This is a genomic window from Mycobacterium sp. E1214, from assembly GCF_001666755.1.
Lineage (GTDB): Bacteria > Actinomycetota > Actinomycetes > Mycobacteriales > Mycobacteriaceae > Mycobacterium.
On the sequence record NZ_LZJC01000123.1, the window covers coordinates 1 to 57,243 of the forward strand.

Here is a 57,243-nt window from a genome sequence, read left to right on the forward strand (position 1 = left end):
GGGCGGCGGCCCCCCGGCCGCCGCCGCGCCGCCGGCCTCGCAGCGCACCCGCCAGTCGACCCCCAGCGCGTCCTTGAGCGCCTCGGCGATGACGTCGGCGTTGCGCTGCTCGCAGAGCCGCTTGGCCAGCGGCGCCGACTCGTGGCTGAGCACCAGCGTGTTGCCGTCGAGCGCCCGCACGGTGGCACCGGCCAGCATCACCTCGGTGGTGCGGCTGCGCTGGCGGACCTTGTCGCGCACGGTCGGCCACATGGTCCGCACCGCCGCGGCGTTGAGCTCGCCCGGGGCCGCCCGCCGCCCGGGGAGCCGGGCCGGTCGCGCCGACGCACCGGGAACCCCCGCCCGATCCGGCCTCCGCGCAGCGCGACGAAGAGGAGCACATGCTCGCCGAGGCCGGCCGCGACGAGCCGGCGGGGCCGCGCCGCGACCCCGAAGAGGTCGCCCTGGAGCTACTGCAGAACGAGCTGGGCGCCCGCCGCATCGACGGCGGCTAGCTCGCCGCGGGCGCGGTTCACGGCGCCCACCACGGACGCAGCGGCAGGCCGTGGTCGTCCGCCGCGTCGACCTTGGTGGCCAGCACGTGGTGTAGCTGGAGGTTGTTCTGCTCGAACGCCACCCGCGACGCCGCCATGTACAGCCCCCACACCTTCGCGGTCGGCAGGCCGACCTCGGCCACCGCAACGTCCCAGTTCCGCACCAGGTTTGCGCACCAATCGCGCAACGTCATCGCGTAGTGGTGCCGGAAGTTCTCCGTGTGCAACACCTCGAACCCGACGTCCTCGATCTCGGTGGTGATGCGTCCCGACCCGGTGAGCTCCCCGTCCGGGAACACGTAGCGGTCGGTGAACCCGCCCGCGAACGACGTCGACGAGTTGTCGCTGCGGGTGATGCAGTGGTTGAGCAGCAGACCGCCGGGCCGCAGCTTGGCATGCAGGAAGCCGAAGTAGGCGGGGTAGTTCTTGACGCCGATGTGCTCGGTCAGGCCGATGGACGACACCGCGTCGAACCCGCCCTCGCGCACGTCGCGGTAGTCGGTATGGCGCACCTCGGCCAGCGCGTCGAGCCCCTCGGCGCGGATCGCCTGCCGCGCCCACTTCGCCTGCTCGGCCGACAGGGTCGCGCCGATCGCGCGGACCCCGCGGCGCGCCGCGTAGCGCACCATGCCGCCCCAACCGCAGCCGACGTCCAGCAACCGGTCGCCGGGCCGCAGTCGCAGCTTGTCGAAGACCAGCCGGTACTTGTTGTCCTGTGCCTCCTCCAGCGTCGCGCCGGCGTCGGCGTAGACCGCGCAGGTGTAGGTCATCGACGGCCCCAACACCCACTCGTAGAAGCTGTTCGAGACGTCGTAGTGGTGATGGATGGCCTCGGCGTCGCGGCTCTTGGTGTGCATCAGCCCGTCGGCGACCCGTCGCCACCGCGGTCGGGTCTCCTGCGGCGGCGGCGCGATCGGCACCAGCCGCTCGACCCCCAGCGACCGCACGACCTGCGCCAGCACCCGCGCCGGGGGCCGCTTGAACTGCACCCGGTCGGTCAGCGTCTTGAGCAACTCGTAGGGGTCGCCGGGATGCACCCCGCAGGGCTGCAGGTCACCCGCGACGTACGCGCGGGCCAGGCCGAGCTCGCCCGGCGCCGTGGCCAGGTAGGTGGCCCCGCGGGGGGTCCGCAGCTCCAGGCCGAGCTCGGCGTCCGCACATCCCGCGGTGCTGCCGTCATAGGCGGTGAACTTCAACGGGTGGCGGCCGGTCGCGGCGAAGATCTCCAGGATCTGCGCCATGGTGAGTTTGCCGCTGCTGGTACGGAACGGTTCCCGCGTCGTCGTCATCGCCGTTGTACCGCCTTTGCGTAGAGATCGAGAAGACGGGCATGGGGATCGTAAGCCTTCTTGACCGTGCTGTAGGCCTCGCCGCCGTACAACTCGGCGAAATCGTCGCGGGAGTAGAAGGAGTCGGAGTACAGCGATTTGTGCCCGTCGAGCTCGCTCACCTTCGCCTCGATGGCGCGGTTGGTCGCGCCCGCCGCGCTCCCCTCCGGCCCGGCGGGTACCGAGGACCAGAAGCCGACGTTGACGTAGGTGCGGTCCGGCCGCATCGGGTACAGCGGCCAGCCGTCGGGATCGCGTAACCGCACCGGGCACAACCAGATCGGGGTGATCGGCACCGTGGCCGTGAACCATTCCAGGAAGTCGCAGGTCCGTTCGACCGGGACCTCGATGTCCTGCACCACCCGCTCACGCTCCGGGCGGCCGCGGCGCCGCTCGATCCGGTCCGACACCCCGAAACGGCGGTCCAGGGCAATGAGTTTCGAATAGACGCTGCTGCGCCGGTAGCGGCGCGGCCACCAACGCCGCACCCGCGGGTTCTGCAGGCCTAGCGCCCGGGAGCACCAGAACCAGTCGGTGTCCCAGCGCCAGAAGTAGTCGTGGATGGTCAGCCGGTCGTCTTTGACGGCGCCGTTCGCGCCGTCGTGGCGGATCGACTGGTAGTAGATCCCCGCCCCGGTGTAGTCGCTGACCGGTCCCGGGGTGGTGGTCCGCCGCCCGACGCACAGGTAGCTCTCGTCGGGCGAGAAGACCACCCCGTCGAGGTAGTCGACCGGCAGGCCGCCGTGGCCGCCGGTGTCGACGATGCGCTCCAGTGCCGCGAGCAGGTCGGGCAACGTGTGAAACCTGATGTGGCGCAGTGCCACAAACGGCGCGACGGGCTCCAGCTCGATCCGCAACCGCGTCGAATAACCCAGCGTCCCATAGGAATTCGGGAAGGCACGGAACAGGTCGGCATGCTGGGTGCGCGATGCGGTGACCAAATCCCCGGCGCCGGTGAGGATGTCCATCTCCAGCACCGACTCGTGGGGCAGGCCGTTGCGGAACGACGCGGACTCGATGCCCAGGCCGCTGACCGCGCCGCCCAGGGTGATGGTCTTCAGTTGCGGAACCACCAGCGGCGAAAGGCCGTACGGCAGGGTGGCGGCGATGAGGTCCGCATAGGTGCACATGCCGGCGACGTCGGCGGTGCGACCGTCGGCGTCCACGCCGAGGACGCCGGTCAGGCCCGAGGTGTCCAGGCCGGGCGCGTCGCGTTTGGCACGGGCGCGGAACAGGTTTGAGGTGGGTTTGGCCAGCCGGACGGCGGACGTCGCGGGAATCGATCGGTAACTCGCCAGCAACCGGTCGACGCCCGACTGGTGGGTAGAGAGTGCAGATCCGGGAACACCCACCAGAGATACCCTAGTCTTCGACACCGGCCCGTGCACCCGCGCGCGGGCCGCAGACGCGGGTGATCAGCACGCCACAATTCAAGGAGGATTCGCCGTGGGACAGGTGAGCGCAGAGAGCACGATCTTGATCAACGCCGAGCCCGGGGCCACCCTCGCCGCCGTCGCGGACTATCAGACGGTGCGCCCGAAAATCCTGTCTCCCCAGTACAGCGACTACCAGGTGGTGCAGGGCGGCCAGGGCCAGGGAACCGTGGCGAAGTGGAAGCTGCAGGCCACCAAGTCCCGGGTGCGTGACGTGCAGGCCGCCGTCGACGTCGCGGGGCACACCGTGATCGAAAAGGACGCCAACTCCTCGATGGTCACCAACTGGACGGTGGCGCCCGCGGGCCCCGGCTCCAGCGTGACCGTCAAGACCACCTGGACCGGCGCCGGCGGCGTCAAGGGCTTCTTCGAGAAGACCTTTGCGCCGTTGGGGCTGAAGCGAATTCAGGGCGAGGTGCTGGGCAACCTGAAGCGCGAACTGGAGACGCCGGGTAGCTAGCGGGCCTGCCCCTGCGAGGCCAGGAATCCCGCGACGCCGCGCACCAGGGCGTCGGCGTATTTCTGCCGGCCCTCCGCGGACTCCATCAGCGCCGAATCCGCGGGGTTCTTCATGTTGCCGCACTCGACGAGGATCGACGGGTACTGCGCCAGGTTCAGGCCGGTCAGGTCGGAACGCCCGTAGAGCCCGCTCTGCCCGATGTAGTTGGCCGGCGGAATGCCGGAGGCCTGCAACTGGTCTCGCATGATGCGCGCGTACTGCACCGACGGCCCGGCCTGCACCTGGTTGAGCGGCGGGGCCGAGTAGTTGACGTGGAAGCCCCGGCCCGACGGCGGTCCGCCGTCGGCGTGGATGCTCAGCACCGCGTTGGGGTGTAAGGCGTTGGCCGCGTTGGCGCGCTCGTCGACGCACGGACCCAGCCCGGTGTCGTTGGCGCGCGACAGGGCGGTGCGGACGCCGAGGGCGTTCAACTCGGCGCGCACCCGCAGCGCGGTGTCCCAGGTGAAGCTGTGCTCCATGTAGCCGGTGTTGGTGGCCGTGCCGCTGGTCTGGCAGTCCTTGGTGCCGCCGCGGCCGGTCGGCACCTGACGGTTGATGGAGCCGTCGTTGGAGCCGTTGTGGCCTGGGTCGATGAAGACGACCATGCCCGCGATGTTGGACGGGGCCGCCGTGGCGTTCGGGATGATCACTGTCGACGCGGCGACGATCATGCCGATGAGGGATCGGATGCCGACACGCCTGCTCACTGGTAGGTCCACGGCGCAAACCTAGCTCCGCGCGGTCTACGCTGGGTGTTTCGAATCGCCGGACAGACACGAGCGAAACCAACTCGAGACCAAGATGCGAGGGGACCGTCATGCAACCCGGAGGCGACATGTCGGCGCTGCTGGCCCAAGCCCAGCAGATGCAGCAGAAACTCATGGAGGCCCAGCAGCAGCTGGCGAACGCCGAGGTGCGTGGCCAGGCCGGCGGGGGCCTGGTCGAGGTCGTCGTCAAGGGCAGCGGCGAGGTGGTCGCGGTGAAGATCGACCCCCAGGTCGTCGACCCCTCGGACGTCGAAACCCTGCAGGACTTGATCGTGGGTGCCATGTCCGACGCCTCGGGGCAGGTCACCCGGATGGCGCAGGAGCGGCTGGGGGCGCTGGCCGGCGGCCTGGGTGGCCCGCCGGCGGGCCAGCCGCCGACCCAGATCCCGGGGCTTTGATCCCGCCGACATGTTCGAAGGACCCGTCCAGGATTTGATCGACGAGCTCGGCAAGCTGCCGGGGATCGGTCCGAAGAGCGCGCAGCGCATCGCCTTTCACCTGTTGTCGGTGGAGCCGCCGGACATCGACCGGCTGACCGCGGTGCTGGGCAAGGTCCGCGACGGCGTGCGGTTCTGCGCGGTGTGCGGCAACGTCTCCGACAACGAGCGCTGCCGCATCTGCGCCGATCCCCGCCGGGACGGTTCGCTGGTGTGCGTGGTCGAGGAGCCCAAGGACGTCCAGGCCGTCGAGCGCACCCGCGAATTCCGCGGCCGCTACCACGTGCTGGGTGGGGCGCTGGACCCGCTGTCCGGAGTGGGCCCCGACCAGCTGCGGATTCGCGAGCTGCTCAGCCGGATCGGGGCGCGGGTCGACGACGTCGACATCACCGAGGTGATCATCGCGACCGACCCCAACACCGAGGGCGAGGCGACCGCCACCTACCTGGTGCGGATGCTGCGCGACATCCCGGGGCTGACCGTGACGCGCATCGCGTCCGGGCTGCCGATGGGCGGCGACCTGGAATTCGCCGACGAGCTGACGCTGGGCCGCGCGCTGACCGGCCGCCGGGCGATGGCCTGACGCCGCTCAGCCCTTGGTGAGCTGAAACGCCCGGGTGACGGTCGAGCCCGGCTCGCCGCACCCCGCCGACATCGTCGTCCGGCCCTCGCCGGCCAGCGACACAGCGTCGAAGCTGTAGTCGACGGTCGCCGGAGCGGACGCCCCGTTGGCGCACGGCGCCTGGGCCGCCCCACTGTGGGTCCAGCGCCCGGCGACGAGGTCGAACTCCCAGCTGATCACGAAGTTCCCGCCGTCCTGCGACGTCGCCATTGTGCAGTCCGACCCGCACGGGGCGAACACCCACGCCGTCGTCTTGTCGTTGTCGGTGTAGAGCACGGTGTACCGGCCCATCGGGACCTCCGGGGCGGCGTGGGCGGGCGCCGCAGGCGCCAGCGCGGCCGCGACGACCAGGGCGCCGCCGACGACCCCCGGCCTCATCGCGCCGCCAGTCGTTCGCGGCGCAGCAACTCCACCTCGGGCAGCTCCAGCGGTGCCAGCTCACCCACCACCTTGCTCAGCAGCAGGTCGGCCAGTTCGGGGTTGCGGGCCAGACACGGCCCGTGCATGTAGGTCGCGACGACGCTGCCCTGCACCGCGCCGTCGACGCCGTCACCGGCCCGGTTGCCCGCGCCCTTGACGACCGCGCCCAACGGGGCCGCTGCGGGGCCCAGGGTGGTGCCGCCGCGGTGGTTCTCGAAACCGGTCAGGCGCTGCGTCAACCCGGCCAGCGCCGGCGTGGTCACCAGCTCGCCGATGGTGCGCGCGGCCTGCGGGACGGTGGTGGCGTCGAGCATGCCGACGCCGTCGACGCGCTCTCCCGCCGACGTCTCATACCAGTGGCCGAGCACCTGCACGGCGGCGCAGATCGCCAGCACGGGGGCGCCGCGCTCCGCCGCGCGCTGCAGGCCCGGGTAGCGCAGCAGGTGCCGGGTGGCCAGCCGTTGGGCGTAGTCCTCGGCCCCGCCGAGCGTGTACAGGTCGAGCGACTCGGGCACCGGGTCGTCGAGCGTGATCTCGACGACGTCGGCGGCGATGCCGCGCGCCCGCAGCCGTTGGCGCAGCACCACGGCGTTGCCGCCGTCGCCGTAGGTGCCCATCACGTCGGGGAGCACCAGCCCGATGCGCACCGGGTCAGCCACGGCGCGCCAACGCCCGTTGCAGCTGCAGGAACGCGGTGTAGTTGGCGACGACCTCGACCCGCCCGGGCGGGCACGACGCGATCGCGGCGACGGTGTCGTGCACCAGCGTGTGCGCGACACCCGCGTAGCCCAGGCGCACCGCGAGGTCGGTGCCCCGTTCACCGGCCGCCACGACTTGCCCTTTGAAGGCGTTTCCTACGTGCTCGAAGCGCACGTCCCACAACCAGGACAGGTCCTCCCCGTCGGGCACCTGCCCGTTGACGGCGATCACCACCCCGGCCGCGTGCTTGTCCACCATCGACAGCGCCTCCTGCCACCCGGCCGGATTCTTCGCCAGCAGGATCCGCGCCTGATGCGCGCCCACCGCCACCGTGCGGTAGCGGCCGGCCACCTCGTCGACGGTCGCGACGGCCGCGACGGCCTTGGCGGGGTCGGCGCCGAGCGCGACGGCGGCGGCGACGGCCTGCGCGGCGTTGCCGCGGTTCACGGCGCCGGGCAGGGCCAACCGCATCGGCAGGGCCAGCCCGTCGGGGCCGTAGAGGGTGTCGTCGTCGAACCACCAGTGCGGGCTGGGGCGTTTGAAGTCGGCGCCGGTGGAGTACCAGTGGTTCGCGTCGCGCACGATGACCTCGCCGCTGCGGGGGCAGCTGACCGAGTCGTTCGCCCAGGAACCGCCGGCCGCCACCCACACCACGTGCGGGCTGTCGTAGGCCGCCGAGGTCATCAGCACGTCGTCGCAGTTGGCGACGACCACCGCCCCGGGGTGCCGGGCCAGGCCGGCGCGCAGCGTGCGTTCGATGACGTTGATCTCGCCGACGCGGTCCAGCTGGTCGCGGGACAGGTTGAGCAGCACGACGACGCGGGGATCGACCGCGTCGCAGACGTGCGGCACGTGCATCTCGTCGACCTCGAGGGCGGCCAGCCCGGCCTCGCGATGGGTGGCCAGCGCGGCGACCAGGCCGGCGTCCATGTTGGCGCCCTCGGCGTTGGTGGCCACCGGCCCCAGCGTGCCCAGGGCGGCCGAGGTCATCCGCGTCGTGGTCGACTTGCCGTTGGTGCCGGTCACCACCACCGTGCGCCGGCCGGCGCCGAGCTGCCGCAGCACCGAGCGGTCCAGCGTCATGGCCACCAGGCCGCCGATCATCGCGCCCGCGCCGCGCCCGGTCACCCGCGACGCCCAGCGCGCGCTCGCGCCGGCGGCGAGGGCGAGGCGTGCGCGGGGGGTGACCACCCGGGCATTTTAAGGGCGGGCGAGCGCCGGCATCGAATTCCTACCGACACGGCCGCTCAACGACCGGGCGATGTCGGTCGGACGTGCCATCCTGACGTTCATGAATTCCTGGGGCCGCCCCTCTGGCGCGCCGGACGGGGGTTGGGCGGTGATCGACGTCGAAACCTCCGGGTTCCGGCCGGGGCAGGCCCGCGTCATCAGCCTCGCGGTCCTGGGCCTGGACGCGCACGGCCGCGTCGAGCAGTCGGTGGTGAGCCTGCTCAACCCCGGGGTGGATCCCGGCCCCACGCACGTGCACGGCCTCACCGCCGCCATGCTGGAGGACCAGCCACAGTTCGCCGACATCGTCGGCGACGTGATCGAGGTGCTGCGCGGCCGGACGCTGGTGGCGCACAATGTCGCGTTCGACTACTCGTTCCTGGCCGCCGAGGCCGAGCTGGCGGGCGCCGAGCTGCCCGTCGACACCGTGATGTGCACCGTCGAGCTGGCCCGCAGGCTGGAGCTGGGCACCGAGAACCTGCGGCTGGAAACCTTGGCGGCGCACTGGGGTGTGGCTCAGCAGCGCCCCCACGACGCCTTCGACGACGCCCTGGTGCTGACCGGCGTGCTGGCGCCGGCGCTGCGGCGGGCCCGGGAGCGCGACGTCTGGTTGCCGGTGCGCCCGGTGACCCGGCGCCGCTGGCCGAACGGCCGGGTCACCCACGACGAGCTGCGACCGTTGAAGGTGCTGGCGTCGCGGATGCCGTGCCCGTATCTCAATCCCGGCCCGTATGTGCGGGGCCGGCCGTTGGTCCAGGGCATGCGGGTGGCGCTGGCCGCCGAGGTACGGCGCACCCACGAGGAGATGGTCGAGCGGATCCTGCACGCCGGGCTGGCGTACTCCGACGTGGTCGACCGCGAGACTTCGCTGGTGGTGTGTAACGACGACGCACCCGGACAGGGCAAAGGCTTCCAGGCCCAGCAGCTGGGCGTGCCGGTCGTCTCCGACGCGCAGTTCATGGACGGCGTCGCCGCCGTAATCGGCGGCGCCACCATTCAGGAGTTCATCGACGCAACGTCGGCCGACACCCAGCTCGCGCTGTTCTGATCTCCACCCTTGGGCGGCGATCCCAGCGTGTTCTCAGCTGGCACCCGGGAACTTCCCAGGCGCTGGTCTGAGGCCCAATTGTTACCATGAGCGAGCCATTGCGGTGAGCGCAAAAGCGTCATGCGCCTGGCGTCCTGGGGGACCGATCCAAAGCGGCGACTGCGTGGCGGCATCGTCCATCGCAGCAGTGAGGACAATTGAGTGAGTGGACCGCTGGCGGATTTCTCCGTCGATCGGCGGGTGTTGCTGACCACCAGCGTGGCGCTGTTCATCGGCGCACTATCGGCGGGGGTGGCGTGGTGTCTGCTCAAGCTCATCGGATTAGTCACCAACGTTGTTTTCTATCAACGTCTTTCGGATGCCCTGGTATCTCCCGTCGATAACCACCATCCATGGTGGCTGATATTGGGTGCGCCGGTTGCCGGTGGTCTGGTGATCGGCCTGATGGCTCGGTACGGATCGGACCAGGTTCGCGGCCACGGTATGCCCGAGACCATCGAGGTAATCCTCACCGGCAGCAGCCGGGTTGAACCGAAAGTGGCGATTCTCAAACCGATTTCGGCTGCCATTAGCATCGGAACCGGCGGTCCGTTCGGTGCCGAGGGCCCGATCGTCATGACTGGCGGCGCGATGGGATCGGTTGTCGCCCAGTTCTTGCATCTGACCGCAGACGAGCGAAAGATCCTGCTGGCCTCCGGTGCCGCCGGTGGCATTGCGGCCACCTTCAACGCTCCTTTGGCGTCCATCTTGCTGGCGGTCGAGTTGCTGCTGTTTGAATTCCGGCCGCGCAGCTTGGTCCCAGTGGCCAGCGCGGTCGCCATGGCCACCGTCATGCGCACGTTCATCCTGGGCGCCGGGGCGGTCTTTCCGGTTGGGGTGCGGATACCTGAAATTGCCTGGCCCATAGATATTTTGGCCGCAGCAATCGGGCTGGCCGGCGCCCTGGTGGCTATCGGCGCGTCACACCTGGTTTTCTGGGCCGAGAATGTCTTTCCGCGGCTGCCGATCCATTGGATGTGGTGGCCGGCGATCGGCGGTCTGATCATCGGCGTGGGTGGCCTGGTCGAACCCCATGCTCTCGGCGTCGGTTACAACGTGATCGATTCGCTACTCACCGGGCGGGCCGGCCTGTCGCTGATCGTCGGCATTCTCGTGGTGAAGACTGCAATTTGGGCGCTGTCGCTTGGCTCGGGAACCTCGGGTGGTGTATTCGCTCCCGTCTTCATGATCGGCAGTGCGCTCGGAGCCTTCGTCGGACAGTGGCTTCCGCACGTGTTTCCCGGATTTTGGGCGATGCTGGGGCTGGCCGCCGTGGTCTGCGGCCTCATGCGGGCACCCTTCGCGGCCATCGCCTTCACCCTCGAGCTCACCCGCGCCTGGCCCACCATGCTCCCGGTGATCATCGCCACGATCACCGCCTACGTCGTATCCGTGCTGGTGCTGTCACGATCCGTGCTCACCGAGAAGATCACCCGTACCGGGATGCATCTGACCCGTGACTACACGACCGACCCGCTGGAGGCCTTCCTGGTCGCCGAGGTGATGCGTGCCGGACCCGTTCCCACGCCGGGAGGCGGCGCTGTCAGCGCGCGGGCAACCTTGCGGCACGCCGCGAATGTCTTCGCCGAAACGGAAGGCCTGCCGTTGCGGGTCCTATCGCCGGCGGGCGCCGACCAAGGTCACCTGTTGCTGAAGGACTTGCTGACCGCCCACCTGCATGACTTCAACGAAGAAACCGAACGGACCAGGCACCTCATCCCCTATTTCCCCAAGCCGCCGCGCAGCGTCGTTCGTCGCTGGGCGGCGGCTCGGCGCGACGGCCGGGCTAGCTGACCAAGAGCTCAGCGCGCCGCCCGGTTGACCGCCGACACGACGGCGCGCAACGACGCGGTGGTGATCGACGGCGCGATGCCCACGCCCCACACCGTCTTGCCGGACACCGACGCCTCGACGTACGCCGCGGCCTGCGCGTCGTCGCCGGCCGACAGCGCGTGCTCGGAGTAGTCCAGGACGGCGACGTGGACGCCGATCGCTCCCAGCGCGTCGACGAACGCGGCCAGCGGCCCGTTGCCCGCCCCCAGGATCTCGCGCTCCACGCCGTCGAGCTTGACCACCGCCTCGATGGTGTCGGTGCCGCCGTCGACCTCGGCGGCGGTCACCTTCTGCCGGATCCGCTCCAGCGGCCGCACCGGCGCCAGGTACTCCTCGTAGAACGCGTCCCACATCGCCTTCGGGGAGACCTCGCCGCCCTCCCCTTCGGTGATTTTCTGCACCACCTGCGAGAACTCGATCTGCAGCCGCCGCGGCAGCGCCAGGCCGTGGTCGGACTTCATGATGTAGGCCACCCCGCCCTTGCCGGACTGGGAGTTGACCCGGATCACCGCCTCGTAGGTGCGCCCGACGTCCTTGGGGTCGATCGGCAGGTACGGCACCTGCCAGAGCATGTCGTCGACGTCGGAGTCGGCCTCGTCGGCGGCCACCTTCATCGCGTCCAGGCCCTTGTTGATGGCGTCCTGGTGGCTGCCGGAGAAGGCGGTGTAGACCAGGTCGCCGCCGTACGGGTGGCGTTCCGGTACGGCCAGCTGGTTGCAGTACTCCACGGTGCGCCGGATCTCGTCGATGTTGGAGAAGTCGATCTGTGGGTCCACGCCGCGGGAGAACAGGTTGAGCCCCAGCGTCACCAGACACACGTTGCCGGTGCGCTCGCCGTTGCCGAACAGGCAGCCCTCGATCCGGTCGGCGCCCGCCTGGTAGCCCAATTCGGCCGCGGCGACGGCGGTTCCGCGGTCGTTGTGCGGGTGCAGGCTCAGGATGACCGACTCCCGGTTGGCCAGGTTGCGGCTCATCCACTCGATGGAGTCGGCGTAGACGTTGGGGGTCGCCATCTCGACGGTGGCCGGCAGGTTGAAGATGATCGGGTTCTCCGGCGTCGGCGCGATGATCTCGCCGACGGCGTCGCACACGTCGCGGGCGTAGTCCAGTTCCGTCCCGGTGTAGGACTCCGGCGAGTACTGGAACCGCCACTGCGTGCCCGGGTACTTGGCGGCCTCCTGCACGCACTTGCGCGCGCCGTCGGTGGCGATGGCCTGCACCGCGGCCCGGTCGGCGCGAAACACCACGCGCCGCTGCAGGATCGAGGTGGAGTTGTAGAAGTGCACGATGGCGCGCGGCGCGCCCTCGCAGGCCAGGAACGTGCGCTCGATGAGCTCCGGGCGGCACTGGGTCAGCACCTGGATGGTGACGTCGTCGGGAATGGCGCCGTCGGTGATGATCTCGCGGACGAAGTCGAAATCGGTCTGGCTGGCCGAGGGGAACCCGACCTCGATCTCCTTGTAGCCCATGCGCACCAGCAGGTCGAACATGCGCCGCTTGCGGGTGGGGCTCATCGGGTCGATCAGCGCCTGGTTGCCGTCGCGCAGGTCGACCGCGCACCACAGCGGAGCGGCGTCGATGACCCGGTCGGGCCAGGTGCGGTCCGGCAGCCGGATGGCCTCGACCTCGTCGGCGAAGGGGCGGTACCGGTTGACCGGCATGGCCGATCCACGCTGCGGGTTCCAGGCGGGCTGCCCGGGGCGGGGCGGGCCGGCGGGCTTGACGATGGCTCGTGCCGAGCTATAGGCGTCGGGTTGGGTAGTCACGTGATTGCTCCGGGGGTGTCAGAAGGAAACTTCAGACCGGCGCATCGCGAACACCCGCGACGGGAGGCCGGTCTGGATCAGACCCCGTCGCGGCGTCCGAGGAGGAGCACCCGCTGCACGGTCTGCACTTTACCGCGCCTGGCCCCGTGGTGAGAAACCGCGCCGCAGCGGGGACGAAACCGCAGGTGGCGGGGGCCGGTATCGCAACGTTAATGCAGATGCACCGCCACGTATTCTGTTGTGGACTCAAAACGAAGTGGCCTGGCAGAAGGGCGGGGAGACGAACGTGGCGCTCGTCGTACAGAAGTACGGCGGATCGTCGGTGGCCGACGCCGACCGGATCCGCCGCGTCGCCGAGCGCATCGTCGCGACCAAGAAGCAGGGCAACGACGTCGTCGTGGTCGTGTCGGCAATGGGTGACACCACCGACGACCTGATGGACCTGGCGCAACAGGTGTGTCCGGCCCCGCCGCCGCGCGAGCTCGACATGCTGCTGACCGCGGGGGAGCGGATCTCCAACGCGCTGGTGGCGATGGCGATCGAATCGCTGGGCGCACAGGCGCGCTCGTTCACCGGGTCGCAGGCCGGCGTGATCACCACCGGCACCCACGGCAACGCCAAGATCATCGAGGTAACCCCGGGGCGGCTGCAGGCCGCGCTGGACGAGGGGCGCATCGTGCTGGTGGCCGGGTTCCAGGGCGTCAGCCAGGACACCCGCGACGTCACCACGCTGGGCCGCGGCGGCTCGGACACCACGGCGGTCGCGCTGGCCGCGGCGCTGCGCGCCGACGTCTGCGAGATCTACACCGACGTCGACGGCATCTTCACCGCGGACCCGCGCATCGTGCACAACGCCCGCCGGCTCGACACGGTGACGTTCGAGGAGATGCTCGAAATGGCGGCCTGCGGCGCCAAGGTGCTGATGCTGCGCTGCGTCGAATACGCCCGCCGCTACAACATCCCGGTGCACGTGCGCTCGTCGTATTCGGACAAGCCGGGCACCGTCGTCGTCGGATCGATCAAGGACATACACATGGAAGACCCCATCCTGACCGGAGTCGCGCACGACCGTAGCGAGGCCAAGGTGACCGTTGTCGGCATCCCCGACATCCCGGGCTACGCCGCCCGGGTGTTCCGCGCCGTCGCCGACGCCGACGTCAACATCGACATGGTGCTGCAGAACGTCTCCAAGATCGAGGACGGCAAGACCGACATCACGTTCACCTGCTCGCGCGACAGCGGGCCCACCGCGGTGGCCAAGCTGGACGCGCTCTCCGACGAGATCGGCTTCACCCAGCTGCTCTACGACGACCACATCGGCAAGGTGTCGCTGATCGGGGCGGGCATGCGCAGCCACCCCGGCGTCACCGCCACCTTCTGCGAGGCGCTGGCCCAGGTGGGCGTCAACATCGAGTTGATCTCCACCTCCGAGATCCGCATCTCGGTGCTGTGCCGCGACACCGAACTAGACAAGGCCGTCGTGGCGTTGCACGAGGCGTTCGGGCTCGGCGGCGAGGAGTCGGCGACGGTGTACGGCGGAACGGGTAGGTAGATGGTTTCTCTAGGCGTGGTGGGCGCCACCGGCCAGGTCGGCCAGGTGATGCGCGCCCTGCTCGACGAGCGGGACTTCCCCGCGACCTCGGTGCGGTTCTTCGCGTCGGCCCGCTCGCAGGGCCGCAAACTTCAATTCCGCGGCCAGGAGATCGAGGTCGAGGACGCGGCCACGGCCGACCCGGCCGGCCTGGATATCGCGCTGTTCTCCGCGGGCAAGACGATGTCGCTGGTGCAGGCGCCGCGCTTTGCCGCGGCCGGGGTCACGGTGATCGACAACTCGTCGGCCTGGCGCAAGGACCCGGACGTGCCGCTGGTGGTGTCCGAGGTGAACTTCGACAGAGACGCGGCAACCCGTCCCAAGGGCATCATCGCCAACCCGAACTGCACCACCATGGCCGCGATGCCGGTGCTCAAGGTGTTGCACGACGAGGCCGGGCTGCAGCGGCTGGTGGTGTCGAGCTACCAGGCGGTGTCCGGCAGCGGCCTGGCGGGCGTCGACGAGCTGGCCAGCCAGGCGCGGGCGGTGATCGACGGCGCCGAGCGGCTGGTGCACAGCGGCTCGGCGCTGCAGTTCCCGCAACCCCAGACCTACGTGGCGCCGATCGCGTTCAACGTGGTGCCCCTGGCCGGTTCGCTGGTCGACGACGGCTCCGGCGAGACCGACGAGGACCAGAAGCTGCGCCACGAGAGCCGCAAGATCCTGGGCATCCCCGACCTGGCCGTCAGCGGCACCTGCGTGCGCGTGCCGGTGTTCACCGGCCACTCGCTGTCGATCAACGCCGAGTTCGCCCGCCCGCTGTCACCCGAGCGCGCCCACGAGTTGCTGGCCGGCGCGCCCGGGGTCAAGGTCGTGGACGTGCCCACGCCGCTGGCGGCCGCCGGCGTCGACGAATCCCTCGTCGGTCGCATCCGGCGCGACCCCGGTGTTCCCGACGGGCGGGGCCTGGCCCTGTTCGTCTCCGGGGACAATCTGCGAAAAGGGGCGGCGCTGAACACCATTCAGATCGCCGAGTTGCTGGCCGCCCAGCTGTGACCCGCGGGTGAGCGCCGCGCAACACCGATCGGTCGCGCGGCGTTCGCTGCTGCTTGCGTGTTTCATTGCCGCACATGGGTTTTGGGCTGCCACCGCGCACGCCGACCCGCCGGCCCCGGTGCCGGAGCCGGTGCTGCGGCAGCTGGCCCCGGGGCAGGTGTTGCGGCTCGGCCCGACCGCCGGAACGGGAACGGTGACAAGGGATTTCGAGATCGGCGCGACCGATCTGTGCGAGTTCATGGAGTTTCCCACGCAGGTGTTGCAGATCTGCGGCGACAGCTTCCCCGGGCAGGGCGTGGGCTTCGGCCGCGACTTCGCGCCGATCGCGCTGCGCGTCGACACGTCCTCGGTGGACGACCCCGACGGCGTGCGGTACTCGGGTGTGATGGGGGTGTTCAACCCGTTGCTGGCCGACCCCACCCCCGCGGGCGATTCGCAGTTGCCGGCCGGCGTGGTGCAGATCAACCGGCGCAACTACCTGATGGTGACCACCACGCACGACCTGATCCCGGAGAGCTCTCGGCTGGTCACCGCCGAGCCGCAGCGCGATCGATGGCAGACCGTCGCAGGATCGCGCCGCCCGGCCTCCTATCAGGGCGGTTCGCAGACGCAGATCAGCGGCTACTACGACCCGATTCCCGCCCCCGATTCGCCGAGCGGATGGGTCTACATCGTCGCCGACAGCTTCACCCGCCGGGACCCGGCGGTGCTGTACCGGGCGACGCCGCAGGCGTTCACCGACCGCTCCCAATGGCAGGGCTGGGCCGCGGGCGCGGGCTGGGGCAAGGCGCCGACACCGCTGTGGCCGGACCAGGTGGGCGAGATGTCGATCAAACAGATCGACGGCAAAACCGTGTTGTCCTACTTCAACGCCAGCACCGGCAACATGGAGGTTCGCGTCGCCGACGACCCCACGAAGCTGGGCGGCGCGCCGGTCACCACGGTGGTGCAGCACGACGAATGGCCGGAGCCAGCGGAAAGCCTGCCGCCGCCGGAGGACAACCGGCTGGCGCAGCCGTATGGCGGGTACATCTCGCCCGGCTCGACGCTCGACGAGTTGCGAATCTTCGTGAGCCAGTGGGACACCCGGGCCCGGGTGGCCGCGCCGTACCGGGTGATCCAGTTCGCGGTCAACCCGTTCAAGCCGGATGACTGACGGCGGATCGCGTCGGGCACAATTCGCGTAGACAACTGGAGAGGTGGGCATGACCTCAGAAGACGTCAATCGAGTTCCGTCGCCGGCCGCTTCGGCACCGTCGGACGCCCCCGCCGACGACCGACCCGCGAAAGCAGGCTTCCGCCCCGACATCGAGGGCCTGCGGGCCGTCGCGGTCCTGGCCGTCATCGCGTTCCATTGCGGCGTTCCCGGCGTCAGCGGCGGCTTCGTCGGTGTGGACGTTTTCTTCGTCATCTCGGGTTTCCTGATCACCGGCATGCTGTGGCGGGAGGCGGCCGCCGCGGGGACGGTGCGGCTGGGCCGCTTCTACGGCGCGCGCGCCCGGCGTCTCCTGCCGGCCTCCGCGCTGGTCGGTGTCATCACGGCGGTCGCTTCGGTGGTGCTGCTGACGCCGTTGGAAGCCAGGTCGGTCATCGGTGACGGCATCGCCAGCGCGCTGTACGTCGGCAACTATCGGTTTGCGCTGCAGGGCGTCGACTACTTCCAGATCAGCAAGCCGTCCCTCTCGCCCTACCAGCACTACTGGTCCCTGGCCGTCGAGGAGCAGTTCTACCTGGTGTGGCCGGCCCTCATCATCGGCACCGCGTGGCTGGTTCGGCGCGGCCGCGGCCGCGCCGACGGCACCGGGTCGTCGGCCGCCCCGTACGTGGCCGTTCTGGCGCTGGTCGCCGCGGTGTCGTTCGGCTTCTCGGTGGTGACGACGCGCACCGCGCCCCCTGTCGCGTTCTTCTCGCTGCACACCCGAGCGTGGGAACTGGCGGTGGGCGGCCTGGTGGCGCTGACGGCGCCGCAATGGCGGCGGCTGCCCGCGCTGGCGGCCGCGGTGGTCGGCTGGGGCGGGTTGGCGCTGATCGGGGTGGCGTGCAGCCAGCTCGACGCGGCCACGCCCTACCCGGGCAGCGCCGCGCTGTTGCCGGTGCTCGGCACCGCCCTGGTCATCGGGTCGGGCTGCGCCGCCGCCACCCGCGGCTGCGGCCGCCTGGCGCTGCCCCCGCTGCGCGCGACCGGCCGGGTGTCGTATTCCTGGTATCTATGGCACTGGCCGGTGCTGTTGCTGGCGACGCCGCTGCTGGGACGCCCGATGGGGCCGATCGACGGGCTGGTGGCGGTGCTGGTCTCCCTAGCGCTCGCCGTGCTCACGCTGCGGTTCGTCGAGAACCCCTTGCGCTATGCCCCGGCGGTACGGGGTTCGGCCGCCCGCAGTCTGACCTTGGGCGGCGTGGCCACCGCCTTGGCGGTGGTCGTCGGCGTCGCGCTGCTGGTGGTCGAGCCGATTCCGGTCGGCCGGGGCCCGGCCGCCGCTCCTGTGCGTGTACTCGCCGACCCCGTGCCCCGCGGTGCGGACGTCGGCAGCGCCGACGCGGCGGTGCAGCGGGTGTTCGCGCAGGTGCAGGCCGCCATCGCCGCGTCGGCGGACCTTCGAGCAGTGCCCTCGAATCTGGACCCGTCGCTCGCTGACGCCTTGCACGATCCGACGCCGCCCGGCCTGGACGGCTGCCTGCGCAATCTGCTCGAGGTCGACCAGCCCCCGTGCGCGGCGGGTGACACGGCCTCCCCGACCAGGGTGGCCCTCGTTGGGGACTCGAACGCCTACGTGTGGAGCCCGGCGTTTCAGCACTTCGCCGAGCAGCACCGCTGGCGATTGGAGGTCCTGACCAAAGGGGCCTGCCCCATGCTCGACCTGCCCCTGAAGATCTTCGTGCAGCGGCCTTACACCGAGTGCGACACATGGCGCGGCCAGGTCCTCGCCCGGCTGCGCGACGAGCACCCGCGGCTGGTGGTGCTGGGCATGCTGCGCCACGACAGCGGCGTGGGATACCCGCCCTACGGACCGGCGTGGATCGACAGGCTGACCCGGCTGGTGCAGCAGTTGCGAACGACCGGCGCCCGGGTGCTGGTGCTGGGGCCCACCCCGGATCCGCACTCGATGGTGCCGGACTGCCTGTCGGTGCATCTCGACGACGCGACGGCGTGCGCGGCCACCCGGGCCACGGCCGTCAACGCGACCGGTATCGCGGCCGAGGCCGCCGCCGCCGCGGCCGGCGGAGGGCGATACGCCGACGTCTCCGACCTGTTCTGCGGCCCGGAACGCTGCCCGCCGATCGTCGGCAACACCCTGGTCTACCAGGACGAATACCACCTGACGTTCGAGTACGCGCGGGTGCTGGCGCCGGCGATCGGGGCGCTGACCGATCGCGCGCTGGCCGGCCCGTGATGGGCGGCCGCCAGCCCGCCGCCGTCACCGCTCCATGCCTGGTCGGGGGTGGTTTAGGGCTCACAGCTGCTACATAAGTAGCGCATAGCGCTCACTACTGTTAACGGCTTCATCATTTGTCTCATGAGTGAAACTTCTGAAACCCCCACCGTGCGGACCTCCACCGCAACCGAACCCGCGCCGGCCGCAGTCGAGCCGGCGCTCTACCACCGCCCGCCCCGCGTCTTCCAGGCCGCGGCCTGGGTCGCCATCGTCGCCGGGATCGTGTTCATCGTCGCGGTCATCTTCTTCACCGGCTACACCCTGGGCAAGCACGCCGGCCACCACGGCGGTCACCACCACGGCCACCACGCGGCGTGGATGCACCACCACGGTCCGGGTGGGCCGGGTGGTCCCGGCTTCGGCCCGGGCGGACCCGGCTTCGGCCCGGGCGGCCCGAACGGTCCCGGCGGCCAGGGCCAGCAGCCCGCGACGCCCGGCCCGTCCGCCGTCCGGCCCAGCAGCATGGGCCCCGGCCACCTGCCGTCGTCGCTGTTCCACCCCGCGACCGTGTCGCCCGGCGCCCTGGGGCAGGTTCCCACCGTCGTCGTGCTCGGCGGCTGACGACCCCTCCATCACCAACTCGTAGCCCGGCGCTCACCCCCGAGCGCCGGGCTACTCGGCATGTCACCGCTTCCTCACCGCGGCATCTCGATTCACAGCAAGTTTGTGTCGGGGACCTGTTACGCAGCCCGGCAGCCAGGGCACTATTCAAGGCATGAGTGAGACACCCGAACCGCACACCCAGCCGGTCGCCGAGCCTGCCCCCGCCGCGGCGGTGGCACCGCCGCCCCCGCCGCCGGTGAAGCCACCGCGGCTGTACACGGCTGCGGCGTGGGTGGTGATCGTCGCCGGGATCGTGTTCATCATCTCCACCGTCTTCTTCACCGGCGCGTTCCTGTTCGGGCATCACCACTGCCACCATCACCACGGCATGGTCGGCCCCGGCGGCCCTAACGGCCCCGGCGGCCCCGGGCCCGGCCCTGGTAACGCGCCGGGCAACGGCCCCTGGCAGTACGGCGGCCCCGGCCCCGGGTGGCCCGGCCCCGGCGGGCCCGGGCCGTGGCAGTACGGCGGCCCGGACAACGGCCAGTGGGGTCCCGGCGGTCCCGGCGGCCCGGGTCTGATCGTGCCGCTGCCCCCGGGCGGTTCGGGCGGCCCGGGCGGGCCGGGTGGCGGCTGGGGCGGACCCAGCTACGGCGGCCCGGCGGGCCCGTCGAGCCCGCCGCCCAGCACGCCCGCGCCCCGGCGCTGACGGGCGCTCGACGGGTGCGCTAGCCGCGAGATTCTTGACTAGTTCAAGATAGGCGGCATACTCGGTAACGTGCCCGAACGGCCTGGTGAATGCGCGTATGGCAGGAAAAGCCATGCGACACAACGGGTTTGATACGGCGCGCCCTCGGATGACTCAGCCCACTCGACGAGGAGAAACGGAATGACCGAGCGGTTCACCACCAACGACGCCGGCATCGCTGCGCCCAGCGACGACCAGTCGCTCACCATCGGGCCCGACGGGCCGATCCTGCTGCAGGACCACTACCTGATCGAGCAGATGGCGCAATTCAACCGGGAGCGCATCCCGGAGCGCCAACCGCACGCCAAGGGCGGCGGTGCCTTCGGGCACTTCGAGGTCACCAACGACGTCAGCCAGTACACCCGCGCCGCGGTGTTCCAGCCCGGCACCAAGACCGACACGCTGATCAGGTTCTCCACCGTGGCAGGCGAGCGCGGCAGCCCAGACACCTGGCGGGATCCGCGCGGCTTCGCGCTGAAGTTCTACACCTCCGAGGGCAACTTCGACATGGTCGGCAACAACACGCCGGTCTTCTTCATCCGTGACCCGTTGAAGTTTCAGCACTTCATCCGGTCCCAAAAGCGTTTGCAGTCAAGCAATTTGCGCGACAACAACATGCAGTGGGACTTCTGGACGCTGTCGCCGGAGTCCGCGCACCAGGTCACCTGGCTGATGGGGGACAGGGGTATCCCGAAGAGTTGGCGGCACATGAACGGCTACAGCAGCCACACCTACAGCTGGCTCAACGCCGCCGGCGAGATGTTCTGGGTGAAGTACCACTTCATCAGCGACCAGGGCATCGACTACCTGACCCAGGAGGACGCCGACCAGCTGGCCGGTGAAGACGGCGACTACCACCAGCGCGACCTGTACGAGGCGATCGAGCGGGGCGAGTTCCCCAGCTGGACGCTCAAGATGCAGATCATGCCGTTCGAGGAGGCGAAGACCTACCGGTTCAACCCGTTCGACCTGACCAAGGTGTGGCCGCACGGCGACTATCCGTTGATCGACGTCGGGAAGTTGACCCTGGACCGCAACGTCACCGACTACCACACCGAGATCGAGCAGGCCGCATTCGAGCCGAACAACATCGTGCCCGGAACCGGGCTGAGCCCGGACAAGATGCTGCTGGCCCGCGGCTTCTCCTACTCCGACGCGCACCGCGCCCGGTTGGGAACCAACTACAAGCAGATCCCGGTCAACACGCCGAAGGTCGAGGTGAACAGCTACTCCAAGGACGGCGCGATGCGGATCAAGAACGTCTCCGATCCGGTGTACGCGCCCAACTCCTACGGCGGCCCGCACGCCGACCCGGCGCGCGCCGCGGAGGTGCGCTGGCACGCCGACGGCGAGATGGTCCGCGCCGCCTACACGCTGCGCGCCGAGGACGACGACTGGGGCCAGGCCGGCACGCTGGTCCGCGAGGTGCTCGACGACGACGCACGGGACCGCTTGGCGCACAACATCATCGGCCACGTGTCCAAGGGTGTGAAAGAGCCGGTGCTGTCGCGGGTCTTCGAATACTGGCGCAACGTGGACCCCGACCTCGGGAAGAAGGTCGAGGAGGGCGTCCGCGCCAACGGGGGCTGACGCGACCCGCCGACGTGCCTGGCATGATCGCTGCCATGACCATGCGGGTCCGGGTGGCGGCGCTGATCCTCGGAGCCGCCGGCGCCCCGGCGCTGGCCGTGCCGGTCGCGGCCGCGCACCCGTCGGAGCCGGGCGTAGTGAACTACGCGGTGCTCGGCAAGGGGTCGGTCGGCAACATCGTCGGCGGGCCCATCGGCTGGGAGTCGGTGTTCACCCAGCCGGTGCAGGGCGAATGGGTGGACCTGCCGGTCTGCAACAACTGGGCCGACATCGGGTTGCCGGAGGTCTACAACGACCCGGACTTGGCGTCGTTCAACGGCGCGGTCGCCCAGACCTCCGCGACGGACCAGACGCATCTGGTGAAGCAGGCGGTCGGGGTGTTCGCCACGAGCGACGCCGCGGGCCGGGCGTTTCACCGCGTGGTGGATCGCACCGTGGGCTGCTCGGGGCAGACCACCGCGCTGCACCTGGACAACGGCACCACCCAGGCGTGGTCCTTCGACGGCGGTGCGCCCGGCGCCACCGACGAGAACTGGACGAAGCAGGAAGAGGGCACCGACCAGCGCTGCTTCAATCAAACCAGGCTGCGCGAAAATGTTTTGCTGCAAGCGAAGGTGTGCCAGTCCGGCAACGGTGGCCCCGCGGTCAACGTCCTAGCTGGGGCGATGCAGAACGCGCTCAGTCAGTGACCGCGCGAGGGGGGATGCGTGGTTGCCGGGGCGTCGCAACCGGGCGGATCGGGAATATGTCAGAGGCACCTGCTAGATGAAGTAGGGGCGGTTATCGTTCCGTTAGCCACGCAACGGACCGGTTCGCCCAAGACGTGTTCGGCTTGCTCGGCTTCCGGCCCGAAGGGATCGTGATATGGCGTTCGTCGGTATCACCACCTCGCCGCTGCAACGTCCCGACTCCGCCGAGCTGACCGATTCGCAGGCCGCTGCCCGCCACATCGCCGAGGCCTGCCTGGCGGACGGGCCGGTCGGCCGGGTGGGTCTGGAGCTGGAAGCCCACTGCCACGATCCGGCCGACCCGCACCGCAGGCCCGGCTGGGAGGAGATCGGCGGCGTCCTGGAGGCGTTGGGGCCGCTGCCCGGCGGGAGCCGGGTCACCGTGGAGCCCGGCGGAGCCGTCGAACTGTCCGGGCCGCCCGCGGCGGGCGTGGTGCCCGCCATCGACGCGATGCGTCGCGACCAGGCGGTGCTGCGGGCCGCGTTCGCGGGCGCCGGCCTGGGCCTGGTGTTCCTCGGTGCTGATCCGTTGCGGCCGCCCCAGCGCATCAATCCCGGCGCCCGGTACCGCGCGATGGAGCGGTTCTTCGCGACCAGCCGCTCCGGCGAGGCCGGCGCGGCCATGATGACGTCGACGGCCTCGATCCAGGTGAACCTCGACGCCGGGCCGCGCGACGGCTGGGCGGCGCGGGTCCGCCTGGCCCACGCCCTGGGGCCCACGATGATCGCGCTGACGGCGAACTCCCCGATGCTGGACGGGGAATTCACCGGTTGGGTCTCTAGCCGCCAGCGGGTTTGGGGCCGCATGGATTCGGCGCGCTGCGGCCCCATCCTCGGCGCCAGCGGGGACGACCCGCGCACCGACTGGGCCCGCTACGCCCTCAAGGCCCCGGTGATGCTGGTGCACCACCCCGACGCCGAGGCGGTCACGCACTGGGTGCCGTTCGCCGACTGGGTCGACGGCCGCGCGCTGCTCGCCGGCCGCCGCCCCACCTTCGCGGACCTGGAATACCACCTGACCACGCTGTTCCCGCCGGTACGCCCCCGCCAGTGGTTGGAGATCCGGTACCTGGACAGCGTGCCGGAGGCCTTCTGGCCGGCGGTGGCGTTCACCATGGCGGCCCTGCTCGACGACCCGGCGGCCGCCGACGCCGCGGCCGCGGCCGTCGAGCCGGTCGCCACCGCCTGGGACACCGCGGCGCGGCTGGGCTTGCGCGACCGCCGGCTGCGCGAGGCGGCCAACAAGTGCCTGGCCATCGCCGCCGAGCTCGCGCCGCCCGAGGTCGAGGAGTCGATGCGTCGGCTGGTCGGCTGCGTCGAACAGGGCCGATGTCCGGGTGACGAGTTCGCCGACCAGGTGATCGAACACGGCATCGCGCCGGTGGTGGCGCGACTGGCGCAAGGGGGGCTGTGACTTCTGCTGCTGATTCCGACCTGCCGCGCCTGCGGTCGTCAGGCCGGCAGGATCTCGCCGACGATCTGGCGCGGGCGCGCACCCGCACGCTGCGGCTGGTCGACTTCGACGACGCGGAGCTGTGCCGGCAGTACGACCCCCTGATGAGCCCGCTGGTCTGGGACCTGGCGCACATCGGCCAGCAGGAGGAGTTCTGGCTGTTGCGCGCCGGTGACCCGGCGCGTCCCGGCATGTTGCCGGCGGCGGTCGAGGGGCTCTACGACGCGTTCACCCATTCGCGCGCCAGCCGCGTCGAGCTGCCGTTGCTGACCCCCGAGAAGGCGCGGGCCTACTGCAACACCGTGCGCTCGGCGGTGCTCGACGCCCTCGACGCGCTGCCCGACGATCCCGCCGGCGACCGGGCGGCGTTCGCCTACGCGATGGTGGTGAGCCACGAGAACCAGCACGACGAGACCATGCTGCAGGCGCTGAACCTGCGCTCCGGCGCGCCGCTGCTGACCGGGGCGTCCGCCGTGCCCGCGGGCCGGCCCGGGCTGGCCGGCACCTCGGTGCTGGTGCCCGGCGGCCCGTTCGTGCTGGGCGTCGACGCCGCCGACGAACCGTACTCGCTGGACAACGAGCGCCCGTCCCACGTCGTCGACGTGCCGACCTTCCGGATCGGCAGGGTGCCCGTCACCAACGGGGAGTGGCGCCAGTTCGTCGACGACGGCGGCTACCGGCAGCCGCGGTGGTGGTCCGAGCGCGGCTGGCAGCACCGGCAGGCCGTCGGACTGGTCGGCCCGCAATTCTGGAGCGCCGACGCGCGGACGCGAACCCGGTTCGGCCACGTCGAGGACATTCCGGCCGACGAGCCTGTCCAACACGTCAGCTACTTCGAGGCGCAGGCCTACGCGTCCTGGGCCGGCGCTCGGCTGCCCACCGAGATCGAGTGGGAGAAGGCCTGCGCCTGGGACCCGGCGGCGGGCGCGCGGCGCCGCTACCCGTGGGGCGCCGAGCCGCCCTCGGAGGCCGACCACCGCGCCAACCTGGGCGGGACGGCGCTGCGTCCGGCCCCCGTCGGGGCCTATCCGGCCGGCGCGTCCGCGTACGGGGTGGAACAGCTGCTCGGCGACGTCTGGGAGTGGACCAGCTCGCCGCTGCGCCCGTGGCCGGGATTCGCCCCGATGCTGTACCAGCGCTACTCCGAGCCCTTCTTCGACGGCGACTACCGGGTGCTGCGCGGCGGCTCGTGGGCGGTCGCGTCCAGCATTTTGCGGCCCAGCTTCCGCAACTGGGACCACCCCTACCGGCGGCAGATCTTCTCGGGCGTCCGGCTGGCCTGGGACGTGCAGGACCGCGCCTGATGTGCCGTCATCTGGGCTGGCTCGGCGCCGACGTCAGCGTGGCCTCGCTGGTGCTGGACCCGCCGCAGGGGCTGGGCGTCCAGTCCTACGCGCCGCGCCGCCAAAAGCACGGCCTGCTCAACGCCGACGGGTGGGGGGTCGGCTTCTTCGATCGCTCGTCGGGCGCCGACGTGCCCCGGCGCTGGCGCAGCCCGACGCCGCTGTGGGGCGATGCGTCGTTCGCGTCGGTGGCGCCGGCGCTGCGCAGCGGCTGCGTGGTGGCGGCGGTGCGTTCGGCGACCGTCGGGATGCCGATCGAACCCAGCGCGACGGCACCGTTCACCGACGGGCGGTGGTTGCTCTCGCACAACGGTGTCGTCGACCGCGCGGTGCTACCGGCGTCGTCGTCGGCCGAATCTGTCTGCGACAGCGCCATTTTGGCGGCGCTGATCTTCGACCGCGGGCTCGACGCGCTGGGCCGGACCGTCGCGGAGGTGGCGGCGGCCGATCCGGGGGCGCGGCTGAACATTTTGGCCGCCAACGGTTCTCGGCTGCTGGCGACGGCCTGGGGCGACACGCTGTCCATCCTGCGCCGCGCCGACGGCGTGGTCCTGGCCAGCGAACCCTACGACGACGACCCGGGCTGGGACGACGTCCCGGACCGGCACCTCGTCGACGTCACTGCCGCGGGCGTCACGCTGACCCCGCTCAACACCTGGGAAGGATCTTGATGACACTGTCGTTGTCGAACCACCTGGCCGCCGACTCGGCGTACCACGCGATCCGCCGCGACGTCGCCGACGGGTTGCGCCAGACGCCGAAGTCGCTGCCGCCCAAGTGGTTCTACGATTCGGTGGGCAGCGACCTGTTCGACCAGATCACCCGGCTGCCCGAGTACTACCCCACCCGCGCGGAGGCGGAGATCCTGCGGGCGCGGGCGGCCGAGATCGCGGCGGCCAGCGCCGCCGACACCCTCGTCGAGCTCGGCAGCGGGACGTCGGAGAAGACCCGCCTGCTGCTCGACGCGCTGCACGAGCGCGGGTCGCTGCGCAAATTCATCCCGTTCGACGTCGACGCCAGCATCCTGTCGACCGCCGCGGCGGCCATCCAGCGGGAGTACGCGGGCGTCGAGATCGAGGCCGTCTGCGGCGACTTCGAGGAGCACCTGGGTGAGATCCCGGGCGGCGGGCGGCGCCTGTTCGTGTTTTTGGGGTCGACCATCGGCAACCTCACACCCGAGCCGCGGGCGCGCTTCCTGTCCGCGCTGTCGGCGCAGCTGCGGCCCGGGGACAGCCTGCTGCTGGGCACCGACCTCGTCAAGGACGTCGACCGGCTGGTGCGGGCCTACGACGACGCCGCGGGAGTGACCGCGGCGTTCAACCGCAACGTGCTGGCGGTCATCAACCGTGAACTCGACGCCGACTTCGACGTCGACGCCTTCGGCCACGTAGCCCGCTGGAACGCCGACGAGGAACGCATCGAGATGTGGTTGCGCGCCCGCGACCCGCAGCGGGTGCGGGTGGGGGCGCTCGACCTGACGGTCGAGTTCGCCGGGGGCGAGGAGATGCTGACCGAGGTGTCGTGCAAGTTCCGCCCGGCGGGGGTGAGCGCCGAACTGCTGAGCGCGGGCCTGCGGCGCACCCGGTGGTGGACCGACGGCGCGGGAGATTTCGGGTTGTCGTTGGCCGTGAAGTGACGGCCGGGGACTCGTTGGCCGACCGGTGGCGGGCGGCCCGCCCGCCGGCGGCCGGGCTGCACCTGGACAGCGCGGCGTGCTCCCGGCAGAGCGTCGCGGTGATCGAGGCCACCGCCCGGCACGCCCGCAACGAGTCCGAGCTCGGCGGTTACGTCGCCGCCGAGGCGGCCGCCCCGGTGCTCGACGCCGGGCGTATCGCGTTCGCTGCGCTGGCCGGCATGCCCGACGCCGAGGTGGTGTTCACCACCGGCTCGCTGCACGCGCTGGATCTGCTGCTGGGCAGCTGGCCGGCGCAAGGCACGGCGGTCGCGTGCCTGCCCGGCGAGTACGGGCCCAACCTGGCCCTGCTGGACGCTTATGGTTGCGACCGCCGGCTGCTGCCGACGCTGCAGGACGGCCGGGTGGCGCTCGACGACGCGGCGCTGGCCCTGCAATCCGACCCGCCCGACCTGGTGCACGTGACCGCGGTCGCCAGCCACAGCGGCGTGGTGCAGCCGGTGGCGATGCTCGCGCAGCTCTGCCGCGAGCTCGGGTTACCGCTGGTCGTCGACGCCGCCCAGGCGCTCGGGCAGGTGGACTGCGCCGTGGGCGCCGACGCCCTGTACTCCTCGTCGCGCAAGTGGCTGGCCGGGCCGCGCGGGGTCGGATTGCTGGCCGTGCGTCCCGCGCTGCTGGAACGGCTGCGGCCCCGGCTGGCGAGCCCGCCCTGGGCGCCGGCCGTCGGGGTGGCCCAGCAGCTCGAGTTCGGTGAGGCCAACGTGGCCGCGCGCGTCGGCCTGGCGATCGCGCTGGGCGAGCATTTGGCCTTCCGGCCGGACGCGGTGCGCGCCGGCCTGGCCCGGCTGGGCAGCCTGACCCGCAGCCTGCTGGGCGACGTGCCGGGGTGGACGGTGGTCGAGGAGGCCGAGGAGCCCAGCGCCATCACCACCCTGGCCCCGGTGGACGGCGCCGACCCGCAGGCGGTGCGGGACTGGCTGCTCGCCGAGCGGCGGATCCTGACCACGTTCGTCGGGATGCAGCGCGCGCCGCTGGAACTCGCCGGGCCCCGGCTGCGGCTCTCGCCGCACCTGGACACCACGGCCGGCGACCTCGAGGTCTTCGCCGAGGCGCTCATCGCCGCCGCGGCGGCGACCGCGACGGGCTAGCCGGCCTTGTGCGCCGTCAACAGGAACGCGGGCAGCTTCATCCGGCCCTTCTCGTCGCGGGGGTGCTTGGGCATCTCGATCGGAGCACCGGGCGCGTCGGGAATGTTGGCGTGGATGTGCGCGGGCCGGATGTCGTCGACCTCCCAGTGGCGGCTGACGGCGGCGCGCAGCTCGTCTTCGTCGACCTCGTTCGGCCTAGATTCCCACCCGTCGGGGAAGGCGCCCTTGGCGAACACCAGCACGAAGTAGCCGGCCCCCGGAGCGGCGACGCGGTGCACAGAGCGCAGATAGTCGTCGCGGTGATCGACGGGTAACGAGTGGAACAGCGTGCTGTCCACCACGGTGTTGAACCGCCCCTCCAGGCCCGCCGGGTAGCTGTCGAAGTCGGTGATATCGGCCTGGGCGAATGTGGCGGAGGTCAGGCCCCGCTCGGCGGCCGCCTTGGTGGCCGCGGCGACGGCCGTCGGCGTGAGGTCGAGGCCGACCACGGTGTAACCCTGGGCGGCCAGCGCCAACGACAGCTCGGCGAAACCGCAGCCGGCGTCCAGCACGTCGCTGCGGAACCTGCCGGCCGCGATCAGGGCGGCCAACTCGGGCTGCGGCTCGCCGATGTTCCACGGCGGCGGCCCGTCGAACTCGCTCTCCCCGCGGTAGGCGCTGTCCCAATCCATCACTTGATCGGCCATGGCTCCAACGTACGCGCGGTCACGGCTCCCAGGTGTGCACCGGGGTGTTGGCGTGCATGTGGTCGCAGTAGCGGCGCAGCATCTCGGCCAGCGCCTCGGGCCGGGTCATCCCGCCGTCCTGCAGCGTCTGCACCGTCGACACCTGCCAGCTGGCGCCGTTGCGGCCGGAGGCGGCGCGGCCCTCGATGACGCCGAGGAACCGGTCGCGCACCTCCGGGTCCACGCCCCACCGGTGAAGGCCGTCGTGCGCCAGCGGCAGCAGCGTGTCGAGCACCAACTCGCGCGCCGTCACCTCACCCAGCCCGGGCCAGTGCAGCTTGGCGTCGATGCCGTGCCGCGCCGCGGCCAGGAAGTTTGCCTCGGCGACGGCGAAATCCAAGCTCTCCCAGAGCGGTTCGTCGGCCTCGGACAGGCTGCGCAGCAGGCCGTAGAAGAAGGCGGAATTGGCCAGCATGTCGACGACGGTGGGGCCGGCCGGCAACACCCGGTTCTCCAGGCGCAGGTGCGGGCGCCCGTCCACCACGTCGTAGACCGGCCGGTTCCAGCGGTACACGGTGCCGTTGTGCAGCCGCAGCTCGGACAGCTGCGGGGTGCGCCCGGCGGCCAGTTCGGCGACCGGGTCCTCGTCGGATACCTCGGGCAGCAGTGACGGGAAGTAGCGGATGTTCTCCCGGTACAGGTCGAGCACCGAGGAGATCCAGCCCTCGCCGAACCACACCCGCGGCCGCACCCCCTGGGACTTCAGCTCTTCGGGCCGGGTGTCGGTGGACTGCGCGAACAACTCGATGCGGGTCTCCGGCCACAGCAGGTGGCCGAAGAAGAACGGCGAATTGGCGGCCAGCGCCAGCTGCGGGCCGGCCACCGCCTGGGCCGCGTTCCAGTTCACGGCGAAGGTCTCCGGGGCCAGTTGCAGATGCAATTGCACACTGGTGCAGGCGGACTCGGGAGCTATCGACACCGCCTCCCAGCTCAGCGGCTCGGGTCCGGAGATGTTGATCGGAATGTCCTCGCCCCGCGCGCTGAAGATCGAGTCGTTGAGCGCGGCGTAGCGCGTCGACTCACTCATCCAGTCGTGGTCGAGGTGCTCGGGCATCAGCGTGGGCAGGATGCCGATTATCACGATGTGGGAACCCTCCGCGGCGGCCGCGACCTCGGCGTCGTTCAGGCTGGCCCGCACCTCGGCCTCCAGGTCCAGGCCGGTGTGGCCGGGCAGGGCGTGCGGCGGAACGTTGAATTCGATGTTGTAGGCGCCTAATTCGGTCTGGTAGGCCGGGTTGCCGATGGCCTGCAGCACGTGCCGGTTCGACATGGCCGGCTGGTAGTCGCCGTCGACGAGGTTGCACTCGATCTCCATGCCGGTGAGCGGCTCGGCGGAGTCGAAGCACGACCGGCCCAGCATCGTCTCGAAGACGTCCAGGCACAGCCCCACCTTGCGCCGGTGTTCCCGCCGATGTGCGTTGCTGTACGTGGCGCGCTTGACCTCGTCGCCCACACCGCCGATGCAACAGGTTCGCCGCCGGGAACGCAAGTACAGCCGTTAGAGTTTCGCTGTCCGGTCGCCGTGGCGTGTGGAGGGAAGCAGTTGGCCGAGTTCGTAGCAGCCGTCGACCAGGGAACGACCAGCACCCGCTGCATGATCTTCGATCACGATGGTGCCGAGGTGGCCCGCCATCAACTCGAGCACGAACAGATCCTGCCCCGCGCCGGCTGGGTCGAGCACGACCCGGTCGAGATCTGGGAACGCACCTCCTCGGTGCTGATGTCGGTGCTCAACCGGGCCAATCTCGGTCCCGAAGACCTTGTGGCGCTGGGTATTACCAATCAGCGGGAGACCACCTTGGTGTGGAACCGGCGCACCGGGCGGCCCTACTGCAACGCGATCGTGTGGCAGGACACCCGCACCGACCGGATCGCGGCGGCCCTGCAACGCGACGGCCGCGGCGAGGTGATCCGCCGCAAGGCCGGCCTGCCGCCGGCGACCTATTTCTCAGGGGGCAAGCTGCAGTGGATCCTGGAGAACGTCGACGGGGTGCGCCAGGCCGCCGAGCGCGGTGACGCCCTGTTCGGCACGCCGGACACCTGGGTGTTGTGGAATCTCACCGGCGGCCCGCACGGCGGCGTGCACGCCACCGACGTCACCAACGCCAGCCGGACCATGCTGATGGACCTCGAGACGCTGGACTGGGACGACGAGCTGCTGTCCTTTTTCACCATTCCCCGTGCGATGCTGCCAAAGATCGTGCCGTCGTCGTCGCCGCGGCCCTACGGCTCGTCCGCCCCGGCGGGGCCGTTGGGCGGCGAGGTCCCGATCACCGGGATGCTGGGTGACCAGCACGCCGCCATGGTGGGTCAGGTCTGCCTGGCGCAAGGCGAGGCCAAGAACACCTACGGCACGGGAAATTTCCTGCTGCTCAACACCGGCGAGACGATCGTGCGATCGGACAACGGGCTGCTGACCACCGTCTGTTATCAGTTCGGTGACGCCAAACCCGTTTACGCGCTTGAGGGTTCGATCGCGGTCACGGGTGCGGCGGTGCAGTGGTTGCGCGACCAGTTGGGCATCATCAGCGGCGCCGCGCAAAGCGAGTCGCTGGCCCGGCAGGTCGACGACAACGGCGGGGTCTATTTCGTGCCGGCCTTCTCGGGGTTGTTCGCGCCGTATTGGCGATCGGACGCCCGCGGCGCGATCGTCGGGTTGTCGAGGTTCAACACCAACGCGCACGTCGCCCGCGCGACGCTGGAGGCGATCTGTTACCAGAGCCGCGACGTGGTGGACGCCGCGGCCGCGGATTCCGGTGTGCGCCTTGAGGTTTTGAAGGTCGACGGTGGCGTCACCGCCAACGACCTGTGCATGCAGATCCAGGCCGACGTGTTGGGGGTGGACGTGGTGCGCCCGGTGGTGGCCGAGACGACCGCGTTGGGCGCCGCCTACGCGGCCGGCCTGGCGGTGGGGTTTTGGGCCGATCCATCCGACCTGCGGGACAACTGGCAAGAGGACAAGCGGTGGACGCCGACCTGGTCCGAGGATCAGCGAGCCGCGGGGTATGCGGGCTGGCGCAAGGCGGTGCAGCGGACCCTGGACTGGGTCGAGATGACCTGATCTAGGGCCCGCCGCGGTGCCAGGTGTGTCAGTCCTCGCCGAGGATGGCGTAGATCTCTCGGCGCGCGTTGTTGACGATGTCGACGATGCGCTGCTGCTGGTCGGCGCTGGCGGTGTGCGCGGCCTGCGCCACCGCCCCGAACAGCTGGCCGACGGCCGCCCGCAGGTTCAGGTGGCCGGGGTCGGCCCCTTCGGTGATCTCGTCCCACGGCGGGGTTTCGATCTTGTCGGCGGCGGCGCGGCCCTCGTCGGTCAGCTCGAACAGCTTCTTGCTGCCCTCGCTCTCGCTGGCGGCGATCAGCCCCTCGTCGTCGAGGAGCTGCAGGGTCGGGTAGACGGAGCCGGGGCTGGGCTTCCACAGCCCGTTGCTGCGCTCGGCGATCTGCTGGATCATCTCGTAGCCGTGCATCGGCCGCTCGGCAAGCAGCGCCAAGATGGCGGCGCGGACGTCACCGCGACGGCCCCGGCCGGGGCCGCCGCGACGTCCCCCGCCGCGACGCCCGCCGAACCCGAACCCCGCGCCGAAGCCGGGACCGAAGCCCGGCCCGAACCCGGGACCGAATCCGAGTGGGCCGTCGTGGTCGGCTGCCTGCTCACGCAGGTGGTCGAAGAATTCGCGCCGGGCGTGGCGCTTGGCGCCGTGCAGCGCCCGCCGTTGTGCGGGGCCGAAGGCGGGGCCGGGACCGAAGCCGAACCCGAGGCCGGGGCGGCCGGCGAACGGAGTGCCGGGGGTCATGAATGGGTTGCTCATGGTTGCAGAGTCCTTACGTCTGGTGGGGAGGCGCTGAGGCGCGCCTCGTTGTCTTACGAAACATCACGATATATCGGAAACTATCGCGATGCAACGTTGAATTGTGTGAGCGGCGTTTGTCCGGGCACGTCGCGGGTAGGAACAGGGGCATGAACGGCGACAATCACCTCACCGCGAGCCCCGGCGCGGCCCACGGTGGCGCGCCGGGACGCCGTCCGGAGAGTCGGGGTGGCGGCGCGTGGTTGTGGGTCAACTGGTGCCTAGCGCTCGGGACGGTGCCCGCCGCCGCGATCGTGATGTTGTTCGCCCTGGGCGCCGCGATGAGCGCGGACGGCTGCGGCGACGCCAGCTGCTCCGGTCACACCGGCATCGACTTCGGCGTCGCCTTCTACGGGGCGCCCGCGGTCGCCGTGGTCGTCATCGCGATCTCGTTCGGCACCGCCGGGCGCCGCGGCGGCGTCGGGGTCCCGCTGCTCGGCTGGGCGCTGCTGATCGCCGACGTGGCGCTGATGGCGGCGAGCGTGGCGGGCTGAGCTCAGCGCGGCGGCGCCAGGCCGCCGGGCAGCCCCCCATCTGGGGGCGCCGGCGCGGCCGGCCAGCCCGGCGGGGCGTGCCCGGGCGGGGTTTGGCGCAGGCGCGCCAGTTCGCGCCGGTGCCGTTCGGCGAGCACGGCGGCCAGCACCAGCTCCGGCGGGGCGCCGGCGGGTGGCGGTGGGGCGACGCGGGACAGCACGTCACCGGCGATGCGATAGGCCATCTGCTGGCGCAGCGGCCCATCGAGTTGCGTTGCGCGCGACAGGAATTGACGCGCCAGCTCGGCCTGTCCGGGGGACAGGCCGGACAGCTGCAACGACGCGGCCCACCACGCCAGCGCCGGCGGCATCGTGGGTGGCGGACCCGGCCGGGGACCGCGTTCGTTGACCACCACGGTGCCCGCGAAGATGTCGCCGATGCGTTGCGCCTTGGGTGACAGGATGCTGGCGACGATGGCGGGGCTGCCCAACAGCATCCAGATCTCGACCAGCGCGGCCAGCGCGCGAAACACGGCCTGGCGCACCCGTTCCGGGCCGCCGTCGTCGGAGACCACCCGCAGGCCCAGCGCCATCTTGCCCACCGAGCGCCCACGGGTCGCCGTCTCCAGGATGACGGGATAGCCGATGACGACCAGGATCGTGAAGATCAGCAGCACGGCGTTGCTCAGGGCGGAATCGAACTGCGTTAGGGTGGCGGCCCACAACAGCAGCCCGAGCAGGTAGCAGACGGCCATCACGGCGATGTCGATCAGCGCGCTGAGCGCGCGCACCGGCAACTGGGCGATCTGCACGTCGAGCACTACGGCGTCCCCGGTCACCACCTCCGACATGACACCGAACGTTACAGGTAGGGCGCGCGCGGGCGGCCGCGCCGACCCGCCGAGCGGGTGCGATTACGCTGGCCCGGGTGGATGTCGATGCGTTCGTGCTGGCCCACTCCGCCACCTGGGACCGTCTCGACCGGCTGATCGGGAAACGCCGGTCGCTCACCGGCGCCGAGGTCGACGAGCTCGTCGAGTTGTATCAGCGGGTCGCCACCCACCTGTCGATGCTGCGTTCGGCGTCGTCGGATTCGGTCGTGGTCGGCCGGTTGTCCAGCCTCGTCGCGCGCGCCCGCTCGGTCGTGACGGGCGCCCACGCGCCGCTGAGCTCGACGTTCACCCGCTTCTGGACGGTGTCCTTCCCCGTCGTCGCCTACCGCAGCTGGCGGTGGTGGCTCGGGACGGCGGCGGCGTTCTTCGCGGTGGTCGTCCTGATCGCCACCTGGCTGGCCGGCAACCCTGAGGCGCAAGCCGCCGTCGGAACGTCAAGCGACGTGCAGCATTTGATCAACCACGACGTGGAGTCGTACTACAGCGAGCATCCGGCGGCGGCCTTCGCGCTGCAGATCTGGGTGAACAATTCCTGGGTGTCCGCGCAGTGCATCGCGTTGTCGATACTGCTCGGCGTGCCGATCCCGTTCATCCTGTTCCAGAACGCCGCCAACCTCGGGCTGATCGCCGGGTTGATGTTTCCCGCCGGCAAGGGCGGCCTGCTGCTGGGCCTGCTCGCCCCGCACGGGCTGCTGGAGCTGACGGCCGTATTCCTCTCGGGCGCAGTCGGAATGCGGCTCGGGTGGTCGGTGATCGCGCCGGGTGACCGGCCGCGTGGTCAGGTGCTCGCCGAGCAGGGCCGCGCCGTCGTCGCCGTCGCCGTCGGCCTGGTGGGCGTGCTGCTGGTGTCCGGGCTGATCGAGGCGCTGGTGACGCCGTCGCCGTTGCCCACGGTCGTGCGCGTCGGGATCGGCGTCGTCGCCGAGGCGGCATTCCTGTGTTACATCGGCTATTTCGGCCGCCGCGCCGTCCGGGCGGGCGAGAGCGGCGACATCGACGACGCGCCCGACGTGGTGCCCACGGGCTGAGCGGGCACGGTCACAGCCGGCCGGTCGCCTTCATCGCCAGGTAGCAGTCGGCCAGGGCGGGCGCCAGCTCGCCGGGTGGGGCGTCGACGACCTCGACGCCGCCGGCGCGCAGCCGGGAGGCGATCGCGCGCCGGTCGTTGCGCGACTTCTCGGCGGCCGCCGCGTCGTACACCGCCGCCGCGTCGGAGCGCCCCGCCGCCATCTCGTCGACGCGCGGATCGGACACCGCGGCCACCAGCAGGTGATGTCTGGCCGACAGTTGCGGCAGCACCGGAAACAGGCCCTCGTCGAGGGCCGCCGGGTTGAGATCAGTCAGCAACACCACCAAAGAGCGGCGCCGGGCGCGCATGGCGACGGCGGAAACCAGTGCCCGCCAATCCGATTCGATGAGTGCGGGCTGCAGCGGGGCCATCGCCTCGACCAGCTGGGCCAGCAGCTCGGTGCGCGACGCCCCGAACACGCCGGCCCTGCCGACCCGATCGTGGGCCAGGAAGTCGACGTGGTCGCCGGCCCGCGAGGCCAGCGCCGCCAGCAGCAGCGCGGCGTCCATGGACCAGTCCAGGCGCGGCCAGCCCGCGGGGTCGGCCCCGCGGCCGGGCGCGACGGGGTCGAGGCCCACCCGCCCGGCGGCGGTGCGCCCGGTGTCGAGCACGATCACCACCCGGCGGTCGCGTTCGGGTCGCCAGGTGCGCACCACCACGTCCGCGCGCCGCGCGGTGGCCCGCCAATCGATCGAGCGCACGTCGTCGCCCACCACGTATTCGCGCAACGAGTCGAATTCGGTGCCCTGTCCCCGGGTCAGCGTGGGCAGCAACCCGTCGATCTCGCGTAGTTTGGCCAGCCGCGACGGCAGGTGCTTGCGGGACAGGAACGGCGGCAGCACCCGCAGCCGGCCCGGCACCGGCTGCGAGCCCTGGCGCCCGGCGAGCCCGAGCGGGCCGATCGAGCGGGCCGTGACGGTGCGGGCGCGCAGGTCGCCGCGGCGCACCGGGTGCAAGGCCGTCCGGACGTGCCGATGCTGTCCGGCCGGGATGGTGACGAGGTGGTTGCGCGGGTCCGCGCGGGCGCTGGGCGGCCAGGCATCGCGGATCTGCCCGCGCAAGCGCCGCCGCCCGCCGTTGTGGATCAACAGCTGCGAATCCGCGTCTTGCCCGAGCCGGGCGGAGCGATCCGGCGACCGGGTGTAACGCAGCCCGCGAGGGCTTGCCGCCAGGGCGACGTCGGCGGCCACCGCGATGCTCAGCGCCAGTGCGAGAACCGCGAAAGTTGTTGCGGGGTATGGTGACAACGCGATGGGCGCGACACAGATCACCGCGACCAGGCCGGTGCGTCCGGTGATGACCACTAGCGGGGGACCGGGACCGAGGCCAGGATCCCGTCGAGCACCCCGTCGGGGGTGGCGCCCTCGAGCTCGGCCTCCGGGCGCACCAGCACCCGGTGGCGCAGGGTCGAGCGGGCCATGGCTTTGACGTCGTCGGGGGTGACGTAGTTGCGGCCCGACAGCCAGCCCCAGGATCGGGCCGTCGCCAGCAGGGCGGTCGCGCCGCGCGGGGAGACGCCCAGCTGCAGGGCCGGCGACGACCGGGTGGCGCCGACGATGTCGACGATGTAGCCCAGCACCTCGTCGGCGACCAGCACGTGCCGCACCGCGTCGCGGCCGGCGGCCAGTTCGGCCGGGCCGGCGACCGGCTGGATCGCGGACAGGTCGCGCGGATCGAAGCCCTGCGCGTGCCGTCCCAGGATGGCGATCTCCGAATCCCGCGGCGGGAGGGCGACATTCAGCTTGAGCAGGAACCGGTCCAGTTGCGCCTCGGGCAGCTGGTAGGTGCCCTCGTACTCGATCGGGTTCTGGGTGGCCGCCACGATGAACGGGTCGGGCAGCGCCCGCGGTTCGCCGTCCACGCTGACCTGACGCTCCTCCATCGCCTCGAGCAGCGCGGCCTGGGTCTTGGGCGGGGTGCGGTTGATCTCGTCGGCGAGCAATAGGTTGGTGAACACCGGGCCGGGGCGGAAGGCGAACTCCGCGGTCCGCGCGTCGTAGACCAGGGAGCCGGTGACGTCGCCGGGCATCAGGTCGGGCGTGAACTGCACTCGCTTGAAGTCCAGGCGCAGCGCGGCCGCCAGTGCCCGCACCAGCAGCGTCTTGGCGACCCCGGGGACGCCCTCGAGGAGCACGTGGCCCCGGCACAGCAGCGCGATCACCAGGCCGCTGACCACCCCCTCCTGCCCGACGACGGCCTTGGCGAGCTCGCCGCGCAGCGCCAGCAGCGCCTCGCGTGCCGCATCGGCGGTGGGACTGTCGGTGGTGGAAGACGGTTGTGTCACGGGTGTGCGACCTGCCTTTCGATGTCGTCGAGCGCGCGGGCGAGTTGTAACAGGTCGGCGTCGGTGGCCGGAGGCGGGCCGAACAGATGATAGGAAACGAACCCGGCGTCGGCCCCGCTGCGCCGGGCGACGGTGGCCACCACCGCCGCGGCGGGCGCCCCCGCACCCAGGCCGAGGCGCGGCAGCAGCCGTTGCAGCGCGGCGGTGCGCAGCGCGGCGGCGGCGCGGTCGCGCGCCCGGCGCGACCGGTACAGCCGGCCGCGGCCCTCGACGGTCTCCGACGCGCGCACCACCACCGGCAGGTCTTCGGCGACCAGCGGGCCGGGGCGGCGCGCCTTCCACAGCGCGACGAGCAGCACCACCAGCCACAGCTGCCAGACGACCCAGATCACGTTCGCCGGGACAAGGTCGAAAAGGGAAGTGGGCGTTGGTGATTCGCCCTCGGTGTGGTGGGGTGCGTACCAGATGAGCCGAGGCCGGTCACCCGCCAGGTTCATGGCCAGCGCGGCGTTGCCCGCGTGGGCAAGCTCCGCGTTGGCCATGAAGTCGGCGCTGCCGACCGCCGTCACGACCCGCCCGTCGTCGCGGAACCGGATCAGCACCCCGCCGTAACAGGAGGTGACCCGCCGGGCGTCGGGCATCCGGTAGCTCTCGGCGGCGCCGAACCGCACCGAACCGGCCCGCACCGCCTCACGCAGCGGGCAATCCGGATCGGTGTCGAAGTCGCTGGCGGGCGACACGCGCACACCGGGCAGCAACGCCTCCCGGGTGCGGGCGGTCGGCTCGACCAGCAGCAGGTCGCCCGGCGCCCTGGTGAGGCGGTCCAGCAACGGGTCGGTCAGGTACTGGGTCTGCGCCACCAGGATCAGCGCGTCCGGGCGCGCCGCGCGTTCCACGTCGGCGATGCCGTCGGCGACCACGACGTCGACCCCGGCCTCGCGCAACAGCGTGACCAGCGCGTGGGCGCCGTCCGGGCCGGTCGATTCGGGGTCCATCGGCGCGCCGGGCCGCGGGGCGGTCAGGTAGGCCTCGATACCGGCGATCACGGCGAGCACCGTCAGGGTGACGATCACCCATTGCCAAGTCCGGCGGCGCCGCGCCGGGGGTGCGCTGCGGGGGCGGGCGGCGGTCGTCATCAGCGCACCCGGGCCCAGGATTCGGTGGCCGCGCCGCCGGCACCCGCCGGTGCCGGGCCGCGCACGCGCGACCTCAGGTGGTCGTCGAGGTCGGCGATCATTCGGTAGCCGGCCTGGGTTCCCGGCCGTTCACCGTAGGTGACGTCGTCGAACACCGTGGCGGCTTGCGACATTTCACTCAACAGGTGGGGCAGCGCCGCGCCCGCGTCGGCGGCGAGCTCGTTGGCGGTGCGCCCGGGCGCGGGATTGACGACGCCGGTCTCCTCGAGCTCGCGCGCCACCGCACGCAGCCGATGGCGAATCGCCGCGACCCAGTCACCCTGCGCGGCATAGGCTTCCGCGGTCGCGCGATGCTGCGCGGCGGTCAACTGCGCGGCCTCGAACAGCAGGTGATCGCCGCGCCGGTGCACGCGCAGGGTGCGGCGCGCCAGGTGGACGGCGACGATCACCGCGATGCCCAGCGCGATGACAAGCACGGTCGTGGTGAGCCAGCCGCCGGGCAGGTGCGACGTCGCCTGCAGCAACCGATAGATCGTCTCGTTGAGCCATTCGGCGAGTTGCTCGGTTGCCGAGCCTTCGGAGTAGATCGGCTTGTCGAGTTCGGCCTGGGCGGCCTGCTGCGCGGCATCGCGGTCGATGTCGATGGAGGGCACGGGTCAGTCAGTCCTCGCTCGGCCGCTACGCGGGCCGCGTCAACCAGAGGTTGTCGGTGGAGGCGACCGCGGCGGGCCCGCCGGCGGCGCCGGTCTGCAGCACCAGGTCGAACGCCTCGGCACGCATGCGGCGGTCGGCGTAGAGCAGCACCACCACGCCCGCGTTGAACGGCGCGGTGAGGATCTCCCCGATGGACGCCCCCACGGAGACGATCACGGTGCTGAGTAGGAACATGCCGGTGGTGGGCGTCCCGGCCAGCAGGACCTGACCGGCGATGCTGAACGGCGCGGCGACGGCGCTGGCCACGACCGCCGCCACCAGGAAGGTCAGCGCGCGGATCCCCAACACCCGCCAGAAGCCGCCGCGCACCAGCCGAAACGACCGGGTCAGCGCGTCGAGCACGGGCAGCCGTTCGAGGACGATGAGGACGGGCGCGAACAGGACGATCGTCCACAGGTACACCAGCAGCGCGACCACGGCGAGGAACAGCGGGATTCCCACGACCACCGCCACCGCGGCGCTGCCGATCGCCGCCAGCACAGCGACGATCACGGCCGCCAGGCCACCGAGCGACGCCACCGCAACCATTTCCAGCAGCGCCAGCCCCAACAGCGGCAGCAGCCGGCCCTTGATCATCGTCCAGGTCTCGCCGATGGTGATCGGCGCGCCGAACACCGCGCGGCCGACGATCACGGTCAGCATGCCCGACAGCAGCATGCCGCCCAGGGCGGTCACCAGGACGCCGGCGCCCACCGAGGCCAGCGAGGCGCCGATCACCGCGGAGCTCAGCCGTTGCGAGCTGGTGTCCGAGAACCGGCCGTAGGCCGCCAGGGGACCGTAGAAGGCGGTCTTGCTGATGATCTGCATGGCCACCACGACGACGACCGTCAACCCCAGGGTGGCCCTGGGGTTGGCGCGGACGTAGCCGACCGCGCCGTTGAAGATTTCGCCCAGGGTCAGCGGCCGCAGCGGGATGATTCCGGGCTTGGCCAGCGGCGCCGACCACGGCGGGCCGTAGGCGTGCGGCGGACCGGCCGGGTAGCCAGGGGGCGGCGCGGTCACCGGGTGCCGCGACCTTTGCTGGCGGGGCCGTCGTTCGTCATGGGCTCCATCCTGTCGGCGGACCGGCCATTTCTCAATCTTCTCGATCCCCCCGGCGCGTAGCGTCTGGGCTATGGCGGAACTGAAGGCCCGGCTGCGGGCCGACCTCACCGAGGCGATGAAGGCGAAGGACAAGTTGCGCACGGCCACCCTGCGCATGCTGCTCGCGGCGATCCAAAACGAGGAGGTCTCCGGCAAGCAGGCCCGCGAGCTCTCCGACGAGGAGGTCGTCAAGGTGCTCGCCAAGGAGTCCCGCAAGCGGGCGGAGGCGGCCGAGGTCTACACGCAGAACGGCCGCGGCGAGCTCGCGGCCACCGAGCACGCCGAGGCCCGGGTGATCGACGAGTACCTGCCGACCCCGCTGACCGAGGCGGAGCTGGCCGACGTCGCCGACACCGCGATCGCCCAGGTCGCCGAGGAGCTCGGCGAGCGGCCCGGGATGCGGCAGATGGGGCTGGTCATGAAGGCCGCCACGGCCATCGCGGCCGGCAAGGCCGACGGGGCGCGGCTGTCCGCCGCGGTCAAGGACCGGCTCTAGCGGGGCCCGCCCTATCATCCAGGCATGCCGATCCGGCCGCTGCTGCAGCGGTTGCGCGACAAGGACCCGCAGCGCGACGGGCTGCGCCGCGCGCTGCGGGCCGCGGTCATGGTCCCGGTGGCGGCCGGCATCGCGCTGGCCCTGGTGGGCGGCCGGACGGCGCCGCTGTTCGCGCTACTGGGCTCCATCTGGCTGCTGGTGGTCACCGAGTTCCCCGGCGACCGGCGTCAGCGCGCAATCGCCTACCTCGGCCTCGCGGCCGGCGCGACGCCGCTGATCGTCGCCGGCAGCCTGCTCGCGCCCGTCCCCTGGCTGGCCGTGGCCATCGTGTTCGCGCTGGGCGCCGCGGTGACGTACGCGGCGGCGGCCAGCGCCACCCTGTCCGCCGGACAGCGGGCCGTCCTGCTGGCCTTCGTGTGGCCGGTCAGCACCCCGGCGGAATCCCTCGCCGACCGGCTGCTGGGCTGGTTGATCGCCGTCGCGGTGTGCGTGCCGGCGGCGCTGTACCTGTTCCCGCCGCGCCACCACGACGGCCTGCGCAGCAAGGCCGCGCAGGCGTGCCGGGTGCTGGCCGACCGCATCGAGGGCTGCGGCCCGGCCGACGCCGTCGTCGAGGCGATGGACGGGCTGCGCGCCGAGTTCATGGCCGTCGCCTACCAACCCGTCGGCCTGAGCGCCGGCAGCCGCGCGCTGGTGCGGGTGGTCGACTTCCTCGAGCTGGCGTCCGACACCGTGGACGCCGACACCGGCGCGGTGCTGGGGCCGATCGCCGATCCGGCCGTCGACATCTTGCGACGCTGCGCCGCCATGCTCGAAACGGACGAGCCGGCGGACCGCGACGCCCTCGGCCGCTCGCTGCCGCGGCTGCGGGCGCTGGCGCGGGAGCGCTACCGCGACGCCGTGCGCCAGATCCTCGAGGCCACGGACGACGCGGCCGCCATTGCGGCCGGTCGGCGGCTGCTGTCCTGCCGCGTGGTCACGACGACGATCGGGTTGACGGGCCGGGTGGTGGCCGCGGCCGTGGCCGCCGACGCCCGGCCCGCCTGGGCCCGGGCGCTGGGTCTGCGGCTGCCGCCGAGCGGGCTCACCGACCGCCCGGCGCCGGATTCCGCGGCCGCGTCGCAAGCGATTCCGTCGCGCTTCCTCGGGGTGCGGTCGGTCGCCGCGCACAACAGCCTGCGCACCGGCGTCGGCCTGGCGCTGGCCGTGGCCGTCACGCACCTGCACCCGGTGCAGCACGGCTTCTGGGTCGTGGTGGGCACCATGACGGTGCTCGGCAGCAGCGCGGTGTCCACCAGAACCCGCGTGGTGCAGGCCGTCGTGGGCACCGCGTTGGGCATCGCGCTGGGCGCGGCGCTGGTGGCGGCCGTCGGCGCCCGGTCCGAGGTGTTGTGGGCGCTGCTGCCCGTGTCGGTGTTCGGGTCGGCCTACCTGCCGCGGCTCTTCTCGTTCGGCGTCGCCCAGGCGATGGGCGCGCTGAGCCTGTTGATCACCCTGAACCTCACCGACCCCAGCGGTTGGCGCGTGGGCCTGCTGCGCATCGAGGACGTCGCGATGGGCGCCGCCATGGGGTTGATCGTCTCGCTGCTGCTGTGGCCGCGCGGGGCGTCCGCCGCGGCGTCGGCGCTCATCGCCGAGGCGCAGCGCGTCAACCTGCGCTACCTGCGGGCGGCGGTGCTGCGCGTCACCCGCCATCCGGGCGACGCGGTCGCGCTCGCGGCCCTCGGCCGCGAGGCGGGGCTGGGCAACCGGATGGTGGACGACGCTGTGCGGCAATACCTTCGGGAGACCGGCAGCGAGGCCCACCTGCGGACGCCGGTGGTGCGGGCGGCCAACCACGCCACCTGGGTGCGCATCGCGGCCGACCTGATCGCCGACATCAGGACGCTGCCCCCGGGCGGCGCCTGCCCCGGCACCCGCGAGGTGCTGGAGCGCCACCTGGACTTCGTGGAACGGCAGATCGCCGGGCGCGACGACGGCCCCGGGCCGCCCCTGGCGGGCGAGTTCGTCCGCGCGCTGCGCGGCGAAAGCCGCGGGGACGCGCTGACGGTCGAGAACGCGCAGCCGCTCGTCACCGTCGCGGCCAATCTTGCTCAGCTGGAATACATTTCGCGCGTGACACCGGAAGCCGCCGTCGTCGCGGGCTAGCGCAGGGTGCGGGTGCCGTCGGCGCCACGCCGGGTGACGCGCCGGGCGTCGAGCAGCTCCAGCAGCGGAACCGCGACCCGCCGGGTGGTGTCCAGCGCGCGGCGGGCCTCGCTGACGGTGAACGGCTGCCGCAGCGTCGCCAGCACGCCCGCCGCCCGGTCCAGGGCGTCGGGGCCCAGCACGACGCCGTCGGCGATCCGCGTCAGCCGGCCGGCGCGCACGGCGGCGGCCAACTCCTTGGGGCCCAGCCCGAGCTCGGCGAGCTCGTCGGCCTCGGGCGCCCGGAACGGCTCGGCCGCCAGCCAGTCCTCGACGGTGCCGACCGCCTTCTCGACGCGGGCGGGCAGTCCCGCTCCCGGCGCGCGGACCAGCCCGTCGGACACCTGCAGGCCGGTGCCCGCCAGCAGCGGCGCCAGCAGCTCGGCGGCCGGGAGCCCCACGCCGCGGCGCAGGGTTTCCATCGGCATGCCCGCCGCGATGGCGTGGTCGTCGGCCCAGCGGCGCGCCTGCTCGACGGCGTCGCGCCGCCGCGCCTCCCACCACTGCGGGTCCACCACCCAGTCGCCCACCCGCTCCCCGTACGCGGGCAGGCCCATCGCGCGCAACTCGCCGACGCGGGCGCACGCGGGCGGGTGCGCGCGGCCCGTCGCCAGCTCGGCGGCGCGGACCCGGGCCGCGCCGCGGCGGCGCAGCGGCGGCGGGCGGACGTCGAGCACGGTGATGCCCGCCGCGATCCGGTGCTCGCCGGGGTCGCGCAACAGCCCCACGTCACCCACCCGCAGTGGCAGCGGCCGCGCCAGCCGCAACCGTGCCGCCGGCGCCCCGAGCGGGCGCACCTGCACCGCGACGGCCGCCGAGCCGATGTGCAGCACCAGCTGACGGTGCAGCGGGCCCGGGGCCCGCAACGCGACGTCGACCTCGGTGGTGTCCAGCCAGGCGCCCGGCGTCCGCGCGGTGTCGCCGCGGCCGACGTCGTGGCGATCCACGCCCCGCAGGTTCAGCGCGACGCGGGACACCGGCCCGGCCGCGGCGACGTCGCGGCCCAGCGACTGCAGCCCGCGGACGGTGACGCGGCGCCCGGCGAGCTCCAGCTCGTCGCCCACGCGCACCGTGCCGGCCGCGAGCGTCCCGGTCACCACGGTCCCCGCGCCGCGCACGGAGAAGGAGCGGTCGATCCACAGTCGCACGTCGGCGCCGGGATCCGGGGCGGGCAGCCGGCCGGTCAGCGCCACCAGCTCCGCACGCACCCGGTCCAGGTCGGTGCCGAGGGCGACGGCCGCGCCCGCGAGGAAGGTGCCGGCGAGCCGCTCGCCGACCTGCGCGACGGCCGGGCGGGGATCGGCGAGGTCGGCCTTGCTGATCACCACCAGACCGTGGCGCACCCCGAGCGCGTCGAGGGCCGCCAGGTGTTCCTCGGACTGGGGCATCCACCCCTCGGTGGCCGCCACCACGAAGACGACCGCCGGGACGGCACCGACCCCGGCCAGCATGTTGGCGACGAAACGCTCGTGGCCGGGCACGTCGACGAACGCCAGCTGCCGGCCGCCCAGTTCGGTCCACGCATAGCCCAGGTCGATGGTCAGGCCCCGGCGCCGCTCTTCGGCCAGCCGGTCCGGCCACATGCCGGTCAGCCGGTGCAGCAGCGTCGACTTGCCGTGGTCGACGTGCCCCGCGGTCGCTATGACGAACACGCCCGCACCGCCGCGGCCAGCAGCGCGTCGTCCTCCGGCGCGACGGTGCGCAGGTCCAGCAGGCAGCGACCACCCTCGAGGCGCCCGACGACCGGCGGGTCACCGGCGCGCAGGGCAGCCGCGTACGGCTCGGGCAGGCTCACGGCGGCGCTGGGCAGCGCGACCCCCGGCGCCCCGCCGCCGCCGACGGCGGCGGCGCAGTCGACCGCCCGGGCGTCGGGCAGCTGCGCGGCCAGGGCCACGGCGCGGGCGCGCAGCCGCGCCGGGTCGGCGGCCAGCGCCTGCGCCACCGGCGGCGGCGGGCCCAGCAGCGTCGCTTCCAGCGCGGCCAGCGTCAGCTTGTCGACGCGCAGGGCGCGCGCGGTCGGGTGCCGGCGCAGCCGCTCGATCAGGTCGGCCCGGCCGACCAGCAGGCCGGCCTGCGGGCCGCCGAGCAGCTTGTCCCCGCTCGCGGTGACCAGGTCGGCGCCGTCGCGCAGCATCGACGCGGCGTCCGGCTCGTCGGGCAGCGCGGGATGCGGTTGCAGCAACCCGGACCCGATGTCGGCCACCAGCGGCACGCCCCGCTCGCCGAGCACCGGGGCCAGCTCCCGGACCTCGACGGCGGCGGTGAACCCGCTGACGTGGAAGTTCGACGGGTGCACCTTGAGCACGAAACCCGTGTCGGGGCCGACGGCCTCGGTGTAGTCGCGCAGGTGGGTGCGGTTGGTGGTCCCCACCTCGCGCAGCCGAGACCCCGTGGCGGCCAGCAGTTCTGGGATGCGGAAGCCGTCCCCGATCTCGACCAGCTCGCCCCGGCTGAGCACGATCTCCTTGCCGGGGGCCAGCGCGAGCGCGGCCAGCACCAAAGCCGCGGCGTTGTTGTTGACGACGTGCACGCCGCCGGCGCCGGGCACCGCGGCGGCCAGCGCGGCCAGCGCGCCCCCGCGTCCAGCGCCGCCCGCGACAGGGGAGCCCGGCCCAGATTGGTGTGCACCACCACGCCGGTCGCGTTGACGACGGGGCGCAGGCTCGACGCGGTGGCGGGCAGCGCGGCGACGGCGTGCTCGGCGACCCGCTCGGGTTCGATCTCCCCGGCGCGCGCCCGCTGCTGGGCGTCGGCGACCACCGACTTCACCAGGGTCCGGCCCAGCACCCGCTGCGCCTCGACGAGCCGCGGATCGGCGAGCAGCGCGTCGGTGCGGGGCACCTGGCGCCTCGGGTCGTCAGGCATGGAGGTGGCGGAGGCGGACGGGAATCGAACCCGCCAGCGGCAGCGTCTGCCGCTCGTCAGTTTTGAAGACCGCGCCGGTCACCAGACCGGACACACCTCCCTGGACCATGAGGACAATTATGGACGCCGTGACCACCCCGGCGACCTACCGACTGACCCAGTACGCCCACGGCGGCGGGTGCGCGTGCAAGATCCCGCCCGGCGAGCTCGAAGAGGTGGTGAAGGGATTGGGGGCCGCCCCGGCGCGCGACCCGGTCGGCGAGCTGCTGGTCGGCCTGGACAGCGGCGACGACGCGGCGGTGGTGCGCCTGCACGGGGGCACGGCGCTGATCGCGACCACCGACTTCTTCACCCCGGTCGTCGACGATGCCTACGACTGGGGCCGCATCGCGGCCACCAACGCGCTGTCGGACGTCTACGCCATGGGCGGGCGCCCGGTGGTGGCGGTCAACCTGCTGGGCTGGCCGCGCGACGTGCTGCCGTTCGAGCTGGCGGCCGAGACGCTGCGCGGCGGGCTGGACGTGTGCGCGGCCGCGGGCTGCCACCTGGCCGGGGGGCACAGCGTCGACGACCCCGAACCCAAGTACGGGCTGGCGGTGACGGGCATCGCGGACCCGAACCGGTTGCTGCGCAACGACTCCGGCCGCCCGGGCCTGCCGCTGACGCTGACCAAGCCGCTGGGTGTCGGCGTGCTCAACAGCAGGCACAAGGCCACCGGCGAACGCTTCCCGCAGGCCGTTGAGGCCATGACCACTCTGAACGCCGAGGCGTCCGCCGCGGCGCTGGCGGCCGGCGCCGAATGCGCCACGGACGTGACGGGATTCGGGCTCTTGGGGCACCTGCACAAGCTGGCCAGGGCCAGCGGCGTCACCGCCGTGCTCGACGCCGCGGCGGTGCCCTACCTGGACGGCGCCCGCGAGGCGCTCGCGGCCGGCTACGTCAGCGGGGGCACCCGGCGCAACCTCGAGTGGGTGGCGCCGCACGCCGACCTGACGCGGGTGGCCGAGTCCGAGGCGCTGCTGCTCGCCGACGCGCAGACCTCCGGGGGCCTGCTGATCGCCGGGGAGATCCCGGGCGCCCCCGTCGTCGGCGAACTGGTGCCGCGCGGCGCACACACCATCGTGGTGCGCTGACCCCGCGGCGAGTTTGGCCGACCGGCACTAGGGTGGGGACATGAGCGTGCGGAGACTCTTCCTCGAATGGCCCGTCGTGCGTCAGCTGCGCTCGGGTGACAAGTTGGGCCGCGGGTCGGCCGTCACGTCCAAGCAAACCCGCGCCGTCGCGCCGCGCACCACCACGGCCGACCGTGTGGTGCAAAGCATCTGCCCGTACTGCGCCGTCGGCTGCGGGCAGCGGGTGTACGTCAAGGACGAGCGGGTGGTCCAGATCGAAGGCGATCCCGACTCGCCGATCTCGCGAGGCCGCCTGTGCCCCAAGGGTTCCGCCAGCGAGCAGCTGGTCAACTCGCCGGGCCGGCAGGTGACGGTGCTCTACCGCGCGCCGCGGGCGACCGACTGGCAGTCGCTGGAGTTGGACACCGCGATCGACATGATCGCCGACCGGTTCGTCGAGGCACGCCGCAACGCCTGGCAGGACATCGACAAGAAGGGCAACCTGCTGCGCCGCACCATGGGCATCGCCGCGCTCGGCGGCGCCACCCTGGACAACGAAGAGAACTACCTGATCAAAAAACTCTTCACCGCCGCAGGCGCGATCCAGATCGAGAACCAAGCGCGTATTTGACACAGCGCAACGGTTCCCGGTCTGGGAGCTTCCTTCGGGCGCGGCGGCGCCACCCAATCACTGCAGGACATGGCCAACGCCGACTGCATCGTCATCCAGGGCTCCAACATGGCCGAGTGCCACCCGGTGGGCTTCCAGTGGGTGGAGGAGGCCCGGGCCCGCGGCGCGCGCATCATCCACGTCGACCCCCGCTTCACCCGCACCTCGGCGGTGTCCGACCGGCACATTCCCATCCGGGCGGGCTCGGACGTGGTGCTGCTCGGCGCGCTGATCAACCACATCCTGGCCAACGACCTGTGGTTCCGTGACTACGTCGTGGCCTACACCAACGCCGCGACGCTGATCAACGAGGACTTCCGCGACACCGAGGATCTCGGCGGCCTGTTCTCCGGGTTCGACCCGCAGACCGGACAGTACGACACGTCGACCTGGGCCTACGACGAGCAAGGCAACGGCCACGTCGAGTCGCCCGGCGGCGGCCACGAGCACGGCGCCGACACCGCGGCCAGCGCGGCCGGCCAGGAGCAGGGCAGCGGTGGCCCGCCGCTCGCGCACGCCCGGGTCAAGCGCGACGAGACCCTGCAGCACCCGCGGACGGTGTTCCAGATCCTCAAGCGCCACTACGCCCGCTACACCCCGGAGATGGTGACCGAGGTTTGCGGCATCGGCCGTGCGGATTTCGACTACCTGGCCCGCTCCATCGTGGAGAACTCCGGGCGCGAGCGCACCACCTGCTTCGCCTACGCCGTCGGCTGGACCCAGCACACCCTCGGCGCCCAATTCATCCGCACCGCAACGATTTTGCAGCTGCTGCTGGGCAACGTGGGGCGGCCGGGCGGCGGGATCATGGCGTTGCGCGGGCACGCCACCATCCAGGGCTCCACGGACATCCCGACGCTGTTCAACCTGCTGCCGGGCTACCTGCCGATGCCCAAGGCGGGCCTGCACGACACCTTCGCCGACTACCTCGCGGCGGTCGGGTCCAAGAAGCAGAAGGGCTTCTGGGCCAACGCTGATGTCTACACCGTCAGCCTGCTCAAGGCGTGGTGGGGCGACGCCGCCACGAAGGACAACGACTTCGCCTACGACTACCTGCCCCGGCTGACCGGCCCGCACGGCACCTACCAGACCGTGATGTCGATGCTCGACGACGAGGTCGAGGGGTATTTCCTGCTCGGGCAGAACCCGGCCGTCGGGTCCGCGCACGGTCGCATGCAGCGCCTCGGGATGGCCCACCTCAAGTGGCTGGTGGTGCGCGACCTCAACCTCATCGAGTCGGCCACCTGGTGGAAGGACGGCCCGGAGATCGCCTCCGGTGAGCTCAAGACCTCCGACATCGAGACCGAGGTGTTCTTCCTGCCCGCGGCGACGCACGTCGAGAAGGCCGGATCCTTCACGCAGACGCAGCGATTGGTGCAGTGGCGGCACAAGGCGGTGGAGCCGCCGGGGCAGTGCCAGAGCGAACTGCAGTTCTTCTTCGAGCTGGGCAAGCGGATCCGCCAGCGCCTGGCCGGGTCCACCGACGAGCGCGACCGGCCGCTGCTGGACCTGACGTGGGACTACCCGACCGACGAGCACGGCGAGCCCGACGGCGAGGCCGTGCTCGCCGAGATCAACGGCTACCACGTCGACGGCCCGGACGCGCGCCGGCCGTTGACGTCCTACACCGAGATGCGCGCCGACGGGTCGACCGCCGGCGGCTGCTGGATCTACACCGGCGTGTACGCCGACGCGACCAACCAGGCCGCGCGCCGCGTCCCGCATGGCGGTGACTCGCCGAGTCAGCAGGAGTGGGGCTGGGCGTGGCCGGCCGACCGGCGGATCCTCTACAACCGCGCGTCGGCCGACCCGGACGGGAAGCCGTGGAGCGAGCGCAAGCGGCTCGTCTGGTGGGACGCCGACCAGGGCCGCTGGACGGGACACGACGTGCCGGACTTCGTTGCCGACCGGGCGCCGGGCAGCCGCCCGGATCCCGACGTCGGCGGCCCGGACGCCTTGGCCGGCGACGACCCGTTCATCATGCAGGCCGACGGCAAGGGCTGGCTGTTCGCGCCCAAGGGCGTGGTCGACGGGCCGCTGCCCACGCACTACGAACCGCAGGAGTCGCCGGTCGCCAACGCGCTGTACCCGCAGCAGCGCAACCCGGGCCGAATCACGTTCCCGCGCAAGGACAATCTCAGCGCGCCCAGCGCCGGGGAGCCCGGCGCCGACGTGTACCCGTACGTGTTCACCACGTATCGTCTGACCGAGCACCACACCGCCGGCGGCATGAGCCGCTGGCTGCCCTATCTCTCGGAGCTGCAACCGGAGATGTTCTGCGAGGTCTCCCCGGAGCTGGCCGCCGAGCGCGGCCTGACGCCCTACGGGTGGGCGACCATCGTGTCGCCCCGCGCGGCGATCGAGGCGCGCGTCCTGGTCACGCGCCGGGTGACGCCGTTGGTGGTCAACGGCCACACCGTGCACCAGATCGGGTTGCCCTACCACTGGGGTGTCGGCGGCGACGCGGTGGTCAGCGGGGACGCAGCCAACGACCTGTTGGGCGTGACCCTGGATCCCAACGTTCAGATCCAGGAATCCAAGGCGGGGTCGTGCGACATCCGTCCCGGGCGCCGGCCGCAGGGTGCGGAACTGCTGCGGCTGATCGCCGACTACCAGTCCCGCTCCGGCGCCACCGCCGAGACCGGCAACGTGCGGGTGAGTGCCGCCGCCTGGGAAGGAGGAGCCGATGGGCCAGCTCAGCGGGCCGACTGACCCGACCACCGACGCCGGCTGGGCCGATCCGAAGCCCCGCAAGGGCTTCTTCACCGACACCTCGATCTGCATCGGCTGCAAGGCCTGCGAGGTGGCCTGCAAGGAGTGGAACCACAACCCGCGCGACGGGGAGCTGGAGCTGCTCGGGTCGTCCTACGACAACACCGGGGCGTTGGGAGCCAGCACCTGGCGCCACGTCGCGTTCATCGAGCAGGGCCGCGACCGCATCGACGAGGCCCGCGAATCCGGCCGGGCCCTGGTCGGTTTGGGCATGCCGGCGGTCCCCGGGCGCGACGAGCCCGACACCACACCGCCGGACACCCCCGAGTTCCGGTGGCTGATGTCGTCGGACGTGTGCAAGCACTGCACCCACGCCGGCTGCCTGGACGTCTGCCCGACGGGCGCGCTGTTTCGCACCGAGTTCGGCACCGTCGTCGTGCAGGCCGACGTCTGCAACGGCTGCGGCACCTGCGTGGCCGGCTGCCCGTTCGGCGTGGTCGAACGCCGCAGCGACGGCACCTACGCGACCCCCGCGGAGCGGCCCGGCCGGCCGGACCGGCCTGAGCACACCTTCGTCACCGGCGTCGCGCAGAAGTGCACGCTGTGTTACGACCGCCTGGTCGAGGACCAGACGCCGGCGTGCGCCCAGACGTGCCCGACGACGTCGATCAAGTTCGGCAACCACGACGACCTGGTGGACCAGGCGCGGCGGCGGGTCGCGCAGCTGCGCGGCGAAGGGCGCACGGAGGCAAGGCTTTACGGCGCCAACGAGAACGACGGGGTCGGCGGCACCGGGTCGGTGTTCCTGCTGCTCGACGAGCCCGAGGTGTACGGGCTGCCGCCCGATCCGCGGGTGTGCACCGCCGACCTGCCGACCATGTTCAAGCGGGCGGGCATCGCCGCGGCCGGCATGGTCGGGGCGGCCGCGCTCGCGTTCTGGAGGAGCCGATGAGCACCTCGGAGTTCGACAGCTTCCGGCCGCCCGAGCCCGCGGGCGGCAAGCGGCGGCGACGCGGCGAGGGCAAGCGGCGCCGCCGCGACGAGTCGGTGATGGTCCCCGACGCCGAGTTCACCTCGTATTACGGGCGCCCGGTGGTCAAACCCGCGCCCTGGGGACACGAGGTGGGGGCCTACCTGTTCCTGGGCGGCGTCGCCGGCGGCTCCGGCCTGCTGGCGGCGGGCGCGCAGCTGACCGGGCGAAAGACGTTGCGCCGCAACACCAGGCTGTCCGCGTTGATCGCGGTGTCGCTGGGGGCGGTCGCGCTGGTGAAGGACCTGGGCCGGCCCGAGCGGTTCGTCAACATGCTGCGTACGGTGAAGCTGACCTCGCCGATGAGCATCGGTTCGTGGATCTTGAGCCTGTTCAGCGCCGGCATCGGTGTCGCCGCGGTCTCCGAGATCGACCGGATGTCCGGGGAGCGAATCCCGTTGGGGCCGTTGCGGCCCGTGCTGCGCGCGGTGGAGGGGCCGGCCGGGCTGGAGGCCGCGGTTTTCGCCGCGCCGCTGGCCGTCTACACCGCCGTGCTGCTCACCGACACTGCGACGCCGACGTGGAACGCCGCCTACCGGGATCTGCCGTTCGTGTTCGTCAGCTCGGCGAGCCTGGCCGCCTCGGGCCTGGCGATGATTACCACCGATGTCGATGAGGCCGCGCCCGCCCGCAAGCTGGCGGTCATCGCGGCGGTCAGCGACCTGGTCTCCGCGCGGTTCACCGAGTCCCGGATGGACCCCGTGGCGCGAGAACCGCTGCACCACGGCGCGCCCGGCCGGCTGCTGCAGTGGAGCGAAATCCTCGCGGCGGCAGGAGGTTTGGGCGCGCTGGTGGGCGGCGGCCGCCGAGGCACAGCCGCCCTGTCGGGCCTCGCGCTGCTGACGGCGTCGGCCCTGTTGAGATTCGGCTTCTTCGAGGCGGGCAAGGAATCCGCCCGCCACCCGCGCTACACCATCGAACCGCAGCGCCGCCGGCTGGAGGCGCGACGCGCGGCCGGCGTCACCGATGACTCGATCACCACGGCGGGCTGAGCCCGCCGCGCCGGGACGTCGCGCACCGACGGCTACGGCCCGAATCCACGATTAACGGCCGCCGGGGCCGGGTAACCGGGCGCTATGACGAATTTTGGCTACACTCTCATGACCGAGCAGAGTGGGCCCAAAGACCTTGTCCGCTACGCGGTTTCGGCCGAAGAGCGAGGCTTCGACTTTCACGTGTGCAGCGATCACTTCTCGCCGTGGCTGGTCTCGCAGGGACACGCGCCCAACGCGTGGACGGTCTTGGGTGCGGTCGCGCAGGCCACCGAGCGGGTGCACCTCTACACCTACGTCACCTGCCCGACCATCCGCTACCACCCGGCGATCGTCGCCCAGCAGGCCGCGACCGTGCAGATCCTCTCCGACGGCCGGTTCACGCTGGGCCTGGGCAGCGGGGAGAACCTCAACGAACACATCGTCGGGCAGGGCTGGCCCACCATCACGCGCCGCCAAGACATGCTGCGCGAGGCCATCAAGATCATCCGCGAGTTGTTCGGCGGCGAGCTGATGGACTTCCGCGGGGACTACTTCCAGGTCGATTCCGCACGCCTGTGGGACGTGCCCGACGTGCCGGTCGGCATCGGGGTGGCCGTTGGCGGGACCCAGGCCGTCGACAAGTTCGCCAAGCTCGGTGACCACCTGATCGCGGTCGAGCCCGCGGGGGAGTTGGTCGACGCCTGGAACGCCGCGCGCCAAACCGCCAACGTCAGCGGCGGCGGGCGGGTGATCGGTCAGATCCCGGTGTCCTGGGACCCGGACCGCGACACCGCCGTGCAACGCGCCCACGACCAGTTCCGCTGGTTCGCCGGTGGCTGGAAGGTAAACGCCGACCTGCCGACGCCCGCCGGGTTCGCCGGCGCCACCCAGTTCGTGCGCCCCGAGGACGTCGCCGAGACCATCCCCTGCGGCCCCGACCTGGACGCCATCGTCGAGGCGGTCCGGCCCTATTGGGAGGCCGGCTTCACCGACATCGCGCTTGTCCAAATCGGCGGCGACACCCAGGAAAGATTCCTCGCCGAGGCGGCCGAACCTTTGCTGGCGGCCTTGCGCGACGCGGCTCGCTGATCGACGTTTGACCCGTGCCCGCCCGGGTATCCGGCTTCCAGCGCGCACCAGCCCGGCGCGAGTCCGGTTGAGCGCGCGCCCTGCAGCGCGGCCGCGGCCGCCTGAAGGGTCGCAACGTAACCCGTTGTGCAGCGGTTATGACCGAATGCGCGGGGGGCACATAAGGGGAAACGAGCTATGAGCGACCGATCCGGCACCACCACCGCCACGTTGGTGAAGGCCCTCAGCGGCGCCAGCTTCGGCTTGGGCCTTAGCGAGATTCTGGTTCCGGACAAGGTAGCTGCGTTCGCCGGTGTGGACGACACCCCACGGTCGCGGCGGGTGCTAAGGGCGCTGGGCGTGCGCGAGTGCGGCCACGGCGCCGCCCTATTGGTCGGCCCCGACAAGCTGGTCTGGACCCGGGTCGCCGGCGACGTGTTGGACACGGCGCTGCTCGTCGCGGGCGTGATCGCCCGTGGCCCGGGGCGACGCCGGCGGGGCGTCATCACCACCGTGGCGCTCACCGGCATCGGCGCCCTGGACCTCTACACGGCGCTGCGCACAGTCGGCGACGGCAGCCAGCGCGGCCGCCACGGCGCCGCCGGCGCTCGACACCGCACCCTGCGCGCCTCCGTCACGGTGCGGCGCTCACCCGAGCAGGTCTACGGCTACTGGCGCGACCTGGAGAATCTGCCCAACTTCATGCACCACCTCCAGTCCGTCACCGTCACCGACGACGCGGTGTCGCACTGGGTGGCCAACGCGCCGGCGGGCCAGTCGGTGCAATGGGACGCCCGCATCGTCGAGGACGAGCCGAACCGGCGGATCGCCTGGCAGTCCCTGGCCGGGTCGCCGGTCGAGAACGGCGGCAGCGTCGAGTTCGCGCCCACCAGCACCGGTGACGCCACCGAGGTCCGCGTCCAGATCGGCTATCACATTCCCGGCGGTCTGCTGGGCAAGGCGGCGGCCAGCCTGCTCGGCGAATCCCCCGAGCAGCAGGTCAACGACGACCTGCGCAGGTTCAAGCAGATCCTCGAGACCGGCGAGGTGCTGCGCTCCGACGGGTCCCCCGAGGGCACCGCGGCGGCGCGACAGCTGCACCAAGACTCCGCTCAACCCGGCAAGGAAGCGACACCATGAGGGCCACCGTATGGACGGGCCGCAACAGCGTCGAGGTGCGGACGGTTCCCGACCCCGCCATCCTCAACGACCGCGACGCCATCGTCCGCATCACCTCGACCGCCATCTGCGGCTCGGACCTGCATCTCTACGACGGCTACATCCCCACCGTCAAGCACGGCGACGTGCTGGGCCACGAATTCATGGGCGAGGTGGTCGAGGTCGGCAAGGCGGTGCGCAACCTGGCCGTCGGTGACCGGGTGGTGGTGCCGTTCCCCATCGCCTGCGGCGCCTGCTCGGCCTGCGAGCGCGACCTGTACTCGCTGTGCGAGAACTCCAACCCCAACGCGGGCATCGCCGAGAAATTCATGGGTCACTCGCCGGCGGGGCTATTCGGCTACTCGCACATGCTCGGCGGATTCGCCGGCGGCCAGGCCGAATACGCGCGGGTGCCGTTCGCCGACGTCGGCCCGCTCAAGATCGAGGACGACCTCACCGACGAGCAGGCGCTGTTCTTGTCCGACATCCTGCCCACCGGTTACATGGGCGCGGAGATGTGCGGCATCACCGGCGGCGACATCGTCGCCGTGTGGGGCGCCGGGCCGGTAGGCCTGTTCGCCATCATGAGCGCCTACCTGCTCGGCGCGTCGAACGTCATCGCCATCGACCGGGTGCCCTACCGCCTGGAGCTGGCCGCCAAGATCGGTGCCACCCCGATCAATTTCGCGGAAACCTCGGTGCTCGAGGAACTTCGGGAGCTGACCGCGGGACGAGGACCGGATCACTGCATCGACGCGGCGGGCATGGAGGCGCGCAGCGGCTCCGCCCCGGTCGACGCCTACGATCGCATCAAGCAGGCCGTACGCTTGGAAACCGAACGCCCGCATGCCATTCGGGAAGCGGCGATGAGTTGCCGCAACGGCGGCACCATCTCGATCGTCGGCGTCTACGGCGGCCTGATGGGCAAATTTCCGATCGGTGCCGTCATGAACCGGTCGCTGACCATCAAGACCGGGCAGTGTCACGTGCACCGGTACATGCGCCCGCTGCTGGACCGAATCCGCAACGGCGACATCGACCCGACAGTCATCATCAGCCACCGGCTGCGCCTCGACGAGGCCCCGCACGGCTACGAGATCTTCAAGAACAAACAGGACGGCTGCACCAAGGTCGTCCTCAGTCCATGAGCAGCGCGAGGAAAGTCGAGCTGTCACCGAAGGGGTGATCGAACGATGTCAAACGAACTGCACAACAAGAGGATTGCCATCCTAGCGGCCGACGGTGTGGAGAAGGTGGAACTCGAGCAGCCCCGGGCGGCGCTGACCGAGGCCGGCGCCGCAGTCGAGTTGCTCTCGTTGCAGACCGGCGAGATCCAGGCGCGCAACCACGATCTCGAACCGGCGGGGACGTTCACGGTCGACCGCGCGGTGGCGGGGGCGTCGGTCGAGGAGTTCGACGGCCTGGTGCTGCCGGGCGGCACGGTCAACCCGGACAAGCTGCGCATGGACTCCGCCGCCGTGGCGTTCGTCCGCGACTTCGTCGAATCGGGTAAGCCGGTGGCCGCGATCTGTCACGGGCCCTGGACATTGGTGGAAGCCGGTGTGGCGGTGGGCCGGACGGTCACGTCGTACCCCAGCATCCGGACAGACCTGCGCAACGCCGGCGCCCACGTCATCGACGACGAGGTCGTGGTGGACCGCAACCTGATCACCAGCCGCTCGCCGAAAGACCTGCCCGCGTTCTGCGCGACCATCGTCGAGCAGTTCGCCCACGCCCCCGCCAGTTAGCCCCAAAAGCATCGCGGCTGGTCGGTTTGAACGCACCAGTTTGCGGGCATGTTACACAGGCGCAATCTAGATCGCCCCGGCGATCCGTCGAAAGGCCAATAGTGACAATCACTTACCCTAATCCCGCCGTGTCGGCCGCTCAGAACGTGTACCGGCCGCAGGAGGATTCCCGGTTGCTGGTCGACACTTTGCACGACAGCGGGCTGGTCCCGGGCCGTCGGGTGCTTGACCTGTGCACCGGGAGCGGTTTCGTCGCCATCGCGGCGGCCGAGATGGGTAGCGGCAGCACCACGGCCTTCGACATCTGTCCGCGCGCCGTGGCCTGCTCACGCGACAACGCCGCGGCCGCCGGTGTGAAAGTCGATGTGAACGAGGGGTCTTGGCTCGAGGCACTGGAGTGGTCACCGTTCGACGTCGTCGTCTCCAACCCGCCGTACGTGCCGACGCCGCCCGGCGGTGACGAGCGGCCGATCTGCCCGGACGCCGGGCCGCCGTGGGCGTGGAACGCCGGCAGCGACGGCCGCATGATCTTGGACCCGCTGTGTGAAGCGGCGCCGAAGCTGTTGTGCGACGGGGGATCGCTGCTGCTGGTGCACTCGGCGCTCGCCGGGGTCCAGCAGTCGCTCGACGCCCTCAAGTGGGCCGGGATGGATGCCAAAGTCGTTGCTTCCAAATGGATTCCGTTCGGCCCGGTGATGACGGCCCGCGCCGCCTGGCTGGAGCAGGTCGGGCTGATTCCCCGCGGGCGCCGCGAGGAGGAGTTGGTGGTCATCCGGGCGGACAAGCGATGAGCACCACCCGGGTGCAGGTGGTGCCCGGGGGGCCGGTGCTGGTGTCCGGCCCGGTGCGTATCGAGATGCCCGACGGCGACGTCGTCGAGTCCGACCGTTTCATGGTGGCGATCTGCAGTTGCCGGCGCAGCGCCGACTATCCGTTGTGCGACACCAGCCATCGCCGCTGTCGGCGCCTGCCGAAGACGGACGCGAGCGCCCCTTAGGTCAGGGGCCGGCGCAGCGACGAGCGGCCCTGCCGCCACGCCTGCATGATCGTCTCGGCCAACCGGTCCTCGACCGCGGCGTGCGCGCGGATCCCGAAGATCACGTCCTGTTCGAGCTGCGGTTCGCGCGCCAAAAG

51 protein-coding genes, 1 tRNA gene and 2 pseudogenes (1 of these 54 only partly in view) are annotated in these 57,243 nt (G+C 71.6%); 33 read left to right on the top strand and 21 right to left on the bottom strand.

The features are described from left to right. The 3 genes and pseudogenes from A5700_RS16630 to A5700_RS16640 form a co-directional block, all read right to left on the bottom strand. A pseudogene (locus A5700_RS16630) lies at positions 1–375 on the bottom strand (DNA polymerase III subunit gamma/tau); the annotation flags it as partial. Between the two features lie 136 nt (positions 376–511). Further along, positions 512–1,822, bottom strand: coding sequence for a class I SAM-dependent methyltransferase (locus A5700_RS16635; RefSeq protein ID WP_197502841.1), 1,311 nt, complete (start codon positions 1,820–1,822; stop codon positions 512–514). Continuing rightward, positions 1,819–3,216 (bottom strand): FAD-binding oxidoreductase, encoded by a 1,398-nt coding sequence (locus tag A5700_RS16640; protein WP_082960499.1) that lies wholly within the window; start codon positions 3,214–3,216, stop codon positions 1,819–1,821. The genes A5700_RS16635 and A5700_RS16640 overlap by 4 nt, the downstream gene beginning before the upstream one ends. A 91-nt stretch (positions 3,217–3,307) precedes the next feature. Here A5700_RS16640 and A5700_RS16645 point away from each other — a divergent pair, with 91 nt between their 5' ends. Beyond that, positions 3,308–3,754 (top strand): SRPBCC family protein, encoded by a 447-nt coding sequence (locus tag A5700_RS16645; RefSeq protein ID WP_068070315.1) that lies wholly within the window; start codon positions 3,308–3,310, stop codon positions 3,752–3,754. On the opposite strand, the gene A5700_RS16650 is transcribed toward A5700_RS16645, so the two are convergent. Next, a complete protein-coding gene (locus tag A5700_RS16650; RefSeq protein ID WP_082959719.1) occupies positions 3,751–4,512 on the bottom strand; it encodes an Rv3717 family N-acetylmuramoyl-L-alanine amidase in 762 nt (253 codons plus the stop codon). The genes A5700_RS16645 and A5700_RS16650 overlap by 4 nt on opposite strands. A 98-nt stretch (positions 4,513–4,610) precedes the next feature. Here A5700_RS16650 and A5700_RS16655 point away from each other — a divergent pair, with 98 nt between their 5' ends. Further along, positions 4,611–4,958, top strand: coding sequence for a YbaB/EbfC family nucleoid-associated protein (locus tag A5700_RS16655; protein WP_068070313.1), 348 nt, complete (start codon positions 4,611–4,613; stop codon positions 4,956–4,958). Positions 4,959–4,968: 10 nt separating this feature from the next. Further along, positions 4,969–5,580, top strand: a complete 612-nt coding sequence (gene recR / locus A5700_RS16660; protein WP_068070312.1) for a recombination mediator RecR — start codon at positions 4,969–4,971, stop codon at positions 5,578–5,580. 6 nt (positions 5,581–5,586) lie between these two features. Here the strand turns inward: recR and A5700_RS16665 are convergent, their stop codons facing one another. From A5700_RS16665 to A5700_RS16675, 3 genes are read right to left on the bottom strand one after another with little or no spacing between them, the layout of a single operon-like run. Continuing rightward, entirely contained in the window at positions 5,587–5,997 is a 411-nt protein-coding gene (locus A5700_RS16665; protein WP_068070311.1) for a hypothetical protein, read from the bottom strand. Beyond that, positions 5,994–6,698 carry a type 1 glutamine amidotransferase gene (locus tag A5700_RS16670; RefSeq protein WP_068070310.1) on the bottom strand — a complete coding sequence of 235 codons (705 nt, stop codon included), beginning with the start codon at positions 6,696–6,698 and terminating at the stop codon, positions 5,994–5,996. The genes A5700_RS16665 and A5700_RS16670 overlap by 4 nt, the downstream gene beginning before the upstream one ends. Then, positions 6,691–7,929, bottom strand: a complete 1,239-nt coding sequence (locus A5700_RS16675; protein WP_068070309.1) for a Mur ligase family protein — start codon at positions 7,927–7,929, stop codon at positions 6,691–6,693. Before A5700_RS16675 ends, A5700_RS16670 begins: the two co-directional genes overlap by 8 nt. Positions 7,930–8,029: 100 nt before the next feature. Between A5700_RS16675 and A5700_RS16680 the strand changes: the two genes are divergently transcribed. Together A5700_RS16680 and A5700_RS16685 are read left to right on the top strand one after the other, a co-directional pair. Beyond that, positions 8,030–9,016, top strand: coding sequence for a DEDDh family exonuclease (locus A5700_RS16680; protein WP_068070320.1), 987 nt, complete (start codon positions 8,030–8,032; stop codon positions 9,014–9,016). 201 nt (positions 9,017–9,217) lie between these two features. After that, positions 9,218–10,849, top strand: a complete 1,632-nt coding sequence (locus tag A5700_RS16685; RefSeq protein ID WP_197502840.1) for a chloride channel protein — start codon at positions 9,218–9,220, stop codon at positions 10,847–10,849. An 8-nt stretch (positions 10,850–10,857) separates the two neighbouring features. On the opposite strand, the gene leuA is transcribed toward A5700_RS16685, so the two are convergent. Then, entirely contained in the window at positions 10,858–12,654 is a 1,797-nt protein-coding gene (leuA, locus tag A5700_RS16690; protein ID WP_068070308.1) for a 2-isopropylmalate synthase, read from the bottom strand. A 286-nt stretch (positions 12,655–12,940) separates the two neighbouring features. Between leuA and A5700_RS16695 the strand changes: the two genes are divergently transcribed. The 13 genes from A5700_RS16695 (at position 12,941) to egtE (ending at position 27,861) form a co-directional block, all read left to right on the top strand. Further along, on the top strand, positions 12,941–14,206 hold the full coding sequence (locus tag A5700_RS16695) for an aspartate kinase (protein ID WP_068070319.1): 1,266 nt from the start codon (positions 12,941–12,943) through the stop codon (positions 14,204–14,206). Then, a complete protein-coding gene (locus tag A5700_RS16700) occupies positions 14,207–15,241 on the top strand; it encodes an aspartate-semialdehyde dehydrogenase (protein WP_068070307.1) in 1,035 nt (344 codons plus the stop codon). It abuts the gene before it with no gap. A gap of 7 nt (positions 15,242–15,248) precedes the next feature. Next, on the top strand, positions 15,249–16,397 hold the full coding sequence (locus tag A5700_RS16705; RefSeq protein WP_068070306.1) for a DUF4185 domain-containing protein: 1,149 nt from the start codon (positions 15,249–15,251) through the stop codon (positions 16,395–16,397). Positions 16,398–16,446: 49 nt separating this feature from the next. Next, on the top strand, positions 16,447–18,633 hold the full coding sequence (locus A5700_RS16710) for an acyltransferase family protein (protein WP_068070305.1): 2,187 nt from the start codon (positions 16,447–16,449) through the stop codon (positions 18,631–18,633). Positions 18,634–18,783: 150 nt separating this feature from the next. Next, positions 18,784–19,236, top strand: coding sequence for a hypothetical protein (locus A5700_RS16715; protein ID WP_156671264.1), 453 nt, complete (start codon positions 18,784–18,786; stop codon positions 19,234–19,236). Positions 19,237–19,390: 154 nt separating this feature from the next. Next, positions 19,391–19,927: a hypothetical protein gene (locus tag A5700_RS16720; protein ID WP_068070303.1), complete on the top strand. Its 537-nt coding sequence runs from the start codon at positions 19,391–19,393 to the stop codon at positions 19,925–19,927. A gap of 180 nt (positions 19,928–20,107) precedes the next feature. Next, complete coding sequence (locus A5700_RS16725; protein ID WP_068070302.1) at positions 20,108–21,556, top strand: catalase; 1,449 nt, start codon at positions 20,108–20,110, stop codon at positions 21,554–21,556. Between the two features lie 41 nt (positions 21,557–21,597). Then, entirely contained in the window at positions 21,598–22,245 is a 648-nt protein-coding gene (locus A5700_RS16730) for a sensor domain-containing protein (RefSeq protein WP_156671265.1), read from the top strand. A gap of 175 nt (positions 22,246–22,420) precedes the next feature. Then, positions 22,421–23,698, top strand: coding sequence for an ergothioneine biosynthesis glutamate--cysteine ligase EgtA (egtA, locus tag A5700_RS16735; protein WP_068070301.1), 1,278 nt, complete (start codon positions 22,421–22,423; stop codon positions 23,696–23,698). A gap of 29 nt (positions 23,699–23,727) precedes the next feature. Further along, positions 23,728–25,041: an ergothioneine biosynthesis protein EgtB gene (gene egtB / locus A5700_RS16740; RefSeq protein ID WP_068070317.1), complete on the top strand. Its 1,314-nt coding sequence runs from the start codon at positions 23,728–23,730 to the stop codon at positions 25,039–25,041. After that, a complete protein-coding gene (gene egtC, locus A5700_RS16745; RefSeq protein WP_068070300.1) occupies positions 25,041–25,751 on the top strand; it encodes an ergothioneine biosynthesis protein EgtC in 711 nt (236 codons plus the stop codon). Before egtB ends, egtC begins: the two co-directional genes overlap by 1 nt. Further along, the gene (gene egtD / locus A5700_RS16750; RefSeq protein WP_068070299.1) at positions 25,751–26,716 is read left to right on the top strand and encodes an L-histidine N(alpha)-methyltransferase; all 966 of its coding nucleotides are present in this window, start codon (positions 25,751–25,753) and stop codon (positions 26,714–26,716) included. Before egtC ends, egtD begins: the two co-directional genes overlap by 1 nt. Beyond that, positions 26,713–27,861 carry an ergothioneine biosynthesis PLP-dependent enzyme EgtE gene (gene egtE / locus A5700_RS16755; RefSeq protein ID WP_068204864.1) on the top strand — a complete coding sequence of 383 codons (1,149 nt, stop codon included), beginning with the start codon at positions 26,713–26,715 and terminating at the stop codon, positions 27,859–27,861. Before egtD ends, egtE begins: the two co-directional genes overlap by 4 nt. On the opposite strand, the gene A5700_RS16760 is transcribed toward egtE, so the two are convergent. Further along, positions 27,858–28,547 carry a class I SAM-dependent methyltransferase gene (locus A5700_RS16760; RefSeq protein WP_068070297.1) on the bottom strand — a complete coding sequence of 230 codons (690 nt, stop codon included), beginning with the start codon at positions 28,545–28,547 and terminating at the stop codon, positions 27,858–27,860. The genes egtE and A5700_RS16760 overlap by 4 nt on opposite strands. Before the next feature lie 19 nt (positions 28,548–28,566). Beyond that, a complete protein-coding gene (locus A5700_RS16765) occupies positions 28,567–30,039 on the bottom strand; it encodes a glutamate--cysteine ligase (protein WP_068070296.1) in 1,473 nt (490 codons plus the stop codon). 141 nt (positions 30,040–30,180) lie between these two features. Here A5700_RS16765 and glpK point away from each other — a divergent pair, with 141 nt between their 5' ends. Beyond that, positions 30,181–31,647 (top strand): glycerol kinase GlpK, encoded by a 1,467-nt coding sequence (gene glpK / locus A5700_RS16770; protein ID WP_068070295.1) that lies wholly within the window; start codon positions 30,181–30,183, stop codon positions 31,645–31,647. A 28-nt stretch (positions 31,648–31,675) separates the two neighbouring features. Here glpK and A5700_RS16775 read toward each other — a convergent pair whose 3' ends face one another. Continuing rightward, the gene (locus tag A5700_RS16775) at positions 31,676–32,398 is read right to left on the bottom strand and encodes a PadR family transcriptional regulator (RefSeq protein WP_068070294.1); all 723 of its coding nucleotides are present in this window, start codon (positions 32,396–32,398) and stop codon (positions 31,676–31,678) included. A 149-nt stretch (positions 32,399–32,547) separates the two neighbouring features. On the opposite strand from A5700_RS16775, the gene A5700_RS16780 reads away from it, so the two are divergent. Further along, positions 32,548–32,931, top strand: a complete 384-nt coding sequence (locus tag A5700_RS16780) for a hypothetical protein (protein ID WP_068070293.1) — start codon at positions 32,548–32,550, stop codon at positions 32,929–32,931. 2 nt (positions 32,932–32,933) lie between these two features. Here the strand turns inward: A5700_RS16780 and A5700_RS16785 are convergent, their stop codons facing one another. Further along, the gene (locus A5700_RS16785) at positions 32,934–33,761 is read right to left on the bottom strand and encodes an RDD family protein (protein ID WP_068070292.1); all 828 of its coding nucleotides are present in this window, start codon (positions 33,759–33,761) and stop codon (positions 32,934–32,936) included. A gap of 77 nt (positions 33,762–33,838) precedes the next feature. On the opposite strand from A5700_RS16785, the gene A5700_RS16790 reads away from it, so the two are divergent. Further along, positions 33,839–34,831 carry a stage II sporulation protein M gene (locus A5700_RS16790; protein ID WP_068070291.1) on the top strand — a complete coding sequence of 331 codons (993 nt, stop codon included), beginning with the start codon at positions 33,839–33,841 and terminating at the stop codon, positions 34,829–34,831. Positions 34,832–34,841: 10 nt separating this feature from the next. On the opposite strand, the gene A5700_RS16795 is transcribed toward A5700_RS16790, so the two are convergent. The 5 genes from A5700_RS16795 to A5700_RS16815 are packed head-to-tail and all read right to left on the bottom strand — an operon-like array spanning position 34,842 to position 40,122. Further along, positions 34,842–36,176: a DUF58 domain-containing protein gene (locus A5700_RS16795; protein WP_068070290.1), complete on the bottom strand. Its 1,335-nt coding sequence runs from the start codon at positions 36,174–36,176 to the stop codon at positions 34,842–34,844. Beyond that, positions 36,176–37,156 carry a MoxR family ATPase gene (locus tag A5700_RS16800; protein ID WP_068070289.1) on the bottom strand — a complete coding sequence of 327 codons (981 nt, stop codon included), beginning with the start codon at positions 37,154–37,156 and terminating at the stop codon, positions 36,176–36,178. Before A5700_RS16800 ends, A5700_RS16795 begins: the two co-directional genes overlap by 1 nt. Continuing rightward, positions 37,153–38,292 carry a DUF4350 domain-containing protein gene (locus A5700_RS16805; protein WP_068070288.1) on the bottom strand — a complete coding sequence of 380 codons (1,140 nt, stop codon included), beginning with the start codon at positions 38,290–38,292 and terminating at the stop codon, positions 37,153–37,155. The genes A5700_RS16800 and A5700_RS16805 overlap by 4 nt, the downstream gene beginning before the upstream one ends. Beyond that, positions 38,292–38,945, bottom strand: a complete 654-nt coding sequence (locus A5700_RS16810; RefSeq protein ID WP_068070287.1) for a DUF4129 domain-containing protein — start codon at positions 38,943–38,945, stop codon at positions 38,292–38,294. The genes A5700_RS16805 and A5700_RS16810 overlap by 1 nt, the downstream gene beginning before the upstream one ends. A gap of 25 nt (positions 38,946–38,970) precedes the next feature. Next, positions 38,971–40,122, bottom strand: a complete 1,152-nt coding sequence (locus A5700_RS16815) for a hypothetical protein (protein ID WP_068204893.1) — start codon at positions 40,120–40,122, stop codon at positions 38,971–38,973. On the opposite strand from A5700_RS16815, the gene A5700_RS16820 reads away from it, so the two are divergent. Both A5700_RS16820 and A5700_RS16825 read left to right on the top strand, forming a co-directional pair. Beyond that, entirely contained in the window at positions 40,121–40,585 is a 465-nt protein-coding gene (locus tag A5700_RS16820) for a GatB/YqeY domain-containing protein (protein WP_068067848.1), read from the top strand. The two genes, A5700_RS16815 and A5700_RS16820, sit on opposite strands and share 2 nt — an antisense overlap. Before the next feature lie 24 nt (positions 40,586–40,609). Next, positions 40,610–42,733 carry an FUSC family protein gene (locus A5700_RS16825; protein ID WP_068067845.1) on the top strand — a complete coding sequence of 708 codons (2,124 nt, stop codon included), beginning with the start codon at positions 40,610–40,612 and terminating at the stop codon, positions 42,731–42,733. Here A5700_RS16825 and A5700_RS16830 read toward each other — a convergent pair. From A5700_RS16830 to A5700_RS16840, 3 genes and pseudogenes are all read right to left on the bottom strand, one after another. Continuing rightward, positions 42,730–44,424, bottom strand: a complete 1,695-nt coding sequence (locus A5700_RS16830) for a selenocysteine-specific translation elongation factor (RefSeq protein WP_068204866.1) — start codon at positions 44,422–44,424, stop codon at positions 42,730–42,732. The two genes, A5700_RS16825 and A5700_RS16830, sit on opposite strands and share 4 nt — an antisense overlap. Continuing rightward, a pseudogene (gene selA / locus A5700_RS16835) lies at positions 44,412–45,637 on the bottom strand (L-seryl-tRNA(Sec) selenium transferase). Before selA ends, A5700_RS16830 begins: the two are co-directional and overlap by 13 nt. Positions 45,638–45,642: 5 nt before the next feature. Next, positions 45,643–45,737 (bottom strand) — tRNA-Sec (locus A5700_RS16840). A gap of 19 nt (positions 45,738–45,756) precedes the next feature. Between A5700_RS16840 and selD the strand changes: the two genes are divergently transcribed. The 10 genes from selD to A5700_RS16895 all read left to right on the top strand — a co-directional run bounded on the left by selD (position 45,757) and on the right by A5700_RS16895 (position 57,106). Beyond that, on the top strand, positions 45,757–46,770 hold the full coding sequence (selD, locus tag A5700_RS16845) for a selenide, water dikinase SelD (RefSeq protein ID WP_068066033.1): 1,014 nt from the start codon (positions 45,757–45,759) through the stop codon (positions 46,768–46,770). Positions 46,771–46,810: 40 nt separating this feature from the next. Further along, a complete protein-coding gene (fdh, locus tag A5700_RS16855; protein ID WP_156745551.1) occupies positions 46,811–50,131 on the top strand; it encodes a formate dehydrogenase in 3,321 nt (1,106 codons plus the stop codon). Then, positions 50,106–51,083: a 4Fe-4S dicluster domain-containing protein gene (locus A5700_RS16860; RefSeq protein ID WP_068066021.1), complete on the top strand. Its 978-nt coding sequence runs from the start codon at positions 50,106–50,108 to the stop codon at positions 51,081–51,083. Before fdh ends, A5700_RS16860 begins: the two co-directional genes overlap by 26 nt. Continuing rightward, positions 51,080–52,153, top strand: a complete 1,074-nt coding sequence (nrfD, locus tag A5700_RS16865; RefSeq protein ID WP_068066018.1) for an NrfD/PsrC family molybdoenzyme membrane anchor subunit — start codon at positions 51,080–51,082, stop codon at positions 52,151–52,153. The genes A5700_RS16860 and nrfD overlap by 4 nt, the downstream gene beginning before the upstream one ends. 84 nt (positions 52,154–52,237) lie before the next feature. Further along, entirely contained in the window at positions 52,238–53,224 is a 987-nt protein-coding gene (locus A5700_RS16870; RefSeq protein WP_068066015.1) for an LLM class F420-dependent oxidoreductase, read from the top strand. Positions 53,225–53,401: 177 nt separating this feature from the next. After that, on the top strand, positions 53,402–54,343 hold the full coding sequence (locus tag A5700_RS16875; RefSeq protein WP_068204868.1) for an SRPBCC family protein: 942 nt from the start codon (positions 53,402–53,404) through the stop codon (positions 54,341–54,343). Further along, the gene (locus A5700_RS16880) at positions 54,340–55,509 is read left to right on the top strand and encodes a zinc-dependent alcohol dehydrogenase (RefSeq protein ID WP_068066010.1); all 1,170 of its coding nucleotides are present in this window, start codon (positions 54,340–54,342) and stop codon (positions 55,507–55,509) included. The genes A5700_RS16875 and A5700_RS16880 overlap by 4 nt, the downstream gene beginning before the upstream one ends. A gap of 45 nt (positions 55,510–55,554) precedes the next feature. Then, the gene (locus A5700_RS16885; protein ID WP_068204869.1) at positions 55,555–56,109 is read left to right on the top strand and encodes a type 1 glutamine amidotransferase domain-containing protein; all 555 of its coding nucleotides are present in this window, start codon (positions 55,555–55,557) and stop codon (positions 56,107–56,109) included. Positions 56,110–56,210: 101 nt separating this feature from the next. Beyond that, on the top strand, positions 56,211–56,900 hold the full coding sequence (locus A5700_RS16890) for a HemK2/MTQ2 family protein methyltransferase (RefSeq protein WP_068074401.1): 690 nt from the start codon (positions 56,211–56,213) through the stop codon (positions 56,898–56,900). Then, a complete protein-coding gene (locus tag A5700_RS16895) occupies positions 56,897–57,106 on the top strand; it encodes a CDGSH iron-sulfur domain-containing protein (RefSeq protein WP_068074398.1) in 210 nt (69 codons plus the stop codon). Before A5700_RS16890 ends, A5700_RS16895 begins: the two co-directional genes overlap by 4 nt. Here A5700_RS16895 and A5700_RS16900 read toward each other — a convergent pair. Then, on the bottom strand, positions 57,103–57,243 hold the final stretch of the coding sequence (locus A5700_RS16900) for an iron-containing redox enzyme family protein (RefSeq protein ID WP_068074393.1). 879 nt of this gene lie beyond the right edge of the window; only the last 141 of its 1,020 coding nucleotides appear in the window; its start codon lies off the right edge, out of view; the stop codon is at positions 57,103–57,105. The genes A5700_RS16895 and A5700_RS16900 overlap by 4 nt on opposite strands.

Bases quoted from the DNA above. Each gene is read 5' to 3' on its own strand.
- A5700_RS16875 (WP_068204868.1), top strand. From the start codon at position 53,402: ATGAGCGACCGATCCGGCACCACCACCGCCACGTTGGTGAAGGCCCTC.
- A5700_RS16665 (WP_068070311.1), bottom strand. From the start codon at position 5,997: ATGAGGCCGGGGGTCGTCGGCGGCGCCCTGGTCGTCGCGGCCGCGCTG.
- A5700_RS16730 (WP_156671265.1), top strand. From the start codon at position 21,598: ATGCGGGTCCGGGTGGCGGCGCTGATCCTCGGAGCCGCCGGCGCCCCG.
- A5700_RS16725 (WP_068070302.1), top strand. From the start codon at position 20,108: ATGACCGAGCGGTTCACCACCAACGACGCCGGCATCGCTGCGCCCAGC.
- egtA (WP_068070301.1), top strand. From the start codon at position 22,421: ATGGCGTTCGTCGGTATCACCACCTCGCCGCTGCAACGTCCCGACTCC.
- egtD (WP_068070299.1), top strand. From the start codon at position 25,751: ATGACACTGTCGTTGTCGAACCACCTGGCCGCCGACTCGGCGTACCAC.
- A5700_RS16635 (WP_197502841.1), bottom strand. From the start codon at position 1,822: ATGACGACGACGCGGGAACCGTTCCGTACCAGCAGCGGCAAACTCACC.
- A5700_RS16860 (WP_068066021.1), top strand. From the start codon at position 50,106: ATGGGCCAGCTCAGCGGGCCGACTGACCCGACCACCGACGCCGGCTGG.
- A5700_RS16885 (WP_068204869.1), top strand. From the start codon at position 55,555: ATGTCAAACGAACTGCACAACAAGAGGATTGCCATCCTAGCGGCCGAC.
- A5700_RS16880 (WP_068066010.1), top strand. From the start codon at position 54,340: ATGAGGGCCACCGTATGGACGGGCCGCAACAGCGTCGAGGTGCGGACG.
- A5700_RS16710 (WP_068070305.1), top strand. From the start codon at position 16,447: ATGACCTCAGAAGACGTCAATCGAGTTCCGTCGCCGGCCGCTTCGGCA.
- A5700_RS16785 (WP_068070292.1), bottom strand. From the start codon at position 33,761: ATGTCGGAGGTGGTGACCGGGGACGCCGTAGTGCTCGACGTGCAGATC.
- selD (WP_068066033.1), top strand. From the start codon at position 45,757: ATGGACGCCGTGACCACCCCGGCGACCTACCGACTGACCCAGTACGCC.
- A5700_RS16820 (WP_068067848.1), top strand. From the start codon at position 40,121: ATGGCGGAACTGAAGGCCCGGCTGCGGGCCGACCTCACCGAGGCGATG.
- A5700_RS16895 (WP_068074398.1), top strand. From the start codon at position 56,897: ATGAGCACCACCCGGGTGCAGGTGGTGCCCGGGGGGCCGGTGCTGGTG.
- A5700_RS16760 (WP_068070297.1), bottom strand. From the start codon at position 28,547: ATGGCCGATCAAGTGATGGATTGGGACAGCGCCTACCGCGGGGAGAGC.
- A5700_RS16775 (WP_068070294.1), bottom strand. From the start codon at position 32,398: ATGAGCAACCCATTCATGACCCCCGGCACTCCGTTCGCCGGCCGCCCC.
- A5700_RS16805 (WP_068070288.1), bottom strand. From the start codon at position 38,292: ATGACGACCGCCGCCCGCCCCCGCAGCGCACCCCCGGCGCGGCGCCGC.
- A5700_RS16720 (WP_068070303.1), top strand. From the start codon at position 19,391: ATGAGTGAGACACCCGAACCGCACACCCAGCCGGTCGCCGAGCCTGCC.
- A5700_RS16655 (WP_068070313.1), top strand. From the start codon at position 4,611: ATGCAACCCGGAGGCGACATGTCGGCGCTGCTGGCCCAAGCCCAGCAG.
- glpK (WP_068070295.1), top strand. From the start codon at position 30,181: ATGATCTTCGATCACGATGGTGCCGAGGTGGCCCGCCATCAACTCGAG.
- A5700_RS16825 (WP_068067845.1), top strand. From the start codon at position 40,610: ATGCCGATCCGGCCGCTGCTGCAGCGGTTGCGCGACAAGGACCCGCAG.
- recR (WP_068070312.1), top strand. From the start codon at position 4,969: ATGTTCGAAGGACCCGTCCAGGATTTGATCGACGAGCTCGGCAAGCTG.
- A5700_RS16680 (WP_068070320.1), top strand. From the start codon at position 8,030: ATGAATTCCTGGGGCCGCCCCTCTGGCGCGCCGGACGGGGGTTGGGCG.
- egtC (WP_068070300.1), top strand. From the start codon at position 25,041: ATGTGCCGTCATCTGGGCTGGCTCGGCGCCGACGTCAGCGTGGCCTCG.
- nrfD (WP_068066018.1), top strand. From the start codon at position 51,080: ATGAGCACCTCGGAGTTCGACAGCTTCCGGCCGCCCGAGCCCGCGGGC.
- A5700_RS16780 (WP_068070293.1), top strand. From the start codon at position 32,548: ATGAACGGCGACAATCACCTCACCGCGAGCCCCGGCGCGGCCCACGGT.
- A5700_RS16870 (WP_068066015.1), top strand. From the start codon at position 52,238: ATGACGAATTTTGGCTACACTCTCATGACCGAGCAGAGTGGGCCCAAA.
- A5700_RS16700 (WP_068070307.1), top strand. From the start codon at position 14,207: ATGGTTTCTCTAGGCGTGGTGGGCGCCACCGGCCAGGTCGGCCAGGTG.